General features: G+C 51.7%; 56 protein-coding genes (2 of these 56 only partly in view). 10 read left to right on the top strand and 46 right to left on the bottom strand.

Annotated elements, in window-relative coordinates; translation table 11 throughout:
* The 7 genes from EVJ29_RS02540 to EVJ29_RS02510 all read right to left on the bottom strand — a co-directional run.
* On the bottom strand, window positions 1-2,034 hold the 5' portion of the coding sequence (locus EVJ29_RS02540) for a DNA internalization-related competence protein ComEC/Rec2 (protein ID WP_131490395.1). It extends 99 nt beyond the left edge of the window; the window shows 2,034 of its 2,133 coding nt (coding positions 1-2,034); it begins with the start codon at window positions 2,032-2,034; its stop codon lies beyond the left edge, outside the window.
* A gap of 1 nt (window position 2,035) precedes the next feature.
* Complete coding sequence (locus tag EVJ29_RS02535) at window positions 2,036-2,587, bottom strand: helix-hairpin-helix domain-containing protein (RefSeq protein ID WP_131490396.1); 552 nt, start codon at window positions 2,585-2,587, stop codon at window positions 2,036-2,038.
* 161 nt (window positions 2,588-2,748) lie between these two features.
* Window positions 2,749-4,392 (bottom strand): methyl-accepting chemotaxis protein, encoded by a 1,644-nt coding sequence (locus tag EVJ29_RS02530; protein WP_070326966.1) that lies wholly within the window; start codon window positions 4,390-4,392, stop codon window positions 2,749-2,751.
* The gene (locus tag EVJ29_RS02525) at window positions 4,389-5,360 is read right to left on the bottom strand and encodes a BMP family lipoprotein (RefSeq protein WP_131490397.1); all 972 of its coding nucleotides are present in this window, start codon (window positions 5,358-5,360) and stop codon (window positions 4,389-4,391) included. Before EVJ29_RS02525 ends, EVJ29_RS02530 begins: the two co-directional genes overlap by 4 nt.
* 156 nt (window positions 5,361-5,516) lie before the next feature.
* Complete coding sequence (locus EVJ29_RS02520) at window positions 5,517-7,037, bottom strand: flotillin family protein (RefSeq protein WP_070326964.1); 1,521 nt, start codon at window positions 7,035-7,037, stop codon at window positions 5,517-5,519.
* Window positions 7,038-7,040: 3 nt separating this feature from the next.
* Window positions 7,041-7,562 (bottom strand): nfeD-like family protein, encoded by a 522-nt coding sequence (locus EVJ29_RS02515; RefSeq protein ID WP_083273931.1) that lies wholly within the window; start codon window positions 7,560-7,562, stop codon window positions 7,041-7,043.
* A complete protein-coding gene (locus EVJ29_RS02510; RefSeq protein WP_131504697.1) occupies window positions 7,562-7,963 on the bottom strand; it encodes a hypothetical protein in 402 nt (133 codons plus the stop codon). The genes EVJ29_RS02515 and EVJ29_RS02510 overlap by 1 nt, the downstream gene beginning before the upstream one ends.
* A gap of 123 nt (window positions 7,964-8,086) precedes the next feature.
* Here EVJ29_RS02510 and rnhC point away from each other — a divergent pair, with 123 nt between their 5' ends.
* The 3 genes from rnhC (at window position 8,087) to EVJ29_RS02495 (ending at window position 11,251) form a co-directional block, all read left to right on the top strand.
* Window positions 8,087-8,998 carry a ribonuclease HIII gene (gene rnhC / locus EVJ29_RS02505; RefSeq protein ID WP_131490398.1) on the top strand — a complete coding sequence of 304 codons (912 nt, stop codon included), beginning with the start codon at window positions 8,087-8,089 and terminating at the stop codon, window positions 8,996-8,998.
* Between the two features lie 72 nt (window positions 8,999-9,070).
* Window positions 9,071-9,883: an alpha/beta fold hydrolase gene (locus EVJ29_RS02500; RefSeq protein ID WP_070326960.1), complete on the top strand. Its 813-nt coding sequence runs from the start codon at window positions 9,071-9,073 to the stop codon at window positions 9,881-9,883.
* Between the two features lie 345 nt (window positions 9,884-10,228).
* Complete coding sequence (locus tag EVJ29_RS02495; RefSeq protein WP_070326959.1) at window positions 10,229-11,251, top strand: PTS transporter subunit IIC; 1,023 nt, start codon at window positions 10,229-10,231, stop codon at window positions 11,249-11,251.
* 47 nt (window positions 11,252-11,298) lie between these two features.
* On the opposite strand, the gene pheT is transcribed toward EVJ29_RS02495, so the two are convergent.
* From pheT to infC, 9 genes are all read right to left on the bottom strand, one after another.
* Window positions 11,299-13,674 carry a phenylalanine--tRNA ligase subunit beta gene (gene pheT / locus EVJ29_RS02490; protein ID WP_131504696.1) on the bottom strand — a complete coding sequence of 792 codons (2,376 nt, stop codon included), beginning with the start codon at window positions 13,672-13,674 and terminating at the stop codon, window positions 11,299-11,301.
* 12 nt (window positions 13,675-13,686) lie between these two features.
* Window positions 13,687-14,709 (bottom strand): phenylalanine--tRNA ligase subunit alpha, encoded by a 1,023-nt coding sequence (gene pheS / locus EVJ29_RS02485; protein WP_070326957.1) that lies wholly within the window; start codon window positions 14,707-14,709, stop codon window positions 13,687-13,689.
* Window positions 14,710-15,007: 298 nt separating this feature from the next.
* Window positions 15,008-15,754, bottom strand: coding sequence for a TrmH family RNA methyltransferase (locus EVJ29_RS02480; protein WP_131504695.1), 747 nt, complete (start codon window positions 15,752-15,754; stop codon window positions 15,008-15,010).
* Window position 15,755: 1 nt separating this feature from the next.
* Window positions 15,756-16,832 carry a M42 family metallopeptidase gene (locus EVJ29_RS02475; protein ID WP_131504694.1) on the bottom strand — a complete coding sequence of 359 codons (1,077 nt, stop codon included), beginning with the start codon at window positions 16,830-16,832 and terminating at the stop codon, window positions 15,756-15,758.
* A gap of 25 nt (window positions 16,833-16,857) precedes the next feature.
* Entirely contained in the window at window positions 16,858-17,340 is a 483-nt protein-coding gene (locus EVJ29_RS02470; protein WP_070326954.1) for a dUTP diphosphatase, read from the bottom strand.
* Between the two features lie 23 nt (window positions 17,341-17,363).
* Window positions 17,364-17,618 (bottom strand): hypothetical protein, encoded by a 255-nt coding sequence (locus EVJ29_RS02465; RefSeq protein WP_070326953.1) that lies wholly within the window; start codon window positions 17,616-17,618, stop codon window positions 17,364-17,366.
* Window positions 17,619-17,704: 86 nt separating this feature from the next.
* Window positions 17,705-18,064, bottom strand: a complete 360-nt coding sequence (gene rplT, locus EVJ29_RS02460; protein WP_016508086.1) for a 50S ribosomal protein L20 — start codon at window positions 18,062-18,064, stop codon at window positions 17,705-17,707.
* Window positions 18,065-18,092: 28 nt separating this feature from the next.
* Window positions 18,093-18,287, bottom strand: a complete 195-nt coding sequence (gene rpmI, locus EVJ29_RS02455) for a 50S ribosomal protein L35 (protein ID WP_016508031.1) — start codon at window positions 18,285-18,287, stop codon at window positions 18,093-18,095.
* Window positions 18,288-18,317: 30 nt separating this feature from the next.
* Complete coding sequence (gene infC / locus EVJ29_RS02450; protein WP_070326952.1) at window positions 18,318-18,848, bottom strand: translation initiation factor IF-3; 531 nt, start codon at window positions 18,846-18,848, stop codon at window positions 18,318-18,320.
* A gap of 348 nt (window positions 18,849-19,196) precedes the next feature.
* Here infC and EVJ29_RS02445 point away from each other — a divergent pair, with 348 nt between their 5' ends.
* Window positions 19,197-19,406: a hypothetical protein gene (locus EVJ29_RS02445; RefSeq protein WP_070326951.1), complete on the top strand. Its 210-nt coding sequence runs from the start codon at window positions 19,197-19,199 to the stop codon at window positions 19,404-19,406.
* A gap of 26 nt (window positions 19,407-19,432) precedes the next feature.
* A complete protein-coding gene (locus EVJ29_RS15395; RefSeq protein ID WP_161567325.1) occupies window positions 19,433-19,621 on the top strand; it encodes a hypothetical protein in 189 nt (62 codons plus the stop codon).
* Between the two features lie 115 nt (window positions 19,622-19,736).
* Here the strand turns inward: EVJ29_RS15395 and EVJ29_RS02435 are convergent, their stop codons facing one another.
* The 8 genes from EVJ29_RS02435 to EVJ29_RS02400 form a co-directional block, all read right to left on the bottom strand.
* Window positions 19,737-20,600 carry a DUF1002 domain-containing protein gene (locus tag EVJ29_RS02435; RefSeq protein WP_070327894.1) on the bottom strand — a complete coding sequence of 288 codons (864 nt, stop codon included), beginning with the start codon at window positions 20,598-20,600 and terminating at the stop codon, window positions 19,737-19,739.
* Between the two features lie 112 nt (window positions 20,601-20,712).
* A complete protein-coding gene (gene thrS, locus EVJ29_RS02430; protein ID WP_070326950.1) occupies window positions 20,713-22,650 on the bottom strand; it encodes a threonine--tRNA ligase in 1,938 nt (645 codons plus the stop codon).
* Window positions 22,651-22,959: 309 nt separating this feature from the next.
* Complete coding sequence (gene dnaI, locus EVJ29_RS02425; protein WP_070326949.1) at window positions 22,960-23,874, bottom strand: primosomal protein DnaI; 915 nt, start codon at window positions 23,872-23,874, stop codon at window positions 22,960-22,962.
* A 5-nt stretch (window positions 23,875-23,879) separates the two neighbouring features.
* Complete coding sequence (locus EVJ29_RS02420; RefSeq protein WP_131463833.1) at window positions 23,880-25,229, bottom strand: DnaD domain protein; 1,350 nt, start codon at window positions 25,227-25,229, stop codon at window positions 23,880-23,882.
* Window positions 25,230-25,271: 42 nt separating this feature from the next.
* Complete coding sequence (gene nrdR, locus EVJ29_RS02415) at window positions 25,272-25,739, bottom strand: transcriptional regulator NrdR (protein ID WP_035385865.1); 468 nt, start codon at window positions 25,737-25,739, stop codon at window positions 25,272-25,274.
* A gap of 12 nt (window positions 25,740-25,751) precedes the next feature.
* Complete coding sequence (locus EVJ29_RS02410; protein WP_070326947.1) at window positions 25,752-26,123, bottom strand: hypothetical protein; 372 nt, start codon at window positions 26,121-26,123, stop codon at window positions 25,752-25,754.
* A gap of 111 nt (window positions 26,124-26,234) precedes the next feature.
* The gene (speD, locus tag EVJ29_RS02405) at window positions 26,235-26,621 is read right to left on the bottom strand and encodes an adenosylmethionine decarboxylase (RefSeq protein WP_029595188.1); all 387 of its coding nucleotides are present in this window, start codon (window positions 26,619-26,621) and stop codon (window positions 26,235-26,237) included.
* A 230-nt stretch (window positions 26,622-26,851) separates the two neighbouring features.
* Window positions 26,852-27,883, bottom strand: a complete 1,032-nt coding sequence (locus EVJ29_RS02400) for a glyceraldehyde-3-phosphate dehydrogenase (protein WP_131463835.1) — start codon at window positions 27,881-27,883, stop codon at window positions 26,852-26,854.
* Between the two features lie 154 nt (window positions 27,884-28,037).
* Here EVJ29_RS02400 and EVJ29_RS02395 point away from each other — a divergent pair, with 154 nt between their 5' ends.
* Window positions 28,038-28,520 (top strand): site-2 protease family protein, encoded by a 483-nt coding sequence (locus EVJ29_RS02395; protein ID WP_131490400.1) that lies wholly within the window; start codon window positions 28,038-28,040, stop codon window positions 28,518-28,520.
* A 16-nt stretch (window positions 28,521-28,536) separates the two neighbouring features.
* On the opposite strand, the gene coaE is transcribed toward EVJ29_RS02395, so the two are convergent.
* The 15 genes from coaE to dnaE all read right to left on the bottom strand — a co-directional run bounded on the left by coaE (window position 28,537) and on the right by dnaE (window position 48,183).
* Window positions 28,537-29,142: a dephospho-CoA kinase gene (gene coaE / locus EVJ29_RS02390; RefSeq protein WP_070326944.1), complete on the bottom strand. Its 606-nt coding sequence runs from the start codon at window positions 29,140-29,142 to the stop codon at window positions 28,537-28,539.
* Between the two features lie 12 nt (window positions 29,143-29,154).
* Window positions 29,155-29,979: a DNA-formamidopyrimidine glycosylase gene (gene mutM / locus EVJ29_RS02385; protein WP_070326943.1), complete on the bottom strand. Its 825-nt coding sequence runs from the start codon at window positions 29,977-29,979 to the stop codon at window positions 29,155-29,157.
* Between the two features lie 20 nt (window positions 29,980-29,999).
* Window positions 30,000-32,597, bottom strand: a complete 2,598-nt coding sequence (gene polA, locus EVJ29_RS02380) for a DNA polymerase I (RefSeq protein ID WP_131504693.1) — start codon at window positions 32,595-32,597, stop codon at window positions 30,000-30,002.
* Window positions 32,598-32,805: 208 nt separating this feature from the next.
* Window positions 32,806-34,533, bottom strand: a complete 1,728-nt coding sequence (gene pnpS / locus EVJ29_RS02375; protein ID WP_131504692.1) for a two-component system histidine kinase PnpS — start codon at window positions 34,531-34,533, stop codon at window positions 32,806-32,808.
* A complete protein-coding gene (locus EVJ29_RS02370; protein WP_070326940.1) occupies window positions 34,530-35,234 on the bottom strand; it encodes a response regulator transcription factor in 705 nt (234 codons plus the stop codon). The genes pnpS and EVJ29_RS02370 overlap by 4 nt, the downstream gene beginning before the upstream one ends.
* 196 nt (window positions 35,235-35,430) lie before the next feature.
* A complete protein-coding gene (mdh, locus tag EVJ29_RS02365) occupies window positions 35,431-36,366 on the bottom strand; it encodes a malate dehydrogenase (protein ID WP_131504691.1) in 936 nt (311 codons plus the stop codon).
* A 40-nt stretch (window positions 36,367-36,406) separates the two neighbouring features.
* Window positions 36,407-37,678 carry an NADP-dependent isocitrate dehydrogenase gene (gene icd, locus EVJ29_RS02360; protein ID WP_131490403.1) on the bottom strand — a complete coding sequence of 424 codons (1,272 nt, stop codon included), beginning with the start codon at window positions 37,676-37,678 and terminating at the stop codon, window positions 36,407-36,409.
* Between the two features lie 114 nt (window positions 37,679-37,792).
* Entirely contained in the window at window positions 37,793-38,905 is a 1,113-nt protein-coding gene (gene citZ, locus EVJ29_RS02355) for a citrate synthase (RefSeq protein ID WP_131490404.1), read from the bottom strand.
* Window positions 38,906-39,089: 184 nt separating this feature from the next.
* Complete coding sequence (locus EVJ29_RS02350; protein WP_016508479.1) at window positions 39,090-39,554, bottom strand: DUF441 domain-containing protein; 465 nt, start codon at window positions 39,552-39,554, stop codon at window positions 39,090-39,092.
* Between the two features lie 68 nt (window positions 39,555-39,622).
* Entirely contained in the window at window positions 39,623-41,365 is a 1,743-nt protein-coding gene (gene pyk, locus EVJ29_RS02345) for a pyruvate kinase (RefSeq protein ID WP_070326936.1), read from the bottom strand.
* Between the two features lie 95 nt (window positions 41,366-41,460).
* On the bottom strand, window positions 41,461-42,429 hold the full coding sequence (pfkA, locus tag EVJ29_RS02340; RefSeq protein ID WP_083273929.1) for a 6-phosphofructokinase: 969 nt from the start codon (window positions 42,427-42,429) through the stop codon (window positions 41,461-41,463).
* Window positions 42,430-42,589: 160 nt separating this feature from the next.
* Window positions 42,590-43,525 (bottom strand): acetyl-CoA carboxylase carboxyl transferase subunit alpha, encoded by a 936-nt coding sequence (accA, locus tag EVJ29_RS02335; RefSeq protein ID WP_131443027.1) that lies wholly within the window; start codon window positions 43,523-43,525, stop codon window positions 42,590-42,592.
* Window positions 43,518-44,372 carry an acetyl-CoA carboxylase, carboxyltransferase subunit beta gene (gene accD / locus EVJ29_RS02330; RefSeq protein ID WP_070327893.1) on the bottom strand — a complete coding sequence of 285 codons (855 nt, stop codon included), beginning with the start codon at window positions 44,370-44,372 and terminating at the stop codon, window positions 43,518-43,520. The genes accA and accD overlap by 8 nt, the downstream gene beginning before the upstream one ends.
* A gap of 14 nt (window positions 44,373-44,386) precedes the next feature.
* Window positions 44,387-44,887, bottom strand: a complete 501-nt coding sequence (locus EVJ29_RS02325) for a FadR/GntR family transcriptional regulator (protein ID WP_233589565.1) — start codon at window positions 44,885-44,887, stop codon at window positions 44,387-44,389.
* Between the two features lie 128 nt (window positions 44,888-45,015).
* A complete protein-coding gene (gene dnaE, locus EVJ29_RS02320; RefSeq protein ID WP_236633360.1) occupies window positions 45,016-48,183 on the bottom strand; it encodes a DNA polymerase III subunit alpha in 3,168 nt (1,055 codons plus the stop codon).
* Between the two features lie 101 nt (window positions 48,184-48,284).
* Between dnaE and EVJ29_RS02315 the strand changes: the two genes are divergently transcribed.
* Window positions 48,285-48,476 carry a hypothetical protein gene (locus EVJ29_RS02315; protein ID WP_016508471.1) on the top strand — a complete coding sequence of 64 codons (192 nt, stop codon included), beginning with the start codon at window positions 48,285-48,287 and terminating at the stop codon, window positions 48,474-48,476.
* 16 nt (window positions 48,477-48,492) lie between these two features.
* On the opposite strand, the gene EVJ29_RS02310 is transcribed toward EVJ29_RS02315, so the two are convergent.
* On the bottom strand, window positions 48,493-49,458 hold the full coding sequence (locus tag EVJ29_RS02310; RefSeq protein ID WP_070326931.1) for a DHH family phosphoesterase: 966 nt from the start codon (window positions 49,456-49,458) through the stop codon (window positions 48,493-48,495).
* A 76-nt stretch (window positions 49,459-49,534) separates the two neighbouring features.
* Here EVJ29_RS02310 and EVJ29_RS02305 point away from each other — a divergent pair, with 76 nt between their 5' ends.
* Window positions 49,535-49,849, top strand: coding sequence for a YtpI family protein (locus tag EVJ29_RS02305; RefSeq protein WP_236633359.1), 315 nt, complete (start codon window positions 49,535-49,537; stop codon window positions 49,847-49,849).
* Between the two features lie 40 nt (window positions 49,850-49,889).
* Here EVJ29_RS02305 and EVJ29_RS02300 read toward each other — a convergent pair whose 3' ends face one another.
* A complete protein-coding gene (locus tag EVJ29_RS02300) occupies window positions 49,890-51,200 on the bottom strand; it encodes a DRTGG domain-containing protein (RefSeq protein WP_070329497.1) in 1,311 nt (436 codons plus the stop codon).
* A 161-nt stretch (window positions 51,201-51,361) separates the two neighbouring features.
* Here EVJ29_RS02300 and EVJ29_RS02295 point away from each other — a divergent pair, with 161 nt between their 5' ends.
* Entirely contained in the window at window positions 51,362-52,456 is a 1,095-nt protein-coding gene (locus tag EVJ29_RS02295; protein WP_071397827.1) for a M24 family metallopeptidase, read from the top strand.
* A 290-nt stretch (window positions 52,457-52,746) separates the two neighbouring features.
* On the opposite strand, the gene EVJ29_RS02290 is transcribed toward EVJ29_RS02295, so the two are convergent.
* Together EVJ29_RS02290 and EVJ29_RS02285 are read right to left on the bottom strand one after the other, a co-directional pair.
* Complete coding sequence (locus tag EVJ29_RS02290) at window positions 52,747-53,469, bottom strand: metallophosphoesterase family protein (protein ID WP_131490406.1); 723 nt, start codon at window positions 53,467-53,469, stop codon at window positions 52,747-52,749.
* A 12-nt stretch (window positions 53,470-53,481) separates the two neighbouring features.
* A complete protein-coding gene (locus EVJ29_RS02285; protein ID WP_070329494.1) occupies window positions 53,482-54,207 on the bottom strand; it encodes an SDR family oxidoreductase in 726 nt (241 codons plus the stop codon).
* A gap of 183 nt (window positions 54,208-54,390) precedes the next feature.
* Here EVJ29_RS02285 and EVJ29_RS02280 point away from each other — a divergent pair, with 183 nt between their 5' ends.
* On the top strand, window positions 54,391-54,828 hold the full coding sequence (locus EVJ29_RS02280) for a universal stress protein (protein WP_016508455.1): 438 nt from the start codon (window positions 54,391-54,393) through the stop codon (window positions 54,826-54,828).
* 49 nt (window positions 54,829-54,877) lie between these two features.
* On the opposite strand, the gene EVJ29_RS15655 is transcribed toward EVJ29_RS02280, so the two are convergent.
* From EVJ29_RS15655 to EVJ29_RS02265, 3 genes are all read right to left on the bottom strand, one after another.
* Window positions 54,878-55,468: a 3D domain-containing protein gene (locus EVJ29_RS15655; protein WP_131463844.1), complete on the bottom strand. Its 591-nt coding sequence runs from the start codon at window positions 55,466-55,468 to the stop codon at window positions 54,878-54,880.
* Window positions 55,469-55,918: 450 nt separating this feature from the next.
* Window positions 55,919-57,130: an acetate kinase gene (locus tag EVJ29_RS02270; RefSeq protein ID WP_070329492.1), complete on the bottom strand. Its 1,212-nt coding sequence runs from the start codon at window positions 57,128-57,130 to the stop codon at window positions 55,919-55,921.
* A gap of 126 nt (window positions 57,131-57,256) precedes the next feature.
* Window positions 57,257-57,671 carry the 3' end of a class I SAM-dependent methyltransferase gene (locus tag EVJ29_RS02265; protein WP_071397832.1) on the bottom strand. Its footprint extends 473 nt past the window's final position, so 415 of the gene's 888 nt are visible here — the last part of the coding sequence; its start codon lies off the right edge, out of view; its stop codon occupies window positions 57,257-57,259.

Below are 57,671 nucleotides of genomic sequence, written 5' to 3'. Positions count from 1 at the left end.
ACGGGCGAGCGTGTCTGGATGAGGATGACCGTATCGATTGTTGGCGCCGACGCTGACGACCACAAACTCTGGATCGATGCGAGCGATCAAGTCAGCACCGGAAGACGTTTCGGCCCCGTGATGGCCTAGTTTGAACACATCGACGTCGACAGTCGGGATCAACCGCTCGTTCGCCTCCGGTAAGTCACCCGTCAATAAATAGGACAAGTCTCCGACTTTCATAAAAACCGACACTGAATTCGCATTCTCGTCCTCACCCGCATCAACCGGTGTGACGACCCACATCCATGGATAAGGCCGCTCTCCTGCTTCTAACAACCGCACGTTCACGTCATACGGTTCGAGCTCGTCGACTAACGCCCGCCGCTTCGTTTCATCGGCCACTTCCGCCGCGATCCATACTTCCTCGACCGGAATCAGATCAAGCACGCCCGTCAGCCCACCGATATGGTCATGGTCGGCATGCGTCAGCAAAATGAAATCAAGTCGGGTCTCGCCTCGTTTCCATATGTAAGGGACGACGACATCGGCACCCGGGTCGAACGTCGACCGTTTCTGCTCATCCGGATGTTGAAACACGCCGCCGACATCGATGACACCGGTGATGCCGGCTTGCTCGACGACGATGGCGTCCCCTTGCCCGACGTCTAAAAACGTCACCCGCGGCTCCTCCGACCATTCTAACCAGACGTGCAGCGCAAGCAGCGAAACTGCCGCAATGACCCATCCGACCGCTCGTCTCTTATCTAATAGAATCAATCCAATCCCGAGCAACACGAACAAATAGACCGCATGCCAAAATGTGATGTCGTGCAACGGGACCCACGGACGATACGTATGATGCATCTGAAACATCCCGTTCAACCCGTCGAGAATCGGATAGAGCGTCGGTTCGAACTGCGGCATCACATAAGTGACGAGTGCAAGCGGAAGGATCGCCCAGGAAATCAACAATCCGGCAATCACGTTGTACACCGGAGCAAAGATTGAGATAATCGGCTGGATTTGCCATAAAAAAATTAAACCGAACCATTGGGCATAAAGCGCTACGCTGAACAGATTTGTCCACATCGACCGTGTCAAAAGCAAAAACAAGGTCATACCGACTGTCAATTGAAACCCGAGATTCCATAGCAAGTACGGTTGAACGGCTAACAAGGCTGCCGCACACCAACTGAGCATACGAACCGGGTCGCGAATCGTCTGACCGAATAGCGACAAGACGAGCACGACATCAGCGACAAGCACGGCTCGTGCCACCGGCGGCGAAAAACCGGTCAGCCAACCGAATGCGGTCACGCAGACGATCACGAGACCAAGTTTCGTCTCCCGATGAAGCGGCAACGGACGAAACACCCATCTGAGCGCAAACACGAGCAAGGCGATGTGGGACCCGGAAATGACGAGCAAATGAAGCAGACCCGTCACGCGATAGGAGAACGATGTCTCCTCGTCGAGCAGACGGCTCTCGCCAAACAGTAACGCCTCCATGTAAAGCGCCACGTCCGGACGGTGCGACGCTTCGATCCGTTCGAGCTGACGTTCTTTCCAGCGCAGCATGCGCCCATTTAATCCGTCACTCGGTCGACACCGCTCGACATGGACATCCTTCCCTTTAAAAGACAATCCAGCCCCGTGCGCCCATTTCGCCTCGTCAAAACCTCCTGTATTTCGAAGCGGTGAAAAAGGGACTGGTTCGAACGTGACGAGACACGTCTCACCCGGCCGCCCGAGCTCGACGTCGCGCCCGATCAAGACCCCAGACATCCCGTTCGATTCACCATAGAGTCGAACCGATTGACCGTTGTCGCGTCGGCTCTCGATCGCAAAGACTGAGTCCCCGGCTTCATGTACCGCCGGGTCAGAACTTTGTAACAGGACTAGGAAAACGAGTGAGATCGCACCGACATGTGTGTAGATCGTTTGCCGACGCCACGTCAGGAACAAGGCTAGCCCGAACAAGAGCACGACACCAAAAGCCCCGGACTTCCAAGCAATGAATAGACCAATCGGGATCAATGGATAGATCGGCATATCACGGGACCAACAAATAGCCTTCCATGCTCTCGAGCGTTTTCTCACCGAACCCTTTGACGTTCCCGAGCTCGTCGTACGATTTAAATGGACCGTTTTCTTTCAAATAGTTCAAAATAGCGTCCGCTTTGGCCGGACCGATCCCGGGGACGGTCATCAACTCTTCTTTCGTCGCACTGTTGACGTGAATGCCGTTCGTCGTATCGGTTTCCGGGACTGCAACGGCCTCTCCTTGTTTCGGTACCGTGATTTTAGTGCCGTCTACGAGCAATTGGGCTAAATTAAGCTGTTCAGGGTCAGCTTCGTCCGTCAACACGGCGAGAGACAAGACGTCCCCGACTCTAGCCCCTTGCGGCATCGTATACGTGTCGGGCGCTTCGACCGCTCCCGTGACGTAGACGACAACTTCTGTCACCGGGACCGCCTCTGCTTCCTCCACCGTCGTAAACTCCTCGACCATCGTCGTTTCCGGCTCTTTCGAATAGAACATAAAGCCGACACCGACGAACAAGATGACGAGCAACGCGACGACATACCGTTTCCACTTCTCCATATCGTTCCTCCCACATTAACGAATGTCTCTTCATTAGTATGCGAGAAATAGCCGGCGCACGCTCAAGTCCTAGTTGCTAGATGCGGTCGCAATGCTTGACCGTTCACCCACGGATCGATGACGTATCGGAACGCAAAAAAAGAGACAAGCCGAAACTTGTCTCATTGCTCTTCAAAATGTTGAACTTGGCTCGCCAGTGAGGCGGCTTGTCCTTCTAGCTCTTGCATCAAGGCAAAGATTTGATCAAAGCTTGCCTGTTGCTCTTTCATCGAGGCGGCGACTTCTTCGTTACCGGCTGCTAATTCTTCGGTCACACCGCTCACTTCTTCGACGCGTTTCAACACGTTCGTGACTTCACGGCTCGAAGCGACCATTTCTTGTTCGATCGTGCCCACGAACGAGGCCACGTGATCGGTACGATCATGGATGCGTGTGAACGCTTGCTTCGTCAGTCCGAATGCTTGAAGTTGCGCCGTTTGCTCGTGGCTCGACTCTTCGACCATGTCTGTCAAATTGCCGACCTCGTCTCGAATCGTTTGGACGACCCCGAAGATCGAACGCGTCGCCACATTACTCTCCTCAGCCAATTTCTTCACTTCACTTGCGACGACAGCAAAACCTCGCCCGGCCTCACCGGCTCGTGCGGCTTCAATCGCGGCGTTCAAGGCAAGTAAATTCGTCTGGGCGGCAACGTCTTCGACAAGTTTTGCCATCTTCTCGATTTCTTCTGTTTTTCTCGCGAACTGGTCCATCCGTTCGACGAGCGATTGATTCCGCTCGCTCGAGCGCCGTAGAATATGTTCTTGATCCGTCAACGTCTCGATTCCGGCCGCCACTTCGCGCGTCATCTCGGTCGTCTCTTCGGTCGTTTGTTTCGTCTGGTTCAAGCTCGTCTCGAACGATGTCGCCATGATCCCGACCGACTCGAGCGTCTCTTGAAGTTCAGTCGCGATCGATTGGGCCCCGTTCGCCATCTCATCGACCGCGTTCGTGATGTTTGACGTCGTACTCGCGACTGCTTCATTTTCAGCGGCGGCCGTCTCTGTCATCTCATTCACTTTGACCGACGTGACCCGGATCGAGCCGATCACGGTTTGAAGCGACGCCGTCATATCTCGCATGGCGCGTTCTAGTCGGCCGATCTCATCGCGTCGCGTTGAATCCGGCAACGTGATCAAGTGCCCGGCCGCGATCGCCTCGGCTGCTTTCACGTTCCGTTCGAGCGGAAGTGTGATCGAGCGGGCGAAGAAGAAGTTGTACAGGCTTAACACCGTGACGACGAACACCGTCAACAAAATTGAGACGAGGAACAGGCGCTTCGTCTCGTCGGCCGCTTCTTTTTGCAACGCCTCGTAAAACGTTCCGTTTTTTAACAACAACGTGTTCACGTCGTTCAAGACCCCTTCTAGTTTCGCCGCTTGAATCCGGGCAGCAATGCCGCCTGCTTGAGCCGTTTCAATATTTGCTCCAATGCGCTCATATTTGGCTGTGGCTCGGTCAAGGTGAGTTGAAAACTCATCGATCAAATAGGTTTGATTCATCTCTTGGAACGTCTCCGTGTTCGTGGCACGAATCCGCTCGAGCTGCGTCAGTGTCGATTGACTCATCTGTTCACCGAGCGACGTCCAAAGGGATTGTTCTTGCAAAAGTGACGTCTCGAGTTGAGATAACTCGATCATCTGGGTTCCGTATTGCTCATTGTACGTCTGCAACCGGTTCAACGTCGTCAATACATAACTCATCATCAAGACGATGAGTAAGACCGTGAATACGGTCGAGAAGATAAAGCGTTTGCGTAAAGTCATTGTAACGTCCCCTCCAGCAACCGTTTCTGAACCGCTTCAAACTGCTCTGTCTCTTCATCGGTCCATTGCACACGGCGCAGCGCTGCTAGCCCGATACCGCCCTCTTCGATTCCGAGTTCGATATGGTCGTTGATTGCTTCTGTTTGAAGACTGTCCGCGATCTTGACGATGGCCAAGTCGACTTGCTTTAACATCGACGTGATGACCGCATCGGGTGCGATCATCGATTGATCGCTGTCGACGCCGATCGCCTTGATCCCGTTTCTTTCAGCCGTCTCGAGTACACCGACACCGGTCAGACCGGCCGCAGCGTAAAGCACGTCGGCCCCTGCGGCAATCTGTTTTTCCGCCAATTTCCGTCCAATCTCAGGCGAGGCGAAATCATTCGCGTAGTCGACGATCATTTCAACGTCCTCGTTCACGCTTTTCGCCCCTAACTCGAACCCGGTTCCAAATTTCTGGATCAACTCGTTGTCGACTCCTCCGATGAATCCGATTTTATCGGACTCGGTTTCAAGTCCCGCGACCGCACCGGCCAACGCGCTGCCTTCTGTCTCTTCGAACGTGACCGAGATGACGTTTGGTAACGTCGATACCGCGTCGACTAAGGCAAATTGTTGATCTGGGTGCTTTGAAGCCACCGTTTCTAGATCGGTTTGACTCGCGAAACCGAGACCGACGACCACATCGTGTCCACCTTCGACCAATTGCTCAAATCCTGCTTTGTATGTTTCAGTCTCGTCCAATTCTCGATAATCGACGAACCAATCTCCCGTCTCTCGTAACTGCCCCATGCCACGCATCGCAGCGTCACTGAACGATTGGTCCCCGAGACCAACGTCAGACAGGACGACACCCATCGATTGGCGAGGTTCGACCGTCTGTTCGGGCTGATCGATGACAGACTGACACCCGGATAGCCAAACGATACAAGTCGTCAATGCGCCGATTATAATTGTTTTGTTCATAACATGTACTTCCTCTCTCTAATGGTCTGACATCTCATGTATCGTCTGATTTACACCGGGTTTGAAGTCAAACCTTTTAAAACTTAGGGCAATAATTTGAACGACGTCACGACAAACAAGGCTGCAGACGATTGCCTGCAGCCTTGTTGATTCAACTTATTCTTCTGACGCCGCGACGGTCGTTTCCGTCAACTTCCGTTCAGCAGTCGGTGAGGTCGGCACATTGCCTTTTCCGGCAAAATTATCAAGCAAGTCTTTCATATCGATGCCAGACGACGCTTTGAGCGTCTGCTGCAGTGAAGCCATCAAATCAGTCGCGTAACCCGTGACTTTCCCGGCTCCCCCGTCTTTACCACTACCCGTATCGACGACCGTGATTTGGTCGATGTTACCGAGCGGTGCCGCAATTTGCTTCGCGTAGTCAGGAAGCATCTTGACGACCATGTCGAGAATGGCGGCTTGACCGTACTGTTCGAACGCCTCGGCGATCTTTTGTTTCGCTTCGGCTTCGGCGAGACCAGTAAGACGAATAATATCAGCCTCTGCTTCCCCTTTCGCCCGTTCAGCATCGGCTTCGGCGACACCAGCGAGACGGACGCGTTCGGCATCGGCTTTCGCCTCGGCCTCGATGCGGTACTTCCCGGCATCTGCTGCGGCGATTTGACGCGCTTTATCAGCTTCCGCAGCCTGTTCAATCGCATAGCGGTCGGCGTCGGCTTTTTTCTTCACTTCTGAATCATATTGCTTTTCACGACGCATGATTTCTTTCTCTTCGAGCTCGATTTGCTTTTGACGCTCGATGATTTGAACTTGCATCTGTTGCTCTGTGACTTCTTGTTTGGCCTTGGCTTCTTCAAGCTCGTACGATTGGTCAGCCCGTGCTTTAGCGACATCTTGCTCGCGGCGGTAGTCGGCGATGCGGAGTTGGTTCTCTTTTTCCGCTTCTGCGATTTCAGAGTTTCGTTCAAGCTCCGCTTTCCTCGCGTCCTTCATCGCTTCCGCTTGTTTGATGCGCGTTTCTTTATCCGCTTCAGCCGTGGCGATGTCGGCGTCACGTTTTACTTGGGCGATCCGTGGCTTCCCGAGCGACTCGAGGTATCCGTTCTTATCCCGTACGTCTTTAATCGTGAACGAGACGATGACGAGGCCCATCTTCGCTAAATCTTGCGAGGCGACACGTTGCACTTCTTGCGAGAACTTGTCGCGGTTTTTATAAATCTCTTCGACTGTCATCGAACCGAGGATTGAACGAAGGTGACCCTCGAGCACTTCTTTCGCCTCGTTCTCACGCTCGATTTTCGGTTTGCCGAGGAATTGTTCGGCCGCTGTCGCAATCTCACTGATCGAGCCACCGATTTTAATGATGGCCGTCCCGTCAGCCATGACCGGGACTCCTTGCTCGGTATATACTTCAGGCGTCGTTACTTCGAGCTTGCTCGAGAGCAAACTGAGCGGTTCCGCTTGTTGGAATACTGGCAAGACGAACGCCCCGCCGCCGCGAATGATTTTGACGCGGTTACCGGAAGCGTCACTGTGGACGTTCTTTTTACCTAAGTAGCTCCCGGTGACGATGAGAGCCTCATCCGGTCCGACTGTACGATATTTCAAGACAAACACGAAGATCAAGGCGAGCAAAATCACCCCGACGATAATACTGACTAAAATGGTTGTGTCCATACATTATTGCTCCTTTCGAATAGTGGGTTCGTCATATTCCATGACGACCGCGATATTTCGTTGTACTTCGATGATGACGACTCGACGATCACTCGGAATCGCTTTCCCGTCAATACTTTGCGCCGTCTTCAAAATCGAACCGACGACCGACTCGACGAGCACTTCCCCGTAACCGCCTTCCGGGACGGGGACGGTCAATCGCCCGACCAGTCCGACGAGCGACTCATCAGTCATACCAATCGACTCTTCCGCATTTGACAGCGGTAGGAGGACGAACAAGTATAGTAACGTCGTGAGCGCGAATGAGCCGGCGAGCGCCACCGCGAGACCGATCATCGGCGACACATGGGCGAGCGCGTTCAAGATTAACCCGATACCTGCCCCGAGCGCCAGGAAAGAGAGGATGACGGCCGGATTGAACCAGCCTTCGAAGAAATCGAACGCGTCCGAGAACAGCATGTATAAAAATGTACCGAGACCGGCAATGATGAGTACCCACCAGTACAGTTGATCTAACGATTCCATTACCATCCCTCCTCGGTGCGGCGCTGTTGTTCATATGCGAGCACACGTCGCAAATGTTCGACTTCAAGTGCGAGCGCCTGTTCAATCGTATCCCATTCCGATAACGGCCGGGTCGGATACTGTACCGCCTTCCGCACGCGACCAAGCGTTCGTTCAAGGTTTAACCGATCATACCGGTCAACCTCTTCGATCCGTTCCTGACGCAGTAGTTTTAAATAGTGATCGACTTCGCCCTGTAACGTAATAATCTGCTCTGTCGCCGCCTCCGACGACTCTTGCATCAGCAGGCGACGCACCCTGACTTGATGGGCAACCAGTTTGGCGATCCTGGCCTCGAGCTCGAGAATATGTTTATAGAGGAACTCTGCCTCATCTTGGTCCGTGTCATCGCGCCACCACATCTCCGTCTCACCTCACTTCTTTTCTACTCACTCATTCATACGTATCAATTGAATCATTGGTTTCAAAATGCGCGAAAAAAATGTAAGATAAATTTGCGAACGTTAAGAAAGGAAGTGCTCACTTTGGGCAATCAAGTCATCAAACTATCGACCGCGGCTCAAGAACAATTAATCCAGAGCTATCGCGCTCACGCGGTCAATCCGCCACCACACGCTCGCTTCAGTGCCAAGACGCCCCAATGTGTGATCACCGTGTACAATTCGGGAAAAGTCATGTTTCAAGGTCGGGCTGCGGATGAAGAGGCGGCCAAATGGGGAGATTCCATCAAAAAGGAAACGTCCGTTCCAAAACATACGTTACCGGCCGGTTTTTCCGATTGGTCCGTCATCGGGAGCGATGAAGTCGGGAAAGGCGATTATTTCGGTCCGCTCGTCGTCGTCGCCGCCTACGTCCCGAAGGAAAAGATTGCCCTCGTCAAAGAACTCGGCGTCAAAGATTCTAAATTGCTTACCGATAAAGATATTTTACGCATCGCTAAAGATTTGCACGTCACGATTCCCTACCAAAAAGCGACGCTGCACAACCCGACGTACAACAAAATGCAACGGACGATGACGCAAGGGAAGATGACTGCGATCGCCCACAACGCGGCGTTGTCGGCGCTCTTGAAAAAGTTAGACGAGACGCCAGAAGCGATTCTAATCGACCAGTTCGCTGAAAAAGCCGTCTACTACAGACATTTGAGTTCTGAGACCGATATCGTCAAAGACGATGTCTACTTCTCGACGAAAGCGGAAGGCCTCCACGTCGCCGTCGCCGCGGCCTCGATCCTCGCCCGCGCTTTTTTCTTGAAAGAGATGGACAAATTGAGCGCGACACTCGGTGTCACGTTACCGAAAGGGGCCGGAGCGAAAGTCGATCAAGTGGCCGCGACCTTGATCCTTCGCTACGGTCAAGAACGTTTGAACGATATCGCTAAAGTTCACTTCGCGAACACGAAAAAAGCGATGCGTTTATGCGAGCAGAAACGATAGTTCTCACTTCAAAGATATGTTATATTTATTTTATGGTTCAATGAACTTAAAAACTTTTGGGGGATAGCGTTCATGTTGCATTATAAAACGTACACATTAAGCGACGACCATCCTTGGGTCATCTTCATACATGGCGCAGGCGGGAGTCTATCTCACTGGTATCGTCAAATTCGTCCATTTCGAAAGAAATATAACGTCTTGCTGCTCGACCTCCGCGGTCATGGCGGCTCATATAACGAAGAACAATCTTTGAATCAACCACTCAACGCCTACACGCTCGATGTCGTCGTCGAAGACGTCGTCGAAGTGATGAACTATTTAAATATTGAAAAAGGCCATATGGTCGGGCTATCGCTCGGGACGATCGTCATCCAAGCGATGTTCGAGCATCACCCCGACCGCATCGCCTCTGTCGTCTTAGGTGGTGCGATCGTCAAGTTCAACGTCCGCTCGACCTTACTCATCCGGCTCGGCAGCCTCATGCAAAGTTTCGTGCCTTACATGTGGCTGTATCAACTATTCGCTTGGATCTTGTTGCCGAAGAAACGGCATAAAAAATCGCGGATGATGTTCGTGCGCGACGCGGCCAATTTGTGCCAACGCGAGTTCATCCGTTGGTTCAAGATGACGGAAAACATGAATCCGCTGCTGCGTCACTTCACTTCAATCCAAACATCCGTCCCCATCCTCTACATTATGGGCGACGAGGATTACATGTTCCTTGAGGCCGTCGAACGAACGGCGAAGCATCAACCGACAGCACACGTCCAAGTCGTCCACGATTCGGGGCATGTCGTCAACGTCGATCAACCCGATACGTTCAATTCCATTTCAATGGACTTCATCGATCAACAAGTCGGTTTACTGGCAGCCAGTACGTCTTAAGTCTATACCGTTAAACAGAGACTCACTTCCTTAAACGGAAGCGGGTCTCTGTTTTCGTCTGTGGAAAAAATATTTTTCAGAAAGTTTTCAGAAAATATTGATTATTGAAAAATATCGTGTTACTCTTAGAAAAATCTTGAACAGAGGAGCTGGCGACGATGCGTACACCATTACATAACGGCCTACTGATTATTATTCGACTGAGGGACTGAAAAATCGACTCGCTGACCGAGACGAATTTTTGGGCCCTTGTTTCGATGGTTTCGGACGAGGCGCTCATGGTATGACCGACGCGCCTATCCAATCAGGATAGGTTTTTTTATTGGAGTAACACATATAGAGGAGATGATGGAAGTGAAACAGTACGCAATGGATCGGATGATCAAAATATCAGCAGGGATGGCTAGCGCCGTCCTCGTCACACTCGGGGTCGGACTCTTGATTGAAACGATCGGTAAGATGGCCGGAATCGAGACGCTCGTCTTGATCGGACAAGTCGCGAAGTCACTGCTCGCCCCGGCGCTCGGTGCCGGAGTCGCCTATCAGCTCGGCGGCAACACCCTCATCTTATTCAGTTCGATGATTGCGGCGACCGTCGGGGGTGCGGCCCTTCAAGCGACGGAGAGCGGGCTTGTCCTCGTCCCCGGTCAACCGATCAGTGCCTTGATTGCTGCAGCTGCGGCCGTCTGGTTAGGCAAACGTGTCCTCGGTAAGACGAAGTTCGATATGATGGTCGTCCCGGTCACGGCCGTGCTCGGCGGAGGCATCGTCGGTGTCGGTGCCGCTGCCGTCACGACACCGCTCATCAACTCGATCAGCGCGAGCATCACTTCGTCGGTCAACACATCACCGATCGCAACGTCACTCGTCATCGCCCTCGTCTTCAGCGTCATGCTCATGTCACCTGCCTCATCAGCCGCGCTTGCGATCGCGCTTCAGCTCGACCCGGTCGCGAGTGCTGCTGCCTTGATCGGCTGCACCGCCCAATTCGTCGGCTTCACGCTCATGGCTTATCGCCAAACCGACCCCGGCGGCTTGGTCGCATCGTTTTTCGTCACACCGAAAGTCCAGTTCCCGAACGTCGTCAAAAATCCACGGGTCGTCATGCCGCCGTTCATCGCTGCCATGATCAGCGCTCCGATCGCGACGCTTTGGTTCTCACTCGAGGTGCCGTATGAGATTGCCGGGCTCGGCTTGAACTCAATGATCGCCCCGCTCAATATCCTTGCCGCACAGGGTATGGAAGCGTTTCTCGTCTTCGTCGGCACCGGCGTCATCCTACCGGCTGTCATCACGTTCCTTCTTTACAAAGTGACTTGCCTCGTCGGTTGGACGAAGTTCGGTGACTTGGCGCTTGAAGTTCAATGAATTCTAAAAACAGCGATTCCCACAATAAAGGGAATCGCTGTTGTCTGTTAAGCGCGTACTTCTGCGCCGTATTTGGTTTTGACTGCTTCGATGATTGCATCATACGACGCTGTCACTTCTTCATCAAGAAGTGTCCGCGTCGGATCTTGATATTTGAGCGAGAAGGCAATCGACTTCTCCGCTTCACCGACGTTATCGCCCGTGTAGACGTCGAACAGAGCAAGCTCGATCAAGAGCGGACCCGCCGCTTGTCTGATCGTCGCCTCGACTTGACCGGCCGGAATGTCACGCTTCAATACGAGCGCAAGATCTCGCGAAATCGATGGGTAACGTGGTACGTCTTGATAGACGAGCATCGCTTCAGACTTCAATGCGCCAAGGTCGAGCTCGAAGACGTAAACTTCTTTCAAGCCGTATACGTCTTTCGATACGGCCGGATGGACTTGCCCGACGTATCCGATGACGTTCCCCGCGACGAGAACATTCGCCGTGCGGCCAGGGTGCATGTCTGAAATGACGGCCGCTTCGTACGTCACGTCGATGCGTTGCGAACGCATCAGTGTATCGACGATGCCTTTCGCGACGAAGTAATCGACCGGGATGCGTGTTCCTTGCGAACGGTGATCGTACCAAAGTCCTGTCACTACGCCCGCGACGCGTTCCGTTTCGCGTGGCAACGTTTCTCCGTGCTCTACGTACACCCGTCCTGTCTCAAATAGACGGACGTTCGCTTGTTGACGCGCCGTGTTATAACGGGCCGCTTCAAGCAATCCCGGAACGAGTGATGTCCGTAACACCGAACGCTCCTCGCTCATCGGCATGGCGAGTCGGACTGTCGTCGCTCCCTCACCGTCGAACCGTGATGCATGAAGCTCGCTCGTGAGCGAGTACGTGATCGCTTGTGACAAGCCCGTTCCTTGAAGGACGCGGCGCACTTGACGACGGAGTACGTTGTCTTTTGGCAGGTAGCCTTTCGACTGCGACGCCGGGAGTGTCGATGGAAGGCTGTCGTATCCGTATAGTCGCGCCACTTCTTCCGTAATATCAGCCGGCACTTCTAGGTCCGGTCGCCGCGACGGGACGTGAACCGTCAACGTTTCGTCTCCTGTCACGTCTAACCCGAGCCGCTTTAGAATATGTTTGATCGTCGTTTGGTCGAGGTCCATCCCGAGTCGGTGGTTAATATAATCGATCGACACGTCAATCGTGCGGGCGTCGGACGCTTTGCTTCCGGCGATGACCGGCTCACTGATTGTTCCGCCGCTTACGTTGACGATCAATGCAGCGGCACGGTCAAGCGCGAGGAGTAAACGTTCCGGATCGACTCCTTTTTCGAAACGGGCGCTTGAATCAGAACGAAGACCGAGCGTGCGGCTCGTCTTGCGGACCGAGGCCGGCGTGAAGTAAGCCGACTCCAGGATGATGCTCGTCGTCGTCGCGTCGACTTCGGTATTCGCTCCGCCCATCACTCCAGCGATTGCGACCGGATGTTGTCCATCGGTAATGACCATCATCGACGAATCGAGTGTGCGCGTCGCATCGTCAAGTGTGACGATTTCTTCTCCGTCCTGGGCTTGGCGAACCAAAATGGTACGGCCGAGCTTAGACGTGTCAAACGCATGGAGCGGTTGACCGAGTTCGAGCATGACGTAGTTCGTCACATCGACCACGTTATTGATCGGGCGCACACCTTCCGCGATCAAGACGTTTTTCAACCACTGTGGCGACTCGCCAATCGTTACCCCGTCGACGCGACGCGTCGCGTAGTACGTGCAGTTGTCTGTCTCGAGTCGCACAGACACGTCGTTCGGCGTATCCGTTTCGACATCGGCTGCTGGCAACGTATACGGGCGTTCTAAAATCGCCGCGACTTCATGAATGATGCCGTATAGGCTAAGGCAGTCCGAACGGTTCGGCGTCAATCCGAGTTCAATCACTTCGTCATCGAGATCGAGCAAGCTGATGACATCCGCTCCGACTTCAACTTCTTCCCGGAACGTATGGATGCCGTCCTGTTCGTCTTCGCGAATCTGTTTTTTCTCGAAACCGAGTTCTTCGAGCGAACAGATCATGCCTTGCGAATCGACGCCACGAAGTTTTGCTTTTTTGATTTTAAGGCCAGGTAGTCTTGCGCCGACTTTTGCGACGATGACATGTTGTCCAGCCGCGACGTTCGGTGCTCCACAGACGATTTGGACAGGGCTGTCGTCACCGACGTCGACCGTTGTCACGTTCAACTTGTCAGCCTCTGGATGTTTCGCGCATGAAAGGACGTGTCCGACGACAAGACCTTTCAATCCTTCAGAGCGGTCTGTCACGCTCTCGACTTCAATCCCGTTTTTCGTGATCAAATCGCCTAACGCTTGCCCGCTCAAGTCTGAGACGTCGATATATTGGTTCAACCATTTTTTCGATAATAACATGTATGATCCTCCTTAGAATTGCTCGATGAAACGTAAGTCGTTTGTATAGAAGTGACGAATATCATCGACACCGTGTTTGAGCATCGCCATCCGTTCGACACCGATCCCGAAAGCAAAGCCAGACATTTTCGTCGCGTCATAGCCTGCCATCTCGAGGACGCGCGGATGGACCATCCCACCTCCAAGAATTTCAATCCACCCTGTCCCTTTACAGACGTTACAGCCTTTGCCGCCACACTTGAAGCATGAGATATCGACTTCAACGGACGGCTCTGTGAATGGGAAGAAGCTTGGACGAAGCCGGATTTCTCGTGTCTCGCCGAACAGTTGCTTGACGAACACTTCAAGCGTGCCTTTCAAGTCGGCCATCGAGATATGCTCATCGACGACGAGTCCCTCGATTTGCATGAACTGGTGTGAATGGGTCGCATCATCTTCGTCACGACGGTACACTTTGCCCGGACAAATGATGCGAATCGGTTTCCCGTCCGCTTCGAGCATCGTCCGTGCTTGCACCGGCGACGTATGCGTCCGCAGCAGCGTCTCGTCCGTGATGTAGAACGAGTCCTGCATGTCACGTGCCGGATGATCTTTCGGCAAGTTCAACATTTCAAAGTTGTACAGATCGGTTTCGACTTCTGGGCCTTCGGCAATCGTATACCCGAGACCGACGAACAAGTCTTCCATCTCGTCGACGATTTGTTGCAGCAAGTGGCTATGTCCCGGAAGTGCCGTTCGACCAGGGAGCGTGACATCGATTGTCTCGGCAGCGAGTTTCGCTTCGAGCTCGACCGCCTTCACGTCCTCGATCCGTGCCTCTAACACCTCTTGAATCGTCGTTCGCACCGTGTTGGCGAGTTCACCGACGACCGGGCGCTCTTCGGCGGACAACTTGCCCATCCCGCGCAATACTTCGGTCATCGGGCCTTTTTTACCTAAATACTTAATCCGGACGTCGTTCAACGTTTTTTGTGATGACGCCGTTTCAATTTCTTGAAGGGCCTCACGTTGTAATTGTTCTAACTGTTCTTTCATCAATGTTTCCTCCTCTACAAAAAAAGTCCCTTCAGTCGATGACTGAAGGGACGAATAAACGCGGTACCACCCTACTTGGCCGATCAGGCCCACTTGAGAGCATCGGTATCGGGATGCCAGTTCGGTGTTGTCTCCAACACGACTCCAGAGTGAATTCAGCGCCGACCTCGGCATCAGCTCTCAATCTAGGCCGATGCTCCCTGTGCTCGTTCGGGGGTTCGCGTACTATGCTCTTTCAACGTCTTACCTATATTGTTCGATGTTTCTAAACTATCACGATTCTCAAGCGGTGACAAGATTATTGTAGCGCGATGCGATACATGAGAATGCCGGCGGCGACTGCCGCGTTCAATGATTCGGCTTCTCCGATTACAGGAATGTGGACACGTGTGTCACAAAGGGCGAGCACGTCGTCATGGACGCCTTGCGCTTCATTCCCGATGACAAGCGCGACTTGATCGTTGAACGCGACTTGGTCGTATGACTTCGCTTTCGAAAGTGCCGTCCCATAGACGTGAAACCCTAAACTTTTCAGTTCCGGCAACGTGTCGAGCAAGTCGACCGATTGAATGTTCACATGGAACAACGATCCTTGCGTCGCCCGTACGACTTTGGCGTTAAACGGGTCGACCGTACCTTTACCAAGAAACACGGTATCAAAGCCGGCCGCGTCTGCTGTCCGAATCATTGTCCCGAGGTTACCCGGATCTTGAATGCGGTCAAGGACGAGCACATGCTTCATCTTGCGTTCGACTGGCGTCATCTTGACGACAGCGAACACCCCTTGCGTCTTCTCTGTTTCTGATAATAGATCGGCGACATGGTCGGACAGTTCGAGCACCGGCATCTCGTCTAGACGCCATGAACTTTTCGGACGATAAGATTCGCCCATAATCAATTGGACGATTCGTCCGGCTCGGATCGCTTCGTCGACCAAGTGTTCACCTTCAACTAAAAATTGCCCAGACTCTTGTCTGCCTTTTTTCGTCATCAAGCGCTTCAAACGCTTAATCGTCTCGCTTTTCGTAGACGTGATTTTCGTCATATTATCCCTCTTTCAACCATTGAACCGTTTCGTTATCCAACCGCTTGGTGAGCGCCACGACTAAATCGATGGCCGCTTCATAATCGGCTTTATGGATGATTGACACGTTCGTATGCAAATAACGGACTGGAACCGTGAGCGCGACAGCCGGCATCCCGACTCCTGATAAATGGAACCGTCCGGCGTCGGTGCCGCCGCCTGGTGTCAAATCTAACTGATACTTAATGTCTTCTGCATTCGCGACTTCGACGATCAAGTCGATGAGGCGCGGGTTCGTGACAGTCGTCGCATCAAAAAAGATGACTTGAACGCCTTCACCAAGTTTTGACAAACCTTCTGCCGGTGTCATACCTGGCGTATCACCTGGGATACCCGTATCCACGGCAATCGCGACGTCCGGTTTAATCAAGTTTGCCGCTGTGACGGCTCCACGCAATCCGACTTCCTCTTGAACCGTGGCCCCCGAGAAGACGGTTCCTGGCGCATCATTTTTCAGACGTTTGGCCGCTTCAATCGCGATCGCACATCCGATTCGGTTATCCCATGCCTTCGCCATCAAGAAGTCTTCATTTTTCATGACCGTGAACTCGCAATGCGGCACGACCGTGTCACCTGGACGGATTCCCCACTCGGCGACTTGTTCTTTTGACGTCGCTCCGATATCTAAGAACATGTCTTTGATCTCGACCGGTTTTTTACGAGCTTCGACTGGAAGGACATGCGGTGGCTTCGCACCGATCACGCCTGGGATTTTCTCTCCAGAGCGTGTGACGACGTCCATGCGTTGAGCGAGCAATACTTGGTTCCACCAGCCACCGAGTGCTTGGAAGCGCAGGAAACCACTATCTTCGATGCGTGTGACCATAAAGCCGACTTCGTCCATATGACCGGCAATCATGACACGCGGTCCTTCACCGTTCCCCGTCACACGGCCGAACAGACTACCAAGACCATCCTGTTCGAACGATTCGACGTGGGGCTCGAGATACTCGCGCATGAGTGAACGGACTTCCCCTTCGTTTCCCGGGACGCCAGTCGCATCCGTCAGTCGTTTTAGCATATGTAAAGTTTCATTCATCTCGTATCGCTCCCTTTCGACTCCATTAGTAGCCTTGATTTTGTCGCTCATGGTTGACTTCATTCTTCGATAGATACGCCATCAGAATCAATTCTTCATTGAAACCTAGCGTATAGCCTAGTTCGAGATATGCCGCCATCAGCGTCTCGTACATCGCTTCTGTCTTCGACAAACCAAAATTCGTCACTTTTCGAAAGATATCTAAAAAAGCATCAGTCGCGTCAAGATACGAGCTGCCTGCCGGGAACGTCTCCCGTTCGTATCCGAGGGCGAGTCCGAGCGACAGTAAGAAATGGATACCGTCAACGTACTCTTCTAAGATCACGTCTTGAGGCGACGGGCCTTTCGTTGACCAAAATTTAAAACTTCGGGTCTCATTGGCGAGTTCACCGAGTTCGACGAGTAAAGCGAGTAACCGTTCATCGAATTGGTTGCCGGATAGTTGATGTTCTTGTTTGATCCGCTCATCTAATTCACGTTGCCGATCAAATAATGTTGTCCAGTTCACCGGTTGCTCCTCCTATTCTCCACTTAAAGCAGTACTAAAATCATTAAAGACCAGCCCACTGCTAAAATCAATACTTGTATTTGCATGCTTTTTGGGGCATGAACCGTTTTTTGGCGTGTCAAATGAAGTCCAAACAACGCTCCAATGGCTCCTCCGGCATAGGCGTACAACACGTTGAACTTCCCTTCGCCGTGCGTATACTGCTTCGCCTGGAAATACGTATAGACGTTTAAAGCGATGAGCGCCAACGCAACGATGGCCAAGATAGATTGATCCATAGCGTGTCCTCCTTATCTTCATCTTAAGAAATTTCCGAGAAAAAAGAAAGCGCCGAGATAGAGTCTCGGCGCTTTCGATTGAACGATTACGCGTTCAATTTTGATTTAGCTGTGTTAGCGAGTGAAGCGAACGCTTGTGCATCCGATACTGCAAGCTCAGCAAGCATCTTACGGTTGATGTCGATCCCTGCAAGCTTGAGTCCGTGCATCATACGGCTGTATGAAAGACCGTTGATACGTGCTGCCGCGTTGATACGTGTGATCCAAATACGACGGAAATCACGTTTCTTTTGACGACGGTCACGGTATGCGTACATGAGTGACTTCATGACCTGTTGTTTTGCTACTTTAAATAGAATATGTTTCGAGCCATAATAACCTTTGGCAAGTTTGATTTGCTTTTTACGACGTTGACGAGTCGTATAACCGCCTTTTACGCGTGGCATATAGTTTCCCTCCTAAATTCCTTCTGTATTACTTCGCAATCATGTTGCGAATACGTTTGTAGTCTCCAGCTGATACGATAGCACCCTTACGGAGCTTACGTTTTGCTTTCGTCGATTTGTTACCGAACAAGTGACTTGTGAAAGCGTGTGAACGTTTGAGTTTACCTGATCCTGTACGTTTAAAACGTTTAGAAGCACCGCGGTGCGATTTCATTTTCGGCATGAGTATTTCCTCCCCACTATGACTCGATGATTAATCTTCTTTCTTCGGAGCCAGCACTAAGAACATGCTGCGTCCTTCCATCTTCGGCTTTTGTTCAACTGTTGCCAAGTCGGCACATTCCGCCGCCAATTTTTCCATAACACGTCTACCGATTTCCGAGTGTGTGATGGCACGTCCGCGGAAACGGATCGACGCCTTCACTTTGTTTCCACTTTCAAGAAACTTGCGAGCGTTACGCAATTTCGTTTGGAAATCGTTGTCCTCGATTGTAGGACTGAGACGTACTTCTTTCAATTGGATGACTTTTTGGTTTTTACGCGCTTCTTTCTCCTTTTTCTGGAGTTCGAAACGGTATTTACCGTAGTCCATAATTTTAGCGACCGGTGGGTTTGCTTTGTCAGCGACCAAGACGAGGTCAAGGTCAGCTTCTTCGGCTAAGCGTAATGCTTCACTACGCGATTGTACACCGAGTTGTGCACCGTCCGCTCCAATAAGACGAAGTTCACGGGCACGAATGTTTTCGTTGATAAATAGCTCTTTGCTAATGGTTAGCACCTCCATCGTGCGATTGCACGAGTTTTAGATTTTAAAATAAGACAACATAGTAATAGTAACAAAAAAAGCGTCGGCAGTTTCCCGCCCACACATCATTGCGTACTCAGAACGGCAAGACACCGAAACTGAATTACGTACATGATGGACCTGACCGAACCGATTCGGACGAGGTGAGAAGCGGGCGCTTCTGCTTTGTTGTATTTACTCACTAAGTCATCTTAACACTAGCAGAAAAAGATGTCAAGAATTCGCGCATGAATAATTGATAGCTCGCACTTTTATGATAATAACAGTCATTCCATCGTTTCGCAATACCTTTTCAAAGGGAATAAAATAAAAAAGGAGGCGGCGAGGATGAACTGGAGAAAAGACGTGAAACAAGATCACGATTATCATGATCAAATCAAACATATCGTTCAAGAAACGATGCGTCACCATGAAATGAACGACGCTAAACTTGAAGCTGTATTGACCGATCTGCTTGAAGAGATGAACCGCATCACGTTGAAGATCGTCGATGATCATGAATCCGCTCGGGACTATATCCATAAACGTTGGTATTAAAAAGCAGAGCCTTCTCTCTCAGCTTGTTGACTAACCTGATTGATATCGCTCGTCCTTCCGGCGCCCACGCTTTCCGCAGGCAATCCCGGAGCCGCATCGCGACTCGCGTCGCTGCTGGGTCTCCGTCGGATTGCTTTCCTGCGGGAGTCGGGGCGTCGTCGGACGAGCAACGCAAACGGTCGCCATCTGGCGGCCGTTTACATAGCATTTCTTAAATTATATGTCGGTCAGAGCGCCTCGAGGTCTTCGAACATAAAAAAAAGACGAACCAGATTGCTTTTAGCGACCTGGTTCGTCAACAGCCTGAGAGCCTTCGCTCTGCTTTTTCGTTTAGTTCGTCAACGACTTGAAGAAATTACTGAGCGACTCAAACAGCCGCGCAAAGAAACCTTGTACTTCTTTCGTCTCTAGAAACGCCTGCACGTCTTGGCCCGCTCCTTTTAATCCATCACTGATCGCTGTCCAATCCAAGTTGGCTTGCTGCATGTTCTCGAACAACGTCGTCAGCTGGTTCAATTGCGTATCGGACAATTGAACGTTGTTTTGATTCAATACTTGAATGACGATATCACGAATTTCAATATTCGTCTCGGGCATTTGATTCGCGATTTCCGCTTTGATCTCATTCATCAGCCCGGCCACATCTTCTTGACCGACCGTCTTCCCGATCTCTGACGTGACCGCAAGTTCTTCTTGCGCGAGATTTTTTCGTTCCTCGGTCAGTTGGATCCCGGTCTCGTCAGCCGTCTGGTCGTACGCCTTCATAATACCTGTCAACGCAGACGTCCCGGTCACACGGATCGGAGACGTGATGTAAATATCGGCGTCAGTGACCCCGGCCGTGACGAGCGCGTTCGCATACATATCTTCCGTCACCCACGTGACGTTCTCGGTTTGAATATCAAGACCCGTCCCGTCAGTCAGCTTGATGCGGGCCGATGAGTACATACCGCCGCCACGTTGTGCCTGGGGTACGGCGTCACCTAAATACTTCTCTTCGTCAGCTGCAGTCGTGATAATCGGTTCGATTCCTGCCGGCGCTTCAACACGCTCGAGCACCCAGTCTCGCTGCTCTGCTGATAATGTCTCCCCGAGGGTGACGATTGTATCGTCGACGATCGCTTCGGCATTTACTTTAGGAATCATGCTAGTCGAGACAATCGTCCCGATCGTCAGCGCGATAATTGGTTTCATATAATTCAAACTGAATCACTCCTTTCTTCTACCATACGTGTTCTTTCATAGGTTGCGCATCCGTCTCTGGACCGAAAAGAAGACCACCCTTCCGTTGAAGGATGGCCTACCTTTACCGTGAACGATTCGCGATTTCTTCAGTGAGGGACGTCAAGAACTCATCAAGCGTTGCCGATACTTGTTCTTGTTGACCGTAGCGACGGATGTTGACCGAACGCTCATCACGTTCTTTATCACCGAGTACGAGCGTCATCGGGATCTTCTTCATCTGTGCTTCACGGATCTTATAGCCTAACTTCTCATCCCGAAGGTCTGTCTCGACACGGACACCACGTGATAACAGTTCTGCTTTCACTTCGGCCACATAAGCATCATGGACGTGAGACACCGGGATCAATTTGACTTGGACCGGCGCGAGCCATGTCGGGAAGGCACCTTTGTACTCTTCGATCAAGTAGGCGACGAACCGTTCCATCGTCGACACGACACCGCGGTGGAGGACGATTGGACGATGATCTTTGCCGTCAGGACCTGTATACGTCAAATCGAAACGTTCTGGAAGCAAGAAGTCGAGTTGGACTGTCGACAACGTCTCTTCTTTCCCGAGCGCTGTCCGGACTTGGACATCAAGTTTCGGTCCGTAAAACGCCGCTTCGCCATCCGCTTCGAAGTACGGCAGGCCGAGTTCATCCATCGTTTCTTTCAATTGACGCTGTGCCGATTCCCAGATCGCATCGTTGTCGAAGTATTTCTCTTTATCGGCCGGGTCGCGATAAGACAGGCGGAACCGGTAATCTTTAATCCCGAAGTCGGCATACACTTCTTGGATCAAGTGAACGATATCTTTAAACTCTTGCTTCATCTGCTCTGGTGTCACGAACGTGTGTCCATCGTTCAATACCATGTAACGGACACGTTGAAGACCTGTCAAAGCACCTGACATCTCATAGCGGTGCATGCCGCCAAGTTCGGCGATACGGAGCGGCAACTCACGGTATGAGCGTGGCTCATGCTTATAGATCGTCATATGGTGCGGACAGTTCATCGGGCGCAAGACGAGCTCTTCGTTATCCATCTCCATTTTCGGGAACATGTCGTCTTGATAGTGATCCCAGTGACCTGACGTCTTATACAAGTCAACCGAACCGAGCACCGGTGTATAGACGTGCTGATAACCGAGTTCGAGCTCTTTGTCGACGATATAACGCTCGACCGTACGACGAATCGAGGCACCTTTCGGGAGCCACATCGGCAATCCTTGGCCGACTTCTTGCGAGACGAAGAACAAATCAAGTTCTTTCCCGAGTTTACGATGGTCGCGTTCTTTTGCTTCTTCAAGTAGACGCAAATGCTCGGCGAGCTGTTCTTTCGTCGCCCACGCCGTACCGTAGATCCGTTGCAACATCTTGTTGTCAGAATCTCCGCGCCAGTAAGCACCGGCGACACTCATCAATTTAAAGACTTTCAATTTCGACGTCGACGGGACGTGCGGTCCACGGCAAAGGTCAAAAAAGTCACCTTGATGGTAAATTGTAAGTGTCTCACTTGCCGGGATATCTTCGATCAACTCGACTTTGAGCGGGTCGCCGAGCTGTTTGTAACGCTCGAGCGCTTCGTCACGCGTGACGACTTCACGTGTGATGTCGAGGTTTTCATCGACGATCCGTTTCATCATCTTCTCGATTTCCGGCAAATCCTCTTCATTGATGCGGCGGTCCATCTCGATATCGTAATAGAACCCGTTCTCAATCGTCGGTCCGATACCGAAATGAATCGTCCCTTCTTCGCCGTACAACCGTTTGATCGCTTGAGCCATCAAGTGAGCGGATGAATGGCGCATCAAGTCGAGGCCTGCCTCCGAGTCCGGCATGACGAGCTCGATTTTACCGTCGCGCTCGATCGGACGACGATAATCGATCAGTTCACCATCAATTTTTGCGGCGATGGCTTTCTTACGAAGTCCCGGGCTAATCGAACCGGCTACTTCTTCTGCTGTGATACCAGCTTCAAACGCTTTGACTGCCCCATCTGGAAATGTCAATTGAATCATGTGTCAACTTCCCCTCTCTATTTGAAAAAAAATAAAAAAAGCCCATCCCTATGAAAGGGACGAGCTTTGATTCTCGTGGTACCACCCTCGTTCCCAAGCTGTAAGCTTGGCTCGAACACACGATAACGAGTGTGAATCGCCGCACGATTGACCCGAGCGGTGCTCCGAGGGAGTAAGTCGATCGGCGTGTTTAGGAAGCTCTCACCATTCTTCCTTCGCTTTGAAACCCGTGACGATGTCTCGTATCCTCTTCTATGCATCAGTTATATGGTTATTAGTATAGTCAACTCGTTCGAGAAATACAATCCTTTACCGACGACGATTTTCGCCTTTCAGCTCGATCTGTGTCGTCGTCGTCGAGATCCGTTGCATGAGCCGCTGTGCTTTCATCTTGTTTTGCGGCGAGCCGTCAATCGAGAAGTGCGTCTCGAGCTCTTCGCTGCTGAAGTTTGAGCTGTAGAGCGTCGGCAGACGATGCATCATGCGGTACTGTAAAATAATCCCGAACAGTTCGTCTCGTACCCACGGGCTGATCGCCTCGGCGCCGATATCATCAATCAACAAAATCGGCACGTGCTGGAACGAGGTCAAAAATGAATCGAACGAATCGGTACGAATTTTACGTTTCGCTTCCGAGACGAATCCCGGGGCGTGAACTAAAATCGTCTCGATATCGGCGACTTTGAGTTCATTGGCGATCGCGGCGAGCAAGTACGTCTTCCCGACCCCGAAACTGCCGTACAAGTAAAGGCCGTTCACTTTTTGACGCGTCTTCATCCCCGAGACGAATCGCATCGCCTCACGGAGCGCGATCTTTCGGGCATCGTCCGAATAATCAAACGATTGAAAGCTCGCTTCCCGCACTTCTTCCGGTAAAAATAAGCTCTTGAACTTTCGATCCATCTCTTTTTGACGTCTCGCTTGGCGGTGAGCGACCGTCTCTTCATAGCGGATCGCAATTTGACCGAGATCGACATAAAGGACCGGCTGATGCCCGGGGATAACGGCTTGTTCATCGACAAGCTTCTTCCCGTCCATCTGCTCGGCATATTCGCTCAATTTCGTAAATCCGACTTCGATCGCCGTCTCGTCGAGTTCTGGATGCGCCTTTAAAAATGTAATGACACCAGGGTGCTCGAGAGTTCGTCTGCGAATCGACTCGTACGCTTCCCGCACTTCTTTACGGTTCATCATCTGGGCGAGCGTCTGATTGATCCGTTCCATGTCGCTCATCCTTTCTCTTTCAGTTCATTCAACAATTTGACGAGTTCCGCGTCATCTGGCACCGATGATTCGAGCGCCTCTTTGCGCTTCTGATCGTAAGACCGTTGCTCTTTCGCATCGTCTTCGAGCCATTTCGGCAACTCGGTCTTGTCTTTCCGACGCGAGCCGACCGTCGTACGCTGGACGTTCTCACGTTTTTGTTGCTTCTTCTCGATCAACGCGTCTTGCGTCGCTTCACGCTCTAATGCGTCACCTGCGTGCAAATAGCCCGCCGTCTTCCAACTCGTGGCGATGCGCATCACGTAATTCTCGCTGAGCCGCGTCTGTTTCTTCACTTCGATACAATAATAGAACAGCGCGTTGATCACACCTGGTGCGAGACCGAGTGTATCGACCATCTCGATGATGAGCTGTTCGTCACTTTTCGAAAGTTGTGGCGTCTTCCGAAGCGTCGATACGTACTGATGCGGGTGTGCTTCCTCCATGACCGTTGTGTCATGCAAATCGCCGACCTCCGCCTGCTCCGTCTCGTCTGACTTCACTTTTCGATGTCTCGTCTGTTTTTTCTTCAATTGTAATACCATCTGCCTGCAACCATCACGCTTCTCTTGTTCGCTGAGCGGTAAGTACGCTTCGTGAACGAAATACTCTTTTAGCATCTCGGCCATCGTCTCTTCATCGATTTGCGACACGTACGCGAGTTTTGTGATCGTCTCGTCTAACTTCTTCGTGAAGAAGCCGATTGGGAAGTTTGTCAGTTTTTTGACGATATCCATATCGAACGTATAGTTGATCTCGATCTTGGCGCGGTCCGGCTTCTCATAATTTTTTTGAGTGAACGCCATCTGGTTGACCCCTTTGACGTCGAACACTTCATTGAAGTCTTTTGTCACTTCGACGATGCCTGCCGGTAGCGGGTCGATGGTGAATCGTCCTTGCAACTGCTTGAATCGGACCTCCCCTACTTTATAGAAGAGAAAACTCGATAACAGCCCATCGTTTAGGAACGTGTGGGGCGCGAGCGGAACTCTCAGTTGATAGACGTATTGCGTCAGCCGTGCGTCTTTCGTCTTGTACGTCCGGACGAGGCCGATCGCTTCGAGCCGGAATAGACTGTCCGCCAGTTCGTTAATCGAATAATCAAGCATTTCACACAAGGCGCTATGTGATATATAGTTCGACTTCATTTTACCCGGCTTCAATTCACTCCAAAGCGTTTGATACAACGCGAGCGCCTTCACGCCGATGACGGGTTGATATAAATGATAAAGTGACTGATAAGACTCGCGATCAATGAGCCCAGTGCTCATGATCAATAGCTCATCAGTCCCGTAAAGAATCCGTTCTTTTTCCATAACGTTTCTCCCCTGAAAAAAGACGACCAGAAGGCCGCCCCTTTAGTTGGTCGATTTTTCTTGCTTCATTAAATCCTCTAACTCTTTAAAGAACACAGAGATGTCCTTAAACTGTCGATAGACCGATGCGAAGCGGACGTACGCCACTTCATCGACGCGGGCGAGTTCGTTCATGACGAGTTCGCCGACTTGTTCACTCGGGATCTCGGACTGGCCGAGCGCCCGTAACTGTTGTTCGACTTTCGTGACCACACCCTCGAGTTGCTCGAGTGTGACCGGTCGTTTCTCACAGGCGCGAATGATCCCGCGCAGAACTTTCTCTCGACTGAACTCTTCGCGGTTCCCGTCCTTTTTGACGATGATGAGCGGCGTCTGTTCAACCGTTTCAAACGTCGTGAAGCGATAGCCGCACTTTTCACATTCGCGACGGCGTCGAATCGAATAATAATCTTGGACTGGTCGGGAGTCGAGCACCCTCGTTCCGTTATGATCACATTTAGGACAACGCATGCTCAGCCCTCCTTATCGTTCGACAGATTGATTCCCGATGGCACGGAGTGGGAACTTATTTTGTAAAGCATCATAATACGCAGCGACAACTTGTTTCAGGTCAGGACCGAGCATTTGTTCACGATTCATCGTGAAATCGACGGCGGTCCGCCCTCCGTCCACTTGAACGACTGTGGCCAATGCGTCCCAACCGTCACCGTAAAAGGCGAGCTCGCCTCGCTCGGCGTCGATTCGGCGCACCGTCTGCCCCTCCGTTTTAATTCGTTCATCTAACCATGTCAGGACTGCGTTCGGCGACGTCGCGAAATAACGCGTGCGCAACGCCTCATTTTTATGCGTATCATCCGTTTGGATATGTGTTTGAAACTTGTCTAGTAATCCCATTGTCCACCTCGGCACCTAATTTATATACGTTAAGCATATCAAAATTAACGACTTAACAAAACAATTAAAAGGGCTGACCGAAAATCGGCCAGCCTCAAAAGGTCAATCGGATTATTTGCTGATCGCCACTTGTGCTTCTGGAACACGAATCGGTCCCATACCGCGATCAAGTTTGACGTCTTCGCGAACTTTCGCTTCTAAGCCTTCAGCAATGTATTGTGAAGCTGTCGCTGGATCGATCCGGTCCCCACATGTGAACACATCGACTGATGCGTAACCATGCTCTGGGAAACTGTGAATCGTTAAATGTGATTCTGAAATGATAACGACACCACTCACACCGTGCGGCGCGAATTTGTGGAAAGCGACTTCGCGGACTTCAGCGCCCGAGCGAAGTGCTGCATCGACGAACAAGCGCTCGATGTAGTCGATATCGTTCAATTTGTCGGGATTGCACTCCCAAAGTTCTGTAATAATGTGACGTCCCATAGTATCCATATAAGTGGATCCCCCTTTACATCAATGGTCTCAAAGTAGTTGATGATCACTCACTTTGTGCCTGAATCGCCCACAACCACGGGGGCAAGTTAGTCCAGAGAGGTCCTAACCCTTTAAGTTGCGTTTGTCAGACCAATTGAAGTTCACGAGATTGAGTGTATCCTGTTTAGGACGTCGATACAAGCTATTTGTTTGAATTCGTTAAAATATTTTTGACGAAATATATTTTCTCAAGCATGCGTTTCTTGTTGGCCGATTTGCAGGTAGCTCGCTACCATATCCAAAAGATCGACGACGCGGCACGAATAGCCCCATTCGTTGTCATACCAAGCGAGCACTTTGACGTGGTTGCCGCCGAGCACCATCGTCGAATCTGCATCGATAATCGAGGAGCGCTCGTCTCCATTAAAGTCGATTGAGACGAGCGGTTCGTTCGAGACACCGAGAATCCCGGTCATTTCTCCGTAAGCGGCCCGTTCGAACGCATCGTTCACTTCGGCGGCCGTGACATCACGACGCAGCTCGACGACGAGATCGACGAGCGAGACGTTCGGCGTCGGGACACGGAGCGCCATCCCGTTCAACTTGCCTTGCAGCTCGGGAAGCACAAGACCGATCGCCTTGGCTGCCCCGGTCGAAGTCGGTATAATGGAGCTACCACAAGCCCGGGCCCGGCGCAAATCTTTATGCGGATTGTCGATATTGTTCTGGTCGTTCGTGTAGGCGTGTACCGTCGTGACGAGTCCTGTCTCGATGCCGAACGTCGAATCGAGCACTTTGACGACAGGTGCGAGGCAGTTCGTCGTACAAGAGGCGTTTGAGATGATATGGTCTTGCTCCGGCATATACTCGCGATCATTGACCCCCATCACGATCGTCCGTAAGTCGCCTTTGCCCGGCGCCGTCAAAATGACTTTCTGCGCCCCGGCCATCAAATGCTTGCGCGCCCCGACGTCCGAATTGAATTTCCCCGTCGCCTCGACGACGATCTCGACATCAAGTTCTTTCCATGGTAATCGTTCCGGGTCACGCTCTGCGATTAACCGAATCTGTTTCCCGTCGACAACGAGCGTATCCCCATGCGCTCGAACAGTGAGCTCAAACGGCCCATGGACCGTATCGTGCTTGATCAAGTGAGCAAGCGTCTCCGCCGGATAACTCGCATTGATCGCCACGACGTCGTGACGCCCTTCAAGCATCAATTTACGAAACACCATTCTCCCGATTCGTCCAAACCCGTTGATTGCAACTTTCGTCCCCATTCCAGTTCCCCCTTTTTTCTGCGTTACGACACCATTATAACGGAAAAATGGAAGCGTTTTCACTATGTATCGTCACATTTTTATCACTTTTTTACAGTTTCGTTTTTGAAAAAGAGGGAAATTTGGTGTAGAGCTTGGAAAGGAGCTACGTTATATGTTTGATTGGACAGACTTAGACAAATTTGTCATCTCGTTTTTTGTCATCTTACCGATTGTGACAATTATCCATCAATTCGGGCATTTCTTTTTCGCGAAATTATTCGGGGGATCACTCGATATGGAGATCGGGACCGGGAAGAAGCTATTCAAGGTCGGGCGCATGCAGTTTAACCGCGTCTACTTCTATGATGCCTGGTGCCAATTCTCGGACTTGAAATACAGTAATCGCTTGACGAGGAGTATCGTCTACGCGGGCGGGTCGATCTTCAATCTATCGAGTATCTTGATTGTGAACTGGTTTATCCTGACACGGGAGATTGAACCGACACTCTACACGTATCAGTTCGCCTATTTCTCGTTTTATTATGTGTTCTTCTCGCTCTATCCGATCTATTACTCGAACGGACACCCAAGTGACGGGCGCGCTATTTTCGACACATGGAAAAAAGGGCGACCGGACGCAGATCCGCTCAACTGAACAAAAAAAGAAGGCGTCAGTCGCCTTCTTTTTTCATGTCTTGAAATTGTTCGACGAGACGCGTCACTTGAGGCAACAAGTCTCCGAGTGCCCCGTTGTTGTTGATTAAAAAGTCAGCGTGATGCTTCTTTTCTTCGATCGGCATTTGCGAGTGGATCCTTGCGAGCGCTTCTTCTTTCGTCAAGCCGTTACGCTCCATGAGACGCATCAACTGCATCTCTTCCCGGCAGTAGACGACGACCGTATAATCGACGAGGTCACGCATCGTCCCTTCGAACAAGAGCGGGATGTCGAAGATGACGACAGATTCCCCTGCTGCCGCAAAGGAATGCATCTGCTCCTGCATTTCTTCCCGGATCGCCGGATGCATGAGCTGATTCAACAATTTCCTTTTTGCTTCGTCATGGAAGATCTCTCGCCCGAGCGCCGGCCGGTTCAACTGCTCACCTTCAAAACAGCGCGGAAACGCTTCTCGGACAGCAGAGTAAGCTTTACCTTCAGGGTCGACGACGGTACGGGCAATCTTGTCGGCATCGATAATCGGAATCCCTTGTTGTCGGAATAGGCGGGACACCGTCGACTTCCCTGTCGCGATGCCGCCTGTCAAACCAATTTTCAACATTGTGTCCACCTCTTACTGTTGGCAGTGCGGACAGTAATGCGTCCCCCGTCCGCCTAGTTTCATCTTTTCAATCGGCCGACCGCAATTGTGACACGGTTCACCGGTCTGCCCGTAGACGTAAAGCGTCTCTTGAAACGTTCCAGCCGCCCCGTCCGGATTCGTATAGCTGCGGATCGTACTTCCACCCCGCTCGATCGCTTCTAATAACACAGCGACCGCTTCTTGACGGACGGTCTCAACTTCAGTGAGTGAAAGCGAGGCTGCTGGCCGGGTCGGATGAATCCGTGCCCGGAACAACGTCTCATCGACATAAATATTGCCGAGACCGACAAAAATCGATTGATCGAGTAACGCCGTCTTGATCGCTCTCACGTTCATGCGCTTCAGACGGGCGTGCAACGTTTCGGCCGTCACTTCAGGGTCGAACGGCTCGAGCGCGAGCAGCGACAGCGGCGGCGTCACGAACAACTCGTCGTTCGTCCGAAGTTCCATCGTGCCGAACTTCCTGACGTCGTTATAGTGCAGGCTCGTACCGTCGGTGAACGTGAAGACGACGTGCGTATGCTTGACCGGATCGACGGCTTCGCTGTGCGGAAAGAATTTCCCTTCCATCCGTAAATGAGAGACGAGGTAGCCGTTCGTCAATTTAAATAAAATGAACTTGCCGCGCCGCTCGACGTCGACCATCGTCTCGCCGATCAGCTGTTGTACCCACACGTCGGCCTCATGTCCGCGAATGATTTTCGCGTCGCGTACATTGACGTCTTGAATCGTTTTTCCGGAGACGAACGGTCGCAGTCGGCGACAGACCGTCTCTACTTCTGGTAATTCTGGCATATCGATTTCCTTCCTTTACTTTATTTCGTGTCGAACCACGTCTCACCGAACGAGCCGTCCGCCCGAAGCGGGACATCGAGTGTGATCGTATGTTCCATCGCTTGTTTCACAAGTTTTTCAAGCGCGGACGTCTCAGCAAGCGGTCCTTCAAAGATGAGTTCATCGTGGACTTGAAGCAATAGTTTCGATTGCAGACCCGATGCTCGAAGCGCCGTATCGACGTCGATCATCGCTTTTTTAATGATGTCCGCCGCCGTTCCTTGAATCGGCGTGTTGATAGCCGTCCGTTCGGCAAAGCCCCGCAAGTTGAAGTTACGTGAATGGATGTCCGGGATGTTACGGCGACGTTTGAGCATCGTCTCGACATACCCATGTTCCCGCGCCCGCTCGATAGCGGCATCCATGAAGCGCTTCACACCAGGGAACTGCTCGAAGTACGTGTCGATGAACGTCTGCGCTTCTTTACGGCTGATGCCGAGGTTTTGCGACAACCCATAATCACTGATGCCATAAATGATCCCGAAGTTGACCGCCTTCGCTTGACGCCGCATGAGCGACGTCACTTCTTCTTTGGCGACGCGGAACACGTTCGCCGCCGTCGACGTATGAATATCTTCGTCATTTAAAAACGCCTCGAGCATCTTCGCGTCTTGCGACATATGCGCCATGATCCGCAGCTCGATCTGCGAGTAGTCGACCGCATACAGCACCCAGCCCGGCTCACTTGCCGTAAACGCCTTACGGATTCGGCGTCCTTCCTCGAGCCGAATCGGGATGTTTTGCAAGTTCGGATTGACCGATGACAGTCGCCCTGTCTGTGTGAGCGTCTGCGTGTAGCGTGTATGAATCTTCCCGTCCGCTTTGATGACTTTTTGTAAGCCCTCGACGTACGTCGACTGCAGTTTTCCGAGCTCACGGTAATGCATGATATGTTCGACGATCGGATGGAGCGGCGCTAGCTTCTCTAACACGTCGGCCGCCGTCGAGTATCCGGTTTTCGTCTTCTTCACGGGTGGGAGTGCCAACTTCTCAAACAAGATGACGCCAAGCTGTTTCGGCGAATTGATATTGAACGACTCGCCGGCCAATCCGTGAATTTCTGTCTCGAGCTGATCAAGGCGGTCCCTGAGATCGGTTTCCATCGCTTGAAGCGTCGCCACGTCGACGTGAATTCCGGCCCATTCCATTTCCGCGAGCACCGAGGCGAGCGGACGTTCTAAATCTTGATAAAGTGACGTCTGCTCGTTTTCATCGATTTCCGGAATGACTTTCGCGAACAACGTGAAGATAGCCATCGCCTTCTCGCCAAGATGTTGGTCGAGCACCGCTTGTTCCGGCACGTGCAGTTTCGCCCCTTTCCCGTAGACGGCCTCGTCTTCAGGCAACGCGTAATCGAAGTGCGCGGCGATCGAATCGAGCGTCGTTCCGCCCGACAAGTTGAGCAAATAGCCGGCGACGAGCAAGTCTTCGTAGCCGCGAAGTGTCAATTCGTTCCGTTTCAATTGAATGATCGTCTGTTTGGCATCCAAACAGATTGTTTTCCGGGTCTCGTCCGCTAGCCAAGCCTTCACGTCCGGTACGTCTAACAACGACATATCACCGACGGTCACACCGACTTTCGATGCGATCGCCACACCGATGATGTCGTCTTCGAAATAGTCGTCCCGCAGCTGTTCGATAAACAGGACGGCTTCCGACAAATCTTGCTGTTCGATGCCGACGTGCGTCACGTCTCGCGCTTCTGCCGCCTCTTCCGTCGTCGCATCGGTGTTCAGCTTACTGACCAGTGATTTGAACTGAAGGCTCATGAACAACGGTTTGACTTTTGCCGCGTCATACGGATGGAACTGTAAGTCATCCACACTGACGTCGATCGGGACGTCCGTATGGATCGTCGCGAGTTGTTTTGACATTCGAGCTTCCTGCTCGTTCGCCTCGACTTTTTCTTTTTGCTTCCCTTTTAACTCATGTGTATGTTCATACAGCCCTTCGACCGAGCCGTAATTTGACAGCAACTTGAGCGCCGTCTTCTCGCCGACACCAGGAATTCCCGGTATGTTATCGGATTTATCGCCCATCAGCCCTTTGAGATCGATCATTTGGCGAGGTGCCAAGCCCTCGTAACGTTCGTGGAACGCCGCCTCGTCCATCGTCTCGACGTCAGTTATGCCACGTTTCGTTAAGTAGACGGTGACTCGCTGATTGATCAGTTGAAGTAAATCTTTATCACCCGTGACGACCGTGACTTGTTCGAACGCCTCGTTTTTCGAAAGTGTCCCGATTATGTCATCAGCCTCATATTGATCGAGTTCGAGCACTTTGATCCCGAACGCCTCACACAATTCACGAACGATCGGGAACTGTTCGCGGAGCTCACCTGGTGTTTTCTGCCGCCCACCTTTATAGTCCGCATATGTATCGTGGCGGAACGTCTTCTTCGACGCATCGAACGCGACCGCGAAATGCGTCGGTTGCTCGTCTTCCATCAATTTTAAAAGCATCATCGTGAACCCATATACCGCGTTCGTGTTTCGTCCCGATGCATCCGTCATCGGAGGCAACGCGAAAAACGCACGATACGTCAGTGAGTTTCCATCGAGAAGCAGTAATTTATTCATCGTCCAACCTCCATTCTCTTCTGTATCCATCATATCATACGGGCACATGCGCTCGAAAAAAAAGACCCTTTTCTAAGTACTAGAAAAGGGTCAATCTTCTCGACCGAGTGGAGATGAGCACCGGCCGGGATACGAGATGATGAAGAGGTCTCATCAATAGAGTAGCATCTGTTTGTAAAGTTCGTGTGAACGCGATATAAATTCCTTGTTAAGCGAGCGGGAATTCGATTGTGAACGTCGTCCCAACGCCTTCATCACTGTCGACATGGATCGTCGCATGATGAAGATCGACGATGTGCTTGACGATGGCGAGGCCAAGGCCGGTCCCTCCAGAATTTCGACTCCGGGCCTTGTCGACCCGGTAAAACCGTTCGAATATACGGCTCACTTCTTTTGGAGCGATGCCGATCCCGTCGTCTTTGACGATCAAGCGCGCCGTCGTCTCCCGCTTCTCGACCGTAATCTCGACCTGGCTGCCTTCTGGAGAATAGTTGATCGCGTTCGCGACAAGGTTCAAGATGACTTGCTTGATCCGATTCAAGTCCGCTTGCAAGACGACGTCGCCGTCGTGATGCGCTTCAAGATGGATTGATTTTTGCTCCGCCTTCTGGCTTAAGACGAGACACACCTCTTCGACGAGCTGATTGAGTTGGACAGGCGTGAACTCTAAATGGAAATTTTCCTGCTCGAGCCGTGACAGTTCGAGCAAGTCCTCGACGAGCATTTGCATGCGAGTCGCTTCTTTTTGGATAATATCCAAAAATTGATCGCGCAACTCGGGCACTTCTTTCGCCCCGTCGAGTAACGTCTCACTGAAGCCTCTGATCGAAGTGAGCGGCGTCTTCAATTCATGGCTCACGTTCGCGACGAAATCTTTCCGCATTTTCTCAAGCCGTTTCAGTTCGGAGATGTCGTTAAACAATAGCGTCGTCCCGCGCAGCATGCCGGTATCGCTAAAGATCGGGGCAGCTGACACCATATACGTCTTTTGGTTGAACCCGATTCGAATCGATAGCTGGCGACGGTGCGGCTCTTCTGTCAAATAGACGTCCTCGATCAACGTCTCGACGTCCGGACTCGGTAAAATGCCATGGTAAAACTGGCCGATCATCAAATCGTCATATTGGAACATATCCCGGTACGACCGGTTGACGAGCGTAACGATACCGCGTTCATCGACGAGCAACAGACCGGCTCCCATATACTCGATCAGTGACTCGAGCCTTGCCCGCTGCACCGACTCCCCGAGCGAGATCGTCTCTAAGTTACGGGCGAGGACGTTAATCGACCCGGCCAGACTTCCCGTCTCTTCATCGTTGCGTAGTTCATACACACGGGCCCGGTAATTCCCGTCGGCGAGTTCGCGTAACACGATCGTCGCCTCATCGATTGGCCGGATGAACTGGTTCGTCAGATTGTGGAGGACGAATAAAATGAGGAAGAATGAGAAGAACAATGCGAGCGCGACCGTCAGCCAAATCCGGTTGTAGACACCTTCTAAGTCAGAAATATAGCGGATGAAGCTAAGGTAGACCGTTTCACCGGTCGACAGTTCAATCGGTTTCGTGAACTGGATCAAATCGTCGCGTGTCGCGTTGCCGAACGCACCGTTAACCGGAATCGTGTCGGCGTCAATCCGGTATTCGAACGCTCCGACGCGGAACGGCGTGCCGGCAATCACTTCCATCCTTCGGTTCAACAGCAAGATGTCGAAACTGCTCTCATCATCGATTTGTCGAACGTAGTCACGAATCTGCTCAAGCTCACCCCCGTCCAAATACAAGGCGGCGAGTTGGGCGTCTTCTTTCAACCGGTCGCGCTCCGAGTCCAAATAGAAATCTTTGAACAGTTGACCGAGCACGATCCCGAGTGTCAGCAGCACGCCCGTCACGAGCAGGATGAGTGTCGTCAAAAAACGCGAGCGATACGTCTTCATTCGGGCATCGGTTCTTCCATCTTATAACCGAGACCTCGGATCGTCTTGATGTACGTCGGTTTCTTCGTCACCGGCTCAATTTTTTCACGCAAATGACTAATATGAACGTCGACGATACGCGTATCACCGACAAAATCATAGTTCCAAATGGCTGACAGCAGTTGATCACGCGTCAACACACGGCCTTTGTTTTTGGCGAGATAAGCCAGCAGTTCAAACTCTTTCGGCGTCAATTCGAGACGTTCGCCTTTTTTGAAAACCTCATAGTTCGAAGCGATGATTTTGACGTCTCCGATCTCGATGACGTCGGCGTCGACCGTCGTCGTTTCCTGTGGACCTGACCGGCGCAAAATCGCTTTGACCCGGGCCACGACTTCGCGCGGGCTGAACGGTTTCGTCAAATAGTCGTCAGCGCCAAGTTCGAGACCGAGCACTTTATCGAACTCGTCGTCTTTCGCCGTCAACATTAAGATCGGCGTGTTCACTTTTTGTTGGCGCAGCCGTTTACATACTTCAAGCCCGTCCATTTCCGGCAACATCAAGTCGAGGATGATCAACACCGCGTCTTGTTTCTCGGCTAATTCAAGCCCTGCTTTTCCATCATGGGCCGTCTCGACCTCAAATCCGGCTTGTTCTAAATTAAATTTTAATAACGTCGCAATCGATACTTCGTCATCAACAACAATTACTTTATCGGCCACACTAGTTCCTCCTCGAATCTATCTGTTCAGTCGTTTACACTACCTATTTTACAAATCAATCCCACTCGCGACCAACTTCAAAGCAATTCTTTACAAAAACAAAACAAATCCACTGTCTATCTCCAGTTTAGCACGCTTGGAAGAAAAACGAATCCAACAAAAAAAGTCTAGCCTGCGACGCAGACTAGACTTGCTTTCAAGTTAGGACGTTCAAGACGGAACGGACCGAGTCAGCCGAGCGCTTGAACGCGGCTTGTTCTTCGTCCGTCAGGTCAAGTTCGAGCACACGCTCGATCCCGTTCGCACCGAGAACCGTCGGCACGCCAAGATAGAGGTCACGGAAGCCATACTCTCCATCAAGATACGTGATGGCCGGTAAAATGCGGCGTTGATCTTTTAAAATCGCTTCCACCATCTCGACGATGGCCGCGGCCGGCGCGTAGTACGCCGAACCGTTGCCAAGGAGTTGGACGATCTCACCGCCACCTTTACGCGTTCTCGCGACGATCGCGTCGATGCGTTCACTCGGCAACAACTTCTCGAGCGGGATGCCTCCTGCATACGAATAGCGGATGAGCGGCACCATGTCGTCGCCGTGACCGCCGAGGACGAACCCGGACACGTCTTTCACAGAGACGTTCAACTCCGAAGCGACGAACGTCCGGAACCGCGCCGTGTCGAGCACACCGGACTGGCCGATGACGCGCTCTTTCGGGAAGCCCGACTCTTTGAACACCGTATACGTCATCGCATCGACCGGGTTCGTCAAGACGATCAAGATCGCGTCAGGTGAATACTTGACAATCTCTTTCGTGACCGACCGCATGACGCTAGCGTTCGTCGTGACGAGGTCGTCCCGGCTCATGCCCGGCTTGCGGGCGATACCAGCCGTGATGACGACGATGTCCGAATCAGCCGTGTCGGCGTAATCCGACGTCCCGGTGATCAATGAATCAAATCCTTGAATCGGCGCCGTTTCTTGCATATCGAGCGCTTTTCCTTTCGTCGGGTTCTCAAACTCTGGCATGTCGAGAAGGACGACGTCTCCTAACTCTTTTTGAGCCAAGTATAGTGCCGTCGTGGCCCCCGTGAATCCGCTACCGATAACAGAAATCTTGTTGCGACGAATCATTGTGCTCTCCCCCTTGGTTTAGTCCAAACTTGAGTGCTACTTACATGTTTTTGATCAGTTCATCCGCAAACTCTGAACATTTCACTTCTGTCGCGCCGTCCATGAGACGGGCAAAGTCGTATGTGACGACTTTCGATGCGATTGTATTCTCCATCGAACGAACGATGAGGTCAGCCGCTTCGTTCCAGTTCATGTGACGGAGCATCATCTCACCTGACAAGATGACAGATGACGGGTTGACTTTGTCAAGACCGGCATACTTCGGTGCCGTACCGTGTGTCGCTTCGAAGATGGCATGTCCTGTCACGTAGTTGATGTTCGCACCTGGTGCGATCCCGATTCCGCCGACTTGAGCAGCGAGCGCGTCCGAGATGTAGTCACCGTTCAAGTTCATTGTCGCGACGACGTCGAACTCACGCGGACGAGTCAAGATTTGTTGGAGGAAGATATCAGCGATTGAATCTTTCACGATGATTTTGCCTTCCGCTTCCGCTTTCGATTGCGCTTCGTTCGCAGCAGCTTCGCCTGACTCTTCTTTGATGCGGTCATACTGGGCCCATGTGAACACTTTGTCGCCGTACTCTTCTTCTGCGAGTTCATACCCCCAGTTTTTGAAGGCGCCTTCTGTGAACTTCATGATGTTACCTTTATGGACGAGCGTGAGCGATTTACGGTTGTTCGCGATCGCGTATTCGAGAGATGCCCGAACGAGACGTTTTGTTCCTTCTGACGAGATCGGCTTGATGCCGATACCCGATGTTTCTGGGAAACGGATCTTGTTGACGTTCATCTCTTCTTTCAAGAACGTGATCAACTTCTTCACTTCGTCGCTGCCTGAAGCGTATTCGATCCCTGCATAAATATCTTCTGTGTTCTCACGGAAGATGACCATGTCTGTGTCTTCAGGACGTTTGACCGGTGACGGGACGCCAGTGAAGTAACGGACAGGACGCAAGCACGTGTACAAGTCAAGTTCTTGACGGAGCGCAACGTTGAGTGAACGGATTCCGCCGCCGACCGGTGTCGTGAGCGGTCCTTTGATGGCAATCAAATATTCACGGATCTCGTCGAGCGTCTCGTTAGGAAGCCACTCACCCGTTTGGTTGAACGCCTTCTCGCCAGCGAACACTTCTTTCCATTCGATCTTCTTCTCGCCGCCGTATGCTTTCTCGACAGCTGCATCAAAGACGCGGACTGAAGCGTTCCAGATGTCTGGGCCTGTTCCATCTCCGATGATGAATGGAATCGTTGGTACGTTTGGTACGTTGAGTGCACCGTTTTCTACTGTAATCTTTTGACCTTGTGTTGACATATGAATCCCCCTAAGTACATTTATGTAGGCCGACGCGAGCGCCGACCTACGTCATCTGTTAGTTTACCAAAGTTTATGTCTAAATTGTGACGTAATCTTCGAACGATGCGTCAATTAACGCTCGTTTACCGGTACGTATGAACGATTCGTTTCGCCTACGTACTCGGCACGCGGACGAATGAGACGGTTGTCGGCGTATTGCTCGAGGATGTGTGCGATCCAGCCTGACATCCGCGAGACCGCGAAGATCGGCGTGAACAGCTCTTCGTCAAGGCCGAGCGCATAGTACGTCGAAGCCGAGTAGAAGTCGACGTTCGGTTTGAGCCCTTTTTCAGTCTCGACGAGGTGATCGATCTTCTCAGACATCTCGTACCAATGTGGCTCATTGATTTGAGCCGTCAGTTGGCGACTCATCTCTTTCAAGTGTTTCGCACGCGGATCACCGTCCTTATAAACACGGTGACCGAAGCCCATGATCTTCTCACGGCGTTCGAACTTGCCGCGCACGTAGTCTTCGACTTTGTCGACCGAACCGATTTCGTGAAGCATCTTCATGACCGCCTCGTTGGCGCCACCGTGAAGTGGACCTTTGAGTGCGCCCATCGCTGCCGTCACACCAGAATACATATCTGAGAGCGTCGCTACGCAGACACGGGCTGTGAACGTCGAAGCGTTCAACTCATGGTCGGCGTGAAGAATGAGCGCCTTGTCGATCGTCGTCTCGGCGACTTCATTCGGCTCTTCCCCGTTCAACATATATAAGAAATTGGCTGCATACGACAAGCCTTGCTTCGGCGCAATCGGTTGCTTACCTTTCCGTAACCGCGCGAAAGCAGTCACGATCGTCGCGATTTGTGCTTGAAGACGAATCGCTTTACGCATGTTTGCCTCTTCGCTCATGTCTTCAGCCTCTTCATCGTACAACGCGAGTTGAGAGAGTGCCGTACGAATCGTGGCCATCGCGTTCGCAGACTTTGGTGCCCGCTCGAGTGTCGCGAGGACGTCTTCTGGCAACTTCGCTTCTTGAACGAGCGCTTCTGAGAGTTTCGTTAATTCATCTGCCTTCGGAAGGCGGTCGTTCCATAATAGAAAGACGACTTCTTCGAACGTGGCATGGTCTGCCAAGTCATCGATTGTGTATCCTCCATAAGTCAATTGTCCATCAATGATCGAACTGACTTTTGAGGCTGCCGCCACAATTCCTTCTAACCCTTTAGTTGTTGACATTAATAACTCCCCCTCAGTCTTTGAAAGTAGTCGACCGCATCATACAGTCTGTTTGCAGGGAATAAGGGTGGGGGTTCGATAAATCTCCCCAGCACGTATCGAGTTCGCGCCACCCTGTCCTCCGTCTAGTATAAACAATTTACTGAAAAAAAGAAATGTAAGCGTATCCAGTCGTAAAAAAATGTCAAACCCACTTCTCGATAAGGTTATATCCCCCTAAAATGAGCGCGGCAATCCCGGCACCAACGAGCGGACCGACCGGAACGCCTTTCATGAATCCGACCGCAAGAATGGTGCCTGCGAGCAAGGCCGTCGTCACGACCGGGTCGACACGCATCAGTTGCACGCCCTGGGCGGCGGCAAGGGCGACGAAGATACCGGACGAAAAGGCAATGATGCCGACCGGTCCTTTAATACTATTCCACAATTCTCTAAAACCTATGTCTCCGGTCGCGATCGGGACGAGGACGGCGATCGTGATGATCGTCACACCCCAATGGATCCCTTTTGCGGCGAGCGTCGGGAACAGCTGGTCACCGAAGCCGATTGCTTTAATGATTAAGAGTACACTGCTCGCGATTATGACCGATTGATTATGGGAAATCACGCCGATCAAGACGAGTAATAGCAGAAATAAATAAGCACCCATGATTCATCCCTCTTTCTGAATGGAAAAAGAACCGACCTCATGAGAAGGTCGGTTCGATTGTCATTCGATTACGCGTTATAAATTTTTCCAGTAAGTGGGTCGATCGAGATCATCTGTCCGTCACGGAACGTAGACGTTGCAGATTCAACACCGACGATGACCGGTTTACGGAGCGATGGTCCGACGATGCCGGCATGGCTCGTCAATCCACCGTCTTCTGTGATGATGCCGGCTGCTTTTTCGATCGCTGGCATCATTTCTTTATCAGTGAACGGTGCGACGAGGATCATGCCGTCTTTTGCTTTAGCGTTCGCTTCGTCCGCGTTGTTCGCAACGACGACTTCTCCGACGAGGCCGCGCTCACCGATGCCGCGTCCGTTTGCAAGAGCGTGTCCGACGATGTGAATTTTCATCATGTTCGTCGTACCAGAAGTCGCTGCCGGAATACCTGCTGAGATGACGACGAGGTCGCCGTCTGTGACGAGTCCAGCGTGACGAGCTGCTTCAGATGCTTGAACCAACATCTCATCCGTGTTGTTCGGCATCGTGTCAGCAACGATCGGGTATACGCCCCAAACGAGGTTCAACTGACGAGCGACGCGCTCTGATTCAGTCACCGCGATGATGTTTGCTTCCGGACGATATTTCGCTGTACGGGCAGCCGTGTAACCTGATTGTGTTGGTGTCAAGATCGCTTTCGCGTTCAAGTTGATTGCCGTATGGGCAACCGCTTGTGAGATCGCATCCGTTACCGTATGCTCACTGCGTTTTTGACGATCTTTGAGCAAGTTTTTGTAGTCGAGCATACGCTCTGTACGAACAGCGATCGCTGCTTGCATTTGAACTGACTCGATTGGGTAGTCCCCTGCAGCCGTCTCACCTGAGAGCATGACCGCATCCGTACCATCGAGGATGGCGTTGGCAACGTCAGACGCTTCCGCACGTGTCGGGCGCGGGTTGCGTTGCATCGAGTCAAGCATTTGTGTCGCTGTGATGACCGGCTTACCGAGGTCGTTACACTTCTTGATCAATTCTTTTTGTACTGGTGTGACTTCTTCAGTCGGGATCTCGATACCGAGGTCACCACGCGCAACCATCAAACCGTCAGAGATAGACAAGATTTCGTCGATGTTATCGACACCTTCTTGGTTTTCAATTTTCGGGTAAATCTTGATGTGCGACGCATCGTGCTTCTCGAGAAGTTGACGAATGGCGACGACGTCAGACGCACGACGTACGAATGAAGCCGCGATCACGTCGATATCTTGCGAGATACCGAACTCGATGTCCGCGATATCTTTGTCTGTTAAGGCAGGAAGGTTAACCTTGACGTTCGGCAAGTTCACACCTTTCTTCGTCTTGATGACGCCTTCGTTTTCGATGATGCAACGAAGATCGCGGTTCGGAAGTTTTTCGACGACACGGAGACCGATGAGTCCGTCATCGAGCATGATGCTAGAACCGACTTCGACGTCATCGAACAATCCTTCGTACGTGACCGAGAAACGGTCTTTCGTTCCGACGATTTCTTCTGTTGAGACGATTGTCACTTCTTTCCCTTTTTCAAGGAGTGCCTTTCCGTCTGCGAACGTATGCGTCCGAATTTCAGGACCTTTCGTATCGAGAAGGACAGTCACGATTTTGCCTGCGACGCGTGATGCTTCACGGATGTCGCGGATACGTGCTCCGTGCTCTTCGTAGTCACCGTGTGAGAAGTTAAGACGAGCCACGTTCATTCCAGCTTCAATCATTTCTGGGAGAAGCTTCTCTGAAGCTGGTCCGATCGTACATACAATTTTCGTTCTACGCATAAATAAAAACCTCCTAGGGGATGTATTACATTTACACACAGAAAACGGGGGGTCGATTGACCTGATCCCGTCTCTGTGGAGTTCACTGTCACTCGTTAAATCGAAAGTTGGTTCGACAGGTCGATCAACTTCATGTCAAGCGTATGCTTGTTATGGTCGAGCGCCTCGTCGATATCGAGGTCCATCATTTTACCGCCACGGATTCCAACGACCCGTCCAGCTTTGCCTTCTAACAGGATTTCAACGGCGTAAGCGCCCATCCGGCTAGCAAGCACGCGGTCGGCGGCAGTTGGTGAACCACCACGTTGGATATGTCCAAGGATCGTGACACGTGTTTCCGAGTTTGTCTGCTCAGCAATGAGTTTACCAATCTCTTCGGCACTGCCAGCTCCTTCAGCAACGACGACAATCGAATGTTTCTTGCCGCGGGCAACACCATGGTTGATCCGCTCCACAATCGCACTCAAGTCTTCAGGACGTTCTGGGACGAGAATCGACTCCGCTCCACCGGCAAGACCGGCGTAAAGAGCGATGTCACCCGCGTCGCGACCCATCACTTCAATGACATACGTACGTTCATGTGAAGAAGCCGTGTCACGAATCTTGTCGATCGCATCGAGCGCTGTGTTGAGCGCTGTGTCAAATCCGATCGTCGCGTCCGTTCCCGGAATATCATTGTCGATCGTACCAGGCAGCCCGATTGTCGGGAAACCAAGCTCCGTCAACTTCTGAGCTCCACGGTAAGAACCGTCTCCGCCTACGACAACAAGCGCATCGATGTTGAATTTCTTCAACTGTTTGACCGCTTTCGCCCGGCCTTCTTCAGTTCTAAACTCTGGGCAACGGGCAGAACGTAAGAACGTTCCTCCGCGTTGAATGATATCGCCGACTGAACCTAGGTTCAATTCAACGAGATCGCCTTCAATCAAACCTTGATAGCCGTTATACACACCGTACACTTCTAGACCTTCAAAAATTGCTTTTCGGGTCACTGCACGGACTGCAGCGTTCATTCCAGGGGCGTCTCCCCCACTTGTCAATACCGCAATTCGTCTTAAATTCACGTCACTCACCTCTTATGTGTTTTAACGAAATCTGAAATAAAAATACCATGTCTGACCTTTGTTTTACAACACAAGTATGTGAAAAAAATGCATGGGGTACCGTCGGAAGCAGTCATTTCGTGAGTGGTTTAACGTGAACCTCAAGCGGTTGTTACCGTTTTCACGAGCCAAATGTGCCAATTTGATGATATTTGGCAGCGCGCCCTTGCAGCAACTCATCGCGCGAGCGTTTCACCAACTCACTGACATGCTGTGTTAATACAGGCTTCAAGAGCGAAGACTGTAGTGACACATCGATGTGGGCTCCGCCAAACACTTCCGTCACAATCTCATCGACAATCCCTAAATCGAGCAAATCTTGTGCTGTAATCTTCATCGTTTCAGCGGCCCGTTCCGCCAGCTTAGCGTCTTTCCAAAGCAGTGCTGCCGCACCTTCTGGCGAGATGACCGAGTACGTGCTGTTCTCGAGCATGAGCAGCCGGTCGCAGACACCGATGCCGAGCGCTCCTCCAGAACCGCCCTCGCCGATGACGACAGAAACGATCGGGACTTTCAACGTCGCCATCTCAAACAAGTTGCGTGCGATTGCCTCGCTTTGTCCGCGTTCTTCGGCCGCCTTACCCGGGTAAGCACCTTTCGTGTCAATGAACGTGATGACCGGCCGGTTGAACTTCTCGGCCTGCTTCATGAACCGTAACGCTTTGCGATACCCTTCCGGATGAGGCATGCCAAAGTTTCGCAACATGTTCTCTTTCGTATTGCGGCCGCGTTGATGGCCGATGATTGTCACCGGGACACCGTCGAGCGTGGCAATCCCCGCGACGATCGCCGCATCATCATATCCATGTCGGTCGCCATGCAGTTCAATAAAATCTGGGAACAGCTGATCGATATAGTCGAGCGTCGTCGGCCGTTTCGGGTTCCGTGCCAATTGCACGCGATCCCACGGTTTCATATTCCCATAATTGTCTTTTTCTAATCGGTGGAGCTTCGTCTCGAGATGGCGGATCTCCCGGGATAGGTCGATCCCTTTCGTTTCCGCCATCTCGCGCAACTTCACGAGTTGTTCGTTCAATTCTTTCGTTGAGTCAAACATGATGTGCCCCCCCGTCATGTAAATCGATGATGTTCTTTAAGAACGAACGCATCTGTTCACGATGAACGACGGCATCGAGTTGACCAGCCTCTAGCAAGAACTCAGCAGTTTGGAAGTTGTCTGGTAATTTTTCACGAATCGTCTGTTCGATGATCCGCCGTCCGGCGAAGCCGATCAACGCACCCGGTTCGGCGACGTTCAAGTCACCGAGCATGGCAAAACTAGCCGAGACGCCACCTGTCGTCGGATGGGTCAAGTAGGCGATATACAGCAATCCGGCCTCGTCATGTTGCTTGAGCGCGATGGACGTATTCGCCATCTGCATGAGGCTGACCATCCCTTCTTGCATGCGCGCACCGCCTGAAGCGGTGAACAACACGACAGGTAATCGTTCCGCAGTCGCAGTCCGGACGGCTGAAGCGATCGCTTCCCCGACGTAAGCTCCCATTGACCCCATCCGGAAGCGCGCGTCCATGACACAGATGACGGCGTGACGGCCAGAGATCATTCCCCGGCCGCAGACAATCGCCTCTTCAATCCCAGTTCGTTCCCTGTCTTTTTTTAATTTTTCTTCATAATCTGGAAAACCGAGCGGATTTTCTTTCACGCGCGGTCCAGCAAATTTCACGAATGAGTTCTCATCAGTGAGCAATCGAATCCGCTCATCTGCACTGAGCGGGAAATGGTAGCCACAATCGCACACTTTATGGTGTTCGTTCAATTGTTTCGTGTAATGCATATATTTACAGGATGGACATTTCGTCATCAATCCTTGTGGTGCGTCAATTTTCGGTTCTCGTTGACGCAACGGCATGTATCGTTTTGGTTTCTTGAAAAAAGCAGTCATCGCTTCCCCCTCGTTCATTCCGGCATCCTCACCTTGCGCCACATCTCCAATAATTGTGTTCGTTCTTCGATCGTATACAGTTCACCTGCGTCCGTCCCGTCATAAAATCGGTTCACTTCACTCCAAATTCGAATGAAGAGCTCGTTGTCTAGGCCTAGAATCAGCTGTTGACGGAACTCGCGATCATTCGCTAAGTTCGCTTCGAGCAGCTTGACCCGCTCCGGTGTCGGCTCGACTTCAGAGAACGCAAGGCGCTCAAGCAACCGCAACATGTCGACGATGTCGGACGCTTTCGTCTGTTTCGTGACGATAAACTCAGACAAGATCTCGATGTAGCGGTGCCGATCTTGCTCGCACAAAAACGTCCCGCCCCCGTGACGCGTCTCCACGATCCCAAGAAAGCTGAGGGCCCGAAGCGCCTCTCGGACCGAAGCGCGGCTGATTGAAAGCGTCTCGGCCAGTTCACGTTCGGATGGAAGACGGTCGCCCGGCGCGAGCGATGCCTGAACGATCAACGATCTAATTTTAGAAATGTTTTCGTGAAATGAGGATGCGTATTTTCCATGCATCTGACCGTTCAACTCCTTTTCGGATGGCATTCTCTTTAAAGTGGTCAGACCAATCAAACAGATTATACCACTTTTTATGACTTGGTACTAGTTCCCGCGCCGGACGTTTTTGAATCGACCCGCTTCAAGACGACGTCCGCTTCCCCGAACCGGCTCTTCAAAGCGGTCATGAAGGATTCCGTTGGATTGACCGAGTAAGCAGACGCCAATTGCTTCACCTCTTTTGAGTCGGAGAAGCGACAAATCACCGGGACGTCCCCACTTGCTGTATGAAGGAGTTCTTCGAGCTCGGCGAACGATTCACGGCGAAGCCGGACGAACAACGCTTGACCATTTAATGGCCGCACCCGCTCCACGACGAGTTGATTCCGCCCGTCCCGCTCGTTTGGATGAACCTCGAGCAACAGGACGTTCCCGACATAGAGCGAGCGTGCATAGTTTGCGAACACGCGTGGGAAGATGACGACCTCATCTTGCGAGACCCCGTCATCGACCATGGCAACACCCATCTCCTCGTTTTTCTTCGTCTTGAACGTCCGGATCGCATCGACGTAGACGACGATGAATCCTCTGTCGCCGCGCAACACTTCCTCGATCGTGGCCGTGTCCACTTGAAGGGGTGCCACCGTTGTCAAAGGTGAGTGGACGATCCACGTCCCGAGCGCCTCGCGTTCTTCTTCCGACCAATTCGGTTCCGGCGTCTCGGTCCGTTTCAAACCGAGGGCCGACAGTTCATCCGGGAGCAGATGTGTCCCCGCCTCTTCCCGCAAGCGTTCCACGGCCCGGAAAGCCCGGCTCCGCTCTCCGTGGTACATGCGGTCTAACGCCCCGGAACCGAGCAGACGGCGCAATTTCAACTGATCTTTCGTTCCCCAGTCCATCAGCTCCCCGAGTCGTTTCACATCGGTGAACTGATCGTGATGCTCAACCAATCGTTCTACGTCCCGCTTCGTCAATCCTTGAATCGCCTTGAGGCCGAGACGGACTCCCGGACCTTCTAGAGACGCTCCCGCTTTCCCGTGCAAGACGTCAGGAGGATAGACGGGGATTTTCCCTTTCCTTAGCATACGTACGAGTTGATTCGTCTTATCGTACGTCACGAGATAAAAAATGCGTTCAAAGTGTGCTTTCACATACGCCAATCGATAACTGATCAAACTATAGGCGACGGCGTGCGACCGGTTGAACCCGTAGCCCGCGAATTTTTCAATCCATGAGAACACTTGTCGCATCGAATCCGTGTCGTACTCCGCCGTCTTCTCCAAAAAACGGGTTTTCTCGACCTCGATGGCGGCCATATCCTTTTTAGCGATGGCTCGACGAATCAAATCGGCCTCGGCGTATGAATATCCGGCGAGTTCGCGCAATAACTTCATGACTTGTTCTTGGTAGACGAGCACGCCTTTAGTCGTCTCCATCACTTCGCCAACGATCGGATGGACCGGCTTGTACGGCATCCCGTGCTTGCGTTTGGCATACGTCTCGATGAACTGCATCGGTCCAGGGCGATAAAGCGACATCGTGACGACGATATCTTCAAACTCGGTCGGTTTCACTTGCCGCAGCGCCTGCTTCATCCCGTCCGACTCAAACTGAAAGACGCCGTCTGTATCGCCTCGTGCGAGAACACGTAACGTCCGATTGTCATCGAGCGGGATCGATTTCAGCGAGAATAGTGAATCGGTGTCACGAATCAACATCTCCATCTCGCGCAATCGTGTCAAGTTCCGGAGACCGAGCAAATCGATTTTTAGCAGTCCTAGCGCCTCGAGATCCTTCATATTATATTGTGTCACTTGGCCCCCGTCCGTCGGTTGCAGCGGCGTTACCGTGTCAAGCGGATCTCGGCTCAAGACGATCCCGGCCGCATGGATCGACGCTTGCCTCGGCAACCCTTCCAATTGAGACGCGATCGTCAACAGGTGCGACCGTTTTTGACTTCCGGCAAACCACTTCATTTTAGTCGGATTGTTCGTAATGCCCGCGATCCCGTCGTCCTTGACTTGTTTACTGGCAGCCTGGCCTTCTTCAAGCGTCATCCCGAGAGCGCGGGCCACGTCACGCAGCGCCGCCTTCGCACCGAACGTCGCTAACGTACCGATTTGAGCGGCGTGATGCAGCCCATACTTGTCAAGCACGTACTGGACGACCTCGTCTCTCCGTTCGTCTTCGAAGTCTAAATCAATATCTGGCATACTGATCCGTTCCGGGTTCAAGAAACGTTCAAACAGCAAATCGAAGCGAACAGGATCGACTTCTGTAATATGAAGCGCGAAACTGACGAGCGACCCGGCCGCTGAACCACGACCTGGACCGACTTCGATGCCCTGCTCCCTGGCGAAGCGAACGATGTCCTCGACAATCAAAAAGTATGAGGCGAACCCCGTACCGGCGATGACGTCAAGCTCGTACCGGGCCCGCTCGATATACGTGTCGGTGAGCAAATCAAGTGCTTTCAATCGCTCCGCGACGAGACGTTTGAGTCGATCGACGGCATCAGGCAGTTCCGGGATCGCGGCAGTCGCGGCCGGAATCTGCGTTACCGACGTAAGTTGTTCGAATCGCGCGAGTTCCTCGAGCTCCAAGGGTTCGAACCAGTCGTTCATCTCGCTCGGAAGCCGCACATACTTGCCTTTTTGATGAACGTCCTCTTGGGAGATGACCTCGCCTTCCCCGATTGCGACGATGGCACGATACGCTTCAAAATCTTCTGGTCGCATATAGCATGTCTCTGGCGTCGGCACTAAACGAACACCGAGTTCTTCGCGCATCCCCCGAAGCTGTTTGACGATGAGCGTCTGTTCGGTCGTCTGCGGAGCAGGCAACCCGAGCCATAACCGTTCTTCTGCCACAAAGCCGAGTATACGGTTAAACAAACGACGTCGGTGGACCGGGTCACTCGTTTTCCAATTCTCAGGTAAGATGACGACCGATAAATCCGTCGGTTCGGTCAATCCGCCTGCCTCGACGATGCGATACAGCTTTGGAATATCTAGGTCGGTCATCGCATACACGAGCACGGCCAACTCGAGCCCATCGACATGAAGGCTCGTCCGTAGACCGATGACCGGCTTGACAGCATAGCGTTCGCATAGTCTCACAAATTGAGGAACGCCATAAAACGCGTCATCTGCGACCGCGACCGACTTACTCCCCCGCTCCGCCATCGAGGCGACATATTGCTCTAAGCGAATCGTGCTATGCATCAAGCTAAACGCTGATCTTACATTTAAATGGAGCACAAGCGCCCCCCTCTCTTTTTTCTTAATTGTCAAACTCATCTCGATGCTTCTCTGATACAATAATTATAGACAAAACGAATGATAAAAGGGGGTAAAAGCGTATGATTATTAATCGGGGTAAAATCGCGCGCGACAAGTTAGAACTTTTACAGAACGGACAGACCGTATTTGCCGACAGTCCTGAAATTATCGAACGGCTGCGCAAATACATTACCGAGTACCAACTTGACGTCGTCGAAGACGTCACCGATCGCGGCACGTGGTTCATTCCACAAGACGACGATACAAAATGAAGAGAGCTGACCGCGGTCAGCTCTCTTCATTTTCAAATTCGAACGGTGCGGCCACTTCTTCTAGTGCGGCAATCACATCGTCCATTTCTTCCCACGTGTCAATTGTCGCACCGGCTGCCATCGGATGCCCGCCGCCACGGTAACGTTTGGCGACTTCATTGATGACCGGGCCTTTCGAGCGGATACGGACACGAATCTCATCTTTGTTCTCGACGAACATGACCCAACATTTCAACCCCTCCAGTCCAGAGAAGCTGTTGACGAGCAACGACGCCGCTTCTGGCGTCGCATGAAACGTCCGGAGCACGTCGGCGTCGATTTTGACATATCCGACGCCCGCCTCTGTCACTTGAACGTTTTGCAGGACGTAACCTTGCAGTTGGAGTGTCGCCAAGTTCGTCTTATACATTTGGCGGTACAAGCGGTTCGTGTCGATGCCGTAACTGATCAAGTCAGCAGCGATCTCAAACGTGTGCGGCGTCGCGTTCCGGAACTGGAAGCGTCCCGTATCACCGACGATGCCCGCGAAAAGTAAGAACGCCGACTGCTCATCGATAGCCAAGCCCCATATCCGAGCGAGCTCGGCCACAATCTCCGACGTCGAACTGACCGTCGTATCGACGATCTGATGTGTCGCATACTCGTCTTCGTCAGGATGGTGGTCGATCTTGACGACAGTCTTCCCTTTCAAGGCGTATGGTCCATCGATTCGTTCGTGGTTCGCTGTATCAAGCACGAGGACGAGCGCCTCGTCATACATCTCCGGCTCCACGTGTTGCATCTTCCCTAAAAATTCGAGGTCGCGGGCAATCCCGCCGACGACGTAAACGTGTTTATCCGGGTAAGCCCGCTCGATGATCCGCTTTAAGCCGAGTTGACTTCCGAGCGCATCCGGATCGGGACGGACGTGTCGATGGATCATAATCGTGTCCGCCGCCTCGATTAACTTCAATATCGTTGTTGCTTCAGGCCAATGTGCCATGGTCGTTCCTCGCTTTCTTGATGTCCATTCTATGGTATGATGATAACAGATTATACGTTTGAAAGGGGTTTCTCACTTGAGTCAATTAATCATGATCGGACTCATCTTGTTCTCACTCGGTGCGTATTTGGTCTATAAACGTCGGGCCTTCTTGACGAAGACGCCGTACCGAAAAGCGTTGTTCAACACGCAAGCGCTCATCTGGCTCAGCTTGTTTTTGGCGCTGTTCGCCATCAACCAGATGCTCGGCGGCCTCGGCCTCAATTCGACCATCGGCTGGATTGTCAGCATCGTCATGCTCGTCCTCGGGCTTGGCAACGCAATCGTCGGGATCATTCGCTATCGCAAGATTTTCCCGAAGGCGTCTGAAGAACCAATCAACCAATCTTAATATGTAAAACGAGCTGATGACATCATCAGCTCGTTTTTCTTTACCGGTCGATCAGTTGCGCTGTGACGAGCGCTTTGGCGACGAGTTGTGTCCCTTGTGTCATCTCGACGTCGACTTTCCCGAACTTTCGTCCGAGGTCGAACACGTTCGCCGAGACGCGGATTTGGCTCTCGATTTGAATCGGTTTCATGAAGTAGACCGTGATATTCTCGACGACAAGGTCGCCTTTTTTCATATGCCGCAAACTCCGGGTCGCCCCTTCGACTAGAAGCGTCGTCAAGACTCCGGACGACGCCGTCCCCATGTGGCTCGTCATTTGAGGTGCCACTTCGACCGTGAACGCCGTCCCGTTCGAAGTCGGATCCTCTTTCAACTGATTGGTGATCATATTATCAAACGTCTCACCGACTTGTGGTTGCCGGTTCGCGAGCTGAAGCGCCTTTAGGACGTCTTGACGGCTGATGATGCCGAGCAGGCGACCGTAGTTGTCGACGACCGGCAACATCTCGATCCCTTCCCATACCATCTGGTGGGCCGCATTCGTGACACTTGTCTGAACGCCGGCCGTGATCGGGCTTTTCGTCATCACTTTTTCGATTTCTGTATCGTGTGGCCGATCGATGAGATCTTTGGCGGTGATGACGCCGACGACTTTCATCTGGTCGTCGATGACCGGGTAACGATTGTGCTTCGTCCGTTCATTGAGTTCGTGCCAACGTTTGACCGTATCGTCCACTTTTAAATAAAACGTATCGTGTAACGGAATGACGATATCCGAGACGAGCAGAATTTCCTTTTTGATCAAACGGTCATAGATGGCGCGGTTGATCATCGTCGCCACGGTAAAGCTGTCATAGGAAGTCGAGATGACGGGCATGTTGTACTTATCCGCCATCCGTTTCACTTCGTCGGTCGTATCGAATCCACCGGTGATCAGTACGGCCCCGCCTGATTGCAAGACGAGTTCATGCGCTTTCTCCCGGTTCCCGATGATGACGAGCGAGTCGACGTCGATATATCGCATCATCGCTTCGAGCTTCATCGCCCCGATGACGAACTTAGATAGCGTTTTATGCAGGCCGTCGCGTCCGCCGAGCACTTGACCATCAACGATGTTGACGACTTCGGCAAATGTCAGTTTTTCAATGTTCTCTTTATGTTTGCGCTTGATGCGGATCGTGCCGACCCGTTCGATCGTTGACACGAACCCCAAGTTCTCCGCTTCTTTGATGGCCCGATAAGCCGTCCCCTCTGATACCGCAAGTTCTTTGGCGATTTGGCGAACGGAGATTTTAGACCCGACATCGAGCGACTCGATATGTGCTATGATCTGTTCATGTTTTGTTGTCATGTCACGAGTCCCTTTCCTCAATACATTTTCTGTCATCCTCAGTATACTGTATCAGTGAACCTTGTTCAAACTGTACTACTGAAAATGCAACATTTCCTTTCCATTTTGGAAAACGCTATAATGAACGAGAAAGCCACTGAACAAGAAGGAAGGGAATCGAGTTGAATCAACGAACCAACCACATTGCACAATCTTTGGCCACGAAAGGGCTAGACGCCGCGTTTGTCACGTCAAAAGCGTCCGTCTTCTATTTTTCAGGAGTATACGCCGAGGCCCATGAACGTTTGATCGCTATCCTAGTACTGAAGAACGGGACAACGGCGCTCGTCTGTCCGGCCCTTGAAAAAGGAATCGTCGAAGCGAGCGACTGGAACGGTGAGATCGTGACGTACATGGACCACGAAAATCCGTGGGACAAAGTCGTCAAACTGTTTCTCGACCAACAAATCATTCCGGAACGAATCGGGATTGAAGGCGAGCATTTACCATATAACCGCGTCGAACAACTGCGTGCCGGATTTGCCGGACTGTCGATCATTGATTTGACGGAAGAATTACAAGCGCTCCGAATGATCAAGTCGACAGATGAGATCCGGGTCATGAAACGCGCGGCCGAACTTGCCGACATGGCAATCGAAGCCGGCATCCGCGCGTTGCGTGAAGGGGTGACCGAACTTGAAGTCATCGCCGAGATCGAATACGCCATGAAACGGCAAGGTGTCCGTGAAATGTCATTTGACACACTCGTCTTGTTCGGTGAAAATAGCGCCGATCCGCATGGTGTTCCTGGCAACAACCGACTCAAAAAAGGTGACTTCGCCTTATTCGATCTCGGTGTCGTCTGGCAAGGCTACTGTTCAGACATCACCCGCACCGTCGTCTACGGTGAGGCGAGCACAAAACAACGGGAAATCTACGAGACCGTGCTCCGGGCCGAAGAAGCCGCCATCGAGATGGCGAACGTCGGGACGACGCTCGGCTCGATCGATATCGCCGCCCGCCAAGTCATCACGACGGCCGGATACGGGGAATACTTCACCCATCGCGTCGGTCACGGTATCGGCATCGAGGTCCACGAGTTCCCATCGATGGCAGCCAACAACGATATGACGGCCCAGGTCGGCATGACGTTCACGGTCGAGCCAGGCATTTATCTCCCTGGTGTCGGCGGCGTCCGCATCGAGGATGACATCGTGATGACCGAAAGCGGACCAATCTTGTTGACGAGCTTCCCGAAGACGTTACAAGAAATTTAAAAGAGGTTGACTAACACAATCAAATTCGCTCGTCCTTCCGGTGCCCACGCTTTCCGCAGGCAATCCCTGAGCCTTAGTACCATCGGACGAGCAAAGCAAACGGTCGCTCTCGGGCGGCCGTTTCACGTTCTACCGCGGACGAGAACGACCGTTACATAGCATTTCTTCAATTTCATGTCGGGCAGAGCGCCTCAAGGTCTTCGGACATGATAAAAGACGAATGAGATTGCTTTTAGCGACCTCGTTCGTCAACAACTTGAGGTTGAAGGCATATGTCTTCAACCTCTTTTTCAATAGAACAGGCGCCACATCACTTCGCGCTGTGGCACTTCGTCACGCTCCATCTTGTTCATGAAAGACGGTTTATCGTACGGGATCGTCTTAGCACTGACACGCAGTCCCGCCTCATCCCACTGCAGCACCCCGTAGCGGGCCAAATCGTCTTTGGCGACGCCGAGCGCCCCTGGATTGAAATACCGTTTGCGCTCATCTTGAAACGCGTGGACCGGGTGATGGTGGCCGAAACAAACGACGTCCGCCGCGTAATCACCAAATAAGCGTTGCATGTTCGGAAGCGTCGCTTCGACGATGTCATGAAACGGCTCGTCGACGATCGATGCCTCACGCTTTTCAGTCGGGATGTGGTAATGAATGCCGTATATATGCTTCCTGCCTATCGTTTGCTCGATTGTACGAGGCAATTTCATAAGCGCATCGGCGTAGTCAGGGCGCAACGTTCGCGCGACCCATTCGTGATGAGGCCGCGTATGGGCATAACTTTCGGGATGTCCCGTTCCCGCGAGCAGTGAGAGGACGGCTTCATCGTGGTTTCCCGTGATCATCTTGACACCTCGGTCGAGGAGTCGCGCCATCACTTCGTTCGAATCTGGTCCCATCGCGATCATATCGCCGAGACTCCAGATGTCATCGATCCCTTGACCGTCCAACTCGTTCAATACCGCGTCTAACGCTTGGACGTTCCCGTGAATGTCCGTCAAAATGGCCAACTTCATATGAAGCACTCCTTACTTTCGATATTGGTGGACGACGTTGACGCCTCCGGTCACATCGATGACCGCCCCGGTGACCATGTCCGAGTCCCGCGCGAGCAAGAACATGATCATTCGCGCGATGTCTTCGCCGGTCCCATGCCGACCGACCGGTGTTTGATTATCCGGTTCAGCGGATTCGATCCGCATCTCTTTCTGCGCACCGACGATGTTACCCGGATTGATCATGTTCGCCGTGATACCGTGCACCGCTTCCTCGAGCGCGACCGTCTTCGTCAAACTGACGAGACCGGTCTTCGCGGCAGCAAAGGCGGACCGGTGCAACCAGCCCGGTGCCGTCGCACTCTCAGGGAAGCCGTACGTGATGATACGACCGAACTGTTTCGCCCGCATATCCGGAATCGCCCGACGCATCAGCCAAAACGAGGCGGACAAGTTCCCGGTGATCACTTCCTCCCACTCCTCGTCCGTCAAATCAACGAGACATTTTCGTTCGAAAATATATGGACCCGCGTTCAAAATCAAAGCGTCCGGCTTACCGAACTTGCTCACCGCCTCGTCATAACCGGCCGTCACCGCTTCTCGGTCCGTCAACGGTGTCTCGATCATATGTAGCCGTTCGTGCTCCCAATCAATCGGTTTTCGTTGAAGCACGCTGACATACCAGCCTTCCTCCAACAGTCGTTCCGTTACAACCCGGCCGATCCCTTTCGCACCAGCCGTGATGACTACGTGTTTCATCGTCATCCCTCCTCTGTATCATCTTACCCGTTCCATCTATTGATTTCCAAACTTCGACCTGTTCCGTAAGAAAGTTGTGAAAATTTCACACATTCTCAAAAGAAGCGGGCGTGAATTTCGAGTGAAGTGGTATACTATATATGTAAGCCGCACGTACATTTCAAGCGAAAGGTTGGGATTTACATGGCAATTGTCTACAAACATATCCTTTCTGCCGTCGACGGCTCGAAAGAGGCGGAACGCGCATTCGAAACAGCAATCGACGTCGCACTTCGAAACGACGGAAAACTGTATATCGGTCACGTGATCGATACACGGACGTTCGCAACGGTCGAAGCATACGATCGGACGATTACCGAACGTGCAGAAACTTATGCGAAAGAACTGCTCGACGACTATGTCAATCGGGCCAAAGAACGTGGTGTCAAAGAAGTCGAAACGGTCATCGAATACGGTTCGCCTAAAGTGACGATTGCGAAAAAAATCGCACCGAATCACGAAATTGACCTTATCATCTGTGGAGCGACCGGCTTGAATGCGGTCGAACGCTTCTTTATCGGTAGCGTATCCGAGAGCATCGTCCGGTACTCGAAGTGCGACGTCTTGATCGTTCGTCAATAATTTCATTAAAAAAGAGTCATCGCGTTTGCGATGACTCTTTCTTATTGGCTTATAAGACTTTGACCGTGACCGTCTTGCGACCGAAGTTGATGGCCGCACTTTGCGAGTACATGAGAATGTCGATCTTATGTCCTTTGATAGAGCCGCCTGTATCAGCCGCCGTGTACGTACCCATCAACTTACCACCGACATACACTTGTACTTTAGAACCGAGCGGGATGACGCGCGGGTCGACAGCGACGACGTTATGTTTTTGTGTACGAACGTTCCATCCGAGTGCCGTCTTACCTGAACACCCTTTGCAGTATGGTGTGTAGGCAGAAGCGTTCATCGTATACGATTTCACGCTCGCTTTCGCAACCGGTTTAACGGTGCGTAAGTATTTGGTTGCGATCCAACCGGCCTTGCCTTTATAGTTGACGCGAATCCAAGCCCCTTTTGTACCAGTGCGCTGGAGTTGTTGTCCTTTATTGATTTTTCCAAGTACCTTACCATTAATCGTAGCCGCTGAGCGAACGTTCAATCCGTTCACTTGGCTTTTTACATAAATTTTAGAAGACGCCTCTACTGGTTGTTGCGGTAAAAGCATGGCGAATGTCATGACCGTCAGTAATAAGACCGTTCCAATTTTTTTAAACATGAGGTTCGTCCTTTCCTAGTCGGTTTGTTTTGTCGTTTTTCATAGTTGTCAGTTCTTGGTGATTGTTACGTTCAAACATAAACACGATGCGTCAAGACGAGTAATGTTTCGTCCAGATAACTATATGACGAAACAACCGGACGTGCGTTTACAACTAAAATTCATTTGAATGACACTAAAATTACAGGAGTGTTACAAAAACGGACTATTTTAACGACGGATGACAACTTTACAGATATACGACCTTTTGTGTCATATTAAATTCCAATTATTGGTTTCAATATGACTCAAACGTTACAAACGTATCGTTTTCCGACTCTTTTTATTACAGTGCGCGTCTCCCGGATAATCCTTTAGACATAATTTTCCCGGATGAACTATGACAAAAGAACTAAAAAAAGTCGCGCTGTTCGGATGAACAGCGCGACTAGAGAGGTTAAATTGTGTGGATTAAGCGTGTGTTTCTAAAAGGTTTGCGATCCGAACTGTATCGCGGGCGATGACCAATTCTTCATTCGTCGGAATGATGATGACTTTGACCGGCGAATGCGGATAGTTGATGAACAACTCTTTGCCGCGCGCTCCGTTGTTGAGTGATGGATCCCAGTAGACGCCCATGAATTCAAGCCCACGCAGGATACGCTCACGAATGACGTCAGAGTTTTCACCGACACCCGCCGTGAAGATGATGGCATCGACGCCGTTCATCTCAGCAGCGTACTGACCGATGTAACCGTGAATCCGGTTCGAGAAGATTTTAAGTGACACTTCAGCCCGGTGGTTACCTTCTGCTGCAGCTTGTTCGATGTCACGTAAGTCACTTGAAATACCCGAGAGACCGTAAACGCCTGATTCTTTGTTCATGACGTTCAATACGTCTTCAGCCGACTTGCCCGTTTTTTGCATAAGGAACGGGATTAGGGCCGGATCGAGTGATCCTGAGCGCGTTCCCATCGTGATTCCTTCAAGTGGCGTGAAGCCCATCGTCGTATCGATTGAACGACCGCCGGCAACCGCCGCGATTGACGCCCCACTGCCGAGATGGCATGAGATCAAGCGCAAATCTTCGAGCGGACGACCGAGTAGCTCAGAAGCACGTTGCGTGACATATTTGTGGCTCGTCCCGTGGAAACCATATTTCCGTACACCGTGTTCCGTGTAGTACTCGTACGGGAGGCTGTACAGGAAGTTTTCTTCCGGCATCGATTGGTGGAAAGCCGTATCAAACACGGCGACTTGCGGCACGTTCGGCAAAATCGTTTGGAACGCACGAATCCCAGTCAAGTTAGGTGGGATGTGAAGCGGTCCGAGTTCGACGAACGATTCGATGTTCTTCATCACTTCCTCGTCGATCACGACTGAATCCGCGTAAAGTTCTTTCCCGTGAAGAACACGGTGCCCGACACCCGAAATTTCATCGAACGAAGCCATGATTCCAAGGTCAATCAATTTTTCGAGCGCAAGCTCGACCGCTTCTTTATGTGTGTGAAGCGGTGTGACGACGTTGAACTTTTGCCCTTCGCCGTATTTAATAGTAAAGATCGCATCGTCTTTTCCAACGCGCTCGACGAGACCAAGCGCGAGCATGTTCTCAGATGGCATCTCGAGAAGTTGGAACTTCAGTGACGAACTACCTGCGTTGACTGCCATAATTTTTGTCATGTCATACACCTCTTACCTTTCGATTTAAACACGTTTCTTTATCTGTTCTCTTTAAAACCGATAACTGTATCATAATGAAGATACTTGATATGGCATATGTTTTTCAAGTCTTTTGCCCAATAAATATTATGTTGTTTTAAACCATTCATCAATCTGTTTCACAATATTGGCAACAGCGCGCACATCAGTGAACGATGGCAACTCGACGAGGAGCGCTTGTTTCGGGCGTGTGACGCCCTCTCCTTGCTTCTGTAAGATGAGGATACTCTTCGCATACCGTTCATCTTTGAACATCGTCGTCGGCAGTTGGAGGACACCTTTCACGACCGCTTCTCGGTCCATCCACTGTTTTAATTTCCCTTCATCATCCTGTTCAAACAAATTGTTCGGGATGACGAAGACACCATGGCCTCCCGGCAACGTATGCCGCATCGCCTGCTCGATCATCAAGAAGTGAGAATAGGAATGACCTTCTTCTCGCTTCAACTCATAACCGCTCGCCACTTCGTCGTTCGGATAATAACCGATCGGCAAATCGACG

Source organism: Exiguobacterium sp. SH4S7, from assembly GCF_004336795.1.
Lineage (GTDB): Bacteria > Bacillota > Bacilli > Exiguobacteriales > Exiguobacteriaceae > Exiguobacterium > Exiguobacterium aurantiacum_A.
The sequence above is the reverse complement of the archived record's forward strand: the minus strand, read 5'-3'. Positions and strand labels throughout refer to the sequence as shown.

Excerpts from the sequence above, each read along its gene's own strand:
- EVJ29_RS02280 (WP_016508455.1), top strand. The coding sequence starts at position 54,391 with ATGGCAATTGTCTACAAACATATCCTTTCTGCCGTCGACGGCTCGAAA.
- rplT (WP_016508086.1), bottom strand. The coding sequence starts at position 18,064 with ATGCCACGCGTAAAAGGCGGTTATACGACTCGTCAACGTCGTAAAAAG.
- pheT (WP_131504696.1), bottom strand. The coding sequence starts at position 13,674 with ATGTTATTATCGAAAAAATGGTTGAACCAATATATCGACGTCTCAGAC.
- EVJ29_RS02395 (WP_131490400.1), top strand. The coding sequence starts at position 28,038 with ATGTTTGATTGGACAGACTTAGACAAATTTGTCATCTCGTTTTTTGTC.
- icd (WP_131490403.1), bottom strand. The coding sequence starts at position 37,678 with ATGTCAACACAAGGTCAAAAGATTACAGTAGAAAACGGTGCACTCAAC.
- accA (WP_131443027.1), bottom strand. The coding sequence starts at position 43,525 with ATGTTTGACTCAACGAAAGAATTGAACGAACAACTCGTGAAGTTGCGC.
- dnaI (WP_070326949.1), bottom strand. The coding sequence starts at position 23,874 with ATGGAACGGATCAATCAGACGCTCGCCCAGATGATGAACCGTAAAGAA.
- nrdR (WP_035385865.1), bottom strand. The coding sequence starts at position 25,739 with ATGCGTTGTCCTAAATGTGATCATAACGGAACGAGGGTGCTCGACTCC.
- EVJ29_RS02290 (WP_131490406.1), bottom strand. The coding sequence starts at position 53,469 with ATGAAGTTGGCCATTTTGACGGACATTCACGGGAACGTCCAAGCGTTA.
- pyk (WP_070326936.1), bottom strand. The coding sequence starts at position 41,365 with ATGCGTAGAACGAAAATTGTATGTACGATCGGACCAGCTTCAGAGAAG.
- EVJ29_RS02400 (WP_131463835.1), bottom strand. The coding sequence starts at position 27,883 with ATGGGGACGAAAGTTGCAATCAACGGGTTTGGACGAATCGGGAGAATG.
- thrS (WP_070326950.1), bottom strand. The coding sequence starts at position 22,650 with ATGATTCAATTGACATTTCCAGATGGGGCAGTCAAAGCGTTTGAAGCT.
- EVJ29_RS02495 (WP_070326959.1), top strand. The coding sequence starts at position 10,229 with ATGATGGAAGTGAAACAGTACGCAATGGATCGGATGATCAAAATATCA.
- EVJ29_RS02310 (WP_070326931.1), bottom strand. The coding sequence starts at position 49,458 with ATGGCACATTGGCCTGAAGCAACAACGATATTGAAGTTAATCGAGGCG.
- EVJ29_RS02410 (WP_070326947.1), bottom strand. The coding sequence starts at position 26,123 with ATGGGATTACTAGACAAGTTTCAAACACATATCCAAACGGATGATACG.
- EVJ29_RS02270 (WP_070329492.1), bottom strand. The coding sequence starts at position 57,130 with ATGACAAAAATTATGGCAGTCAACGCAGGTAGTTCGTCACTGAAGTTC.
- citZ (WP_131490404.1), bottom strand. The coding sequence starts at position 38,905 with ATGTCAACAACTAAAGGGTTAGAAGGAATTGTGGCGGCAGCCTCAAAA.
- EVJ29_RS02435 (WP_070327894.1), bottom strand. The coding sequence starts at position 20,600 with ATGAAACCAATTATCGCGCTGACGATCGGGACGATTGTCTCGACTAGC.
- accD (WP_070327893.1), bottom strand. The coding sequence starts at position 44,372 with ATGACTGCTTTTTTCAAGAAACCAAAACGATACATGCCGTTGCGTCAA.
- EVJ29_RS02515 (WP_083273931.1), bottom strand. The coding sequence starts at position 7,562 with ATGGAATCGTTAGATCAACTGTACTGGTGGGTACTCATCATTGCCGGT.
- infC (WP_070326952.1), bottom strand. The coding sequence starts at position 18,848 with ATGGAGGTGCTAACCATTAGCAAAGAGCTATTTATCAACGAAAACATT.
- EVJ29_RS02520 (WP_070326964.1), bottom strand. The coding sequence starts at position 7,037 with ATGGACACAACCATTTTAGTCAGTATTATCGTCGGGGTGATTTTGCTC.
- pnpS (WP_131504692.1), bottom strand. The coding sequence starts at position 34,533 with ATGAAGACGTATCGCTCGCGTTTTTTGACGACACTCATCCTGCTCGTG.
- EVJ29_RS02535 (WP_131490396.1), bottom strand. The coding sequence starts at position 2,587 with ATGGAGAAGTGGAAACGGTATGTCGTCGCGTTGCTCGTCATCTTGTTC.
- coaE (WP_070326944.1), bottom strand. The coding sequence starts at position 29,142 with ATGTTGAAAATTGGTTTGACAGGCGGCATCGCGACAGGGAAGTCGACG.
- speD (WP_029595188.1), bottom strand. The coding sequence starts at position 26,621 with ATGGATACTATGGGACGTCACATTATTACAGAACTTTGGGAGTGCAAT.
- rpmI (WP_016508031.1), bottom strand. The coding sequence starts at position 18,287 with ATGCCGAAAATGAAATCGCACCGCGGTGCTTCTAAACGTTTTAAACGT.
- EVJ29_RS02300 (WP_070329497.1), bottom strand. The coding sequence starts at position 51,200 with ATGACAACAAAACATGAACAGATCATAGCACATATCGAGTCGCTCGAT.
- EVJ29_RS02350 (WP_016508479.1), bottom strand. The coding sequence starts at position 39,554 with ATGGGTGCTTATTTATTTCTGCTATTACTCGTCTTGATCGGCGTGATT.
- polA (WP_131504693.1), bottom strand. The coding sequence starts at position 32,597 with ATGAATAAATTACTGCTTCTCGATGGAAACTCACTGACGTATCGTGCG.
- EVJ29_RS02480 (WP_131504695.1), bottom strand. The coding sequence starts at position 15,754 with ATGACGAAAATCACGTCTACGAAAAGCGAGACGATTAAGCGTTTGAAG.
- EVJ29_RS02530 (WP_070326966.1), bottom strand. The coding sequence starts at position 4,392 with ATGACTTTACGCAAACGCTTTATCTTCTCGACCGTATTCACGGTCTTA.
- EVJ29_RS02525 (WP_131490397.1), bottom strand. The coding sequence starts at position 5,360 with ATGAACAAAACAATTATAATCGGCGCATTGACGACTTGTATCGTTTGG.
- EVJ29_RS02285 (WP_070329494.1), bottom strand. The coding sequence starts at position 54,207 with ATGAAACACGTAGTCATCACGGCTGGTGCGAAAGGGATCGGCCGGGTT.
- mutM (WP_070326943.1), bottom strand. The coding sequence starts at position 29,979 with ATGCCAGAATTACCAGAAGTAGAGACGGTCTGTCGCCGACTGCGACCG.
- EVJ29_RS02315 (WP_016508471.1), top strand. The coding sequence starts at position 48,285 with ATGATTATTAATCGGGGTAAAATCGCGCGCGACAAGTTAGAACTTTTA.
- EVJ29_RS15655 (WP_131463844.1), bottom strand. The coding sequence starts at position 55,468 with ATGTTTAAAAAAATTGGAACGGTCTTATTACTGACGGTCATGACATTC.
- EVJ29_RS02445 (WP_070326951.1), top strand. The coding sequence starts at position 19,197 with ATGAACTGGAGAAAAGACGTGAAACAAGATCACGATTATCATGATCAA.
- EVJ29_RS02465 (WP_070326953.1), bottom strand. The coding sequence starts at position 17,618 with ATGGATCAATCTATCTTGGCCATCGTTGCGTTGGCGCTCATCGCTTTA.
- EVJ29_RS02420 (WP_131463833.1), bottom strand. The coding sequence starts at position 25,229 with ATGGAAAAAGAACGGATTCTTTACGGGACTGATGAGCTATTGATCATG.
- EVJ29_RS02510 (WP_131504697.1), bottom strand. The coding sequence starts at position 7,963 with ATGTGGTGGCGCGATGACACGGACCAAGATGAGGCAGAGTTCCTCTAT.
- EVJ29_RS02500 (WP_070326960.1), top strand. The coding sequence starts at position 9,071 with ATGTTGCATTATAAAACGTACACATTAAGCGACGACCATCCTTGGGTC.
- pheS (WP_070326957.1), bottom strand. The coding sequence starts at position 14,709 with ATGAAAGAACAGTTAGAACAATTACAACGTGAGGCCCTTCAAGAAATT.
- EVJ29_RS02475 (WP_131504694.1), bottom strand. The coding sequence starts at position 16,832 with ATGAATGAAACTTTACATATGCTAAAACGACTGACGGATGCGACTGGC.
- mdh (WP_131504691.1), bottom strand. The coding sequence starts at position 36,366 with ATGATTCGTCGCAACAAGATTTCTGTTATCGGTAGCGGATTCACGGGG.